A 56,929-nucleotide genomic window follows, 5' to 3' on the forward strand; every position below is an offset into this window, starting at 1 on the left:
GGCGCTTCACTTCCGAAAAGGGGAAGTCGACGACCTTGGGCTCATAGCTCTTGTAGCCGACGATCTCGGCCTTGGCTGCCGTGCCGCCGCAGAATTCGAGCACCAGTTCGGTGGTGCGCTCGAGACCGGGGACCATATATTCGGGATCGACGCCGCGCTCGAAGCGGTAGCGGGCATCGGTGATGATGCCGAGGCCACGGCCTGATTTGGCGATGTTCATCGGGTCCCAGAGCGCCGATTCGATCAGCACGTCGGTGGTGTTTTCATCGCAGCCGGAATGCTCGCCGCCCATGATGCCGCCGATCGACTCGATGCCATCCTCGTCGGCGATGACGACGTTGTTCGGGCCGAGCTTGTATTCGCGCTGGTCGAGCGCCAGCACCGTCTCGCCGTCCTTGGCGCGGCGAACGGTGAGGTTGCCCTTCACCTTGGCGGCGTCGAAGACGTGCATCGGGCGACCCTGGTCGAAGGTCATGTAGTTGGTGATGTCGACGAGCGCGTTGATCGGACGCAGACCGATCGCCGTCAGGCGCTGCTGCACCCACTTGGGGCTCGGGCCGTTCTTGACGCCGCGCACCAGACGCAGGCCGAAGCCGGGGCAGAGCCTGTCGTCATCGAGATCGAGCGTCAGCTTCACCGGCGTGTCGCCTTCGACGGCAAACGACGGCGCGGCGCGCGTCTTCAGCTTACCGAGGCCGGAAGCGGCCAGATCGCGGGCGATGCCGTAAATCGAGGTGCAATCCGGACGGTTCGGCGTCAGGTTGATCTCGATCATGGGGTCGTCGAGATGGGCGTAGGCGGCAAACGAGGTTCCAACAGGCGCATCCTCGGGCAGGTCGATGATGCCGTCGTGGCTGTCGGACATGTTGAGCTCCTTTTCGGAGCACATCATGCCGTGGCTTTCGACGCCGCGGATCTTGCCGACGCCGAGCGTGACATCGATGCCCGGCACATAATCGCCCGGCCGCGCCAGCGCGCCGACCAGGCCGGCACGCGCGTTCGGCGCACCGCAGACGATCTGCAGCGGCTTGCCGCCGTTGATATCGGGACCGGCATCGACCGACAGCACCTTCAGGCGATCGGCTTCCGGATGCTTTTCGGCCGACAACACGCGGGCGATGACGAAGGGCTTGTAGGTCGCCTTGTCGTCGACATCCTCGACCTCGAGGCCGATCTCGGTCAGGCGCTTGCAGATTTCATCCAGTGTGGCGTCGGTCTCAAGATGATCCTTGAGCCAGGAAAGCGTGAATTTCATTGTGTTGTTCTCGTCTCAAAAATCATCAATCGTTCGGTTACGCAGCCTTCTCCGGAGCCTTGGCGCCGGGGGCCTTTATGCCCAGAAACATGCTTTTCACCGAAATACCCTCGTCGATGGCGGTCCACCAGATACCCTCGTACATCAATTCGATGTCGTTCAATGCCTTGTCATCAAGTTCGGACAGGAACGGGTACCACCAGATAGGCGTGGCGATGGCGCGACCATCCGCGAGCGCGACGTGAACCTCGCCATCGAGGCACCAAGCGCGAACGGGTCGCATATCGTCGGTCTCAAAGGCCAAAGAATTCATTCCACGCGCCTATCCATTCGTCCCGGTGCTCGGAGGCTACCTTGAGCAGCCTTGCGATCTCCTGATCACTATACCCTTTGTTCTTCTCGACTTCCAAACTCTTCAACCACACCTTCAGGGACTTGCCATCCTTGACGATATGGACATGCGGTGGTTCGCCGACATCCAAGGCGTAGAACCTGAACCTGTATCCATGCCAGATGAGCAAGGTCGGCATCGTCCGGTCTACGCCGCCTTTTCCGGAGCCCTAGCCTCGGGATACTTCCACCCCGCCAGCATGCCCCGGATCGACAAATCCTCGTCGACGTCAGGCCAGTGAACGCCCGCAAGCGTGAGCTCGACATTGTTGCGCTCGGCCGGCGACGCCGTCAGAAGGCGGGGATACCACCAGAGCGGGGTTTTCACCGCTCGTCCGTCGGCAAGCCGGACGTGAAGATCGTGCGGGTCGCACCAGGCCTCCACAGGCCGCTCGTTATCAGGATACAGACTTGGAGAATTCATTCCATGCCTCCACAAACTGGTCCTTGTGATCTTCGACGACCTCCATGATACGCTTGAGGTCACCCGCGTTAAACCCCTTCGCCTCGACTGGTCGAAGCGAAGGACGGTTGGCATTGGCTTACGCGCTCAACCCGCCGAACAGCGTCGGCATGTCGAGTGGGCGGAAGCCGTAGTGGGTCATCCAGCGGACGTCGGCGTTGAAGAAGTCGCGCAGGTCAGGCATGCCGTATTTCAGCATGGCGATGCGGTCGAGGCCCATGCCCCAGGCAAAGCCCTGGTACTCGTCGGGATCAAGACCACCCGCGCGCAGCACGTTCGGGTGCACCATGCCGCAGCCCAGAATCTCCATCCAGTCGGTGCCTTCGCCGAACTTGACGATCGGGCCGGAGCGGTCGCACTGGATGTCGACCTCGAAGGACGGCTCCGTGAACGGGAAGAAGGACGGGCGGAAGCGCATGGTGACGCTGTCGACCTCGAAGAAGGTCTTGCAGAACTCTTCCAGCACCCAGCGGATGTTGGCGACATTGGCCTTCTTGTCGACGACGAGGCCCTCGACCTGATGGAACATCGGCGAGTGCGTCGCGTCACTGTCCTGGCGGTAGGTCTTGCCGGGGATGATGATGCGGATCGGCGGCTTTTGCGCTTCCATGGTGCGCACCTGCACCGGCGAGGTGTGCGTGCGCAGCACCTTGCGCTCGCCGTTCTCATCCGGGTTGAAGAAGAAGGTGTCGTGCATCTCGCGGGCCGGATGGCCCTCGGGGAAGTTCAGCGCCGTGAAATTGTAATAATCGGTCTCGACGTCAGGACCTTCGGCGATCGAGAAGCCCATGTCGGCGAAGATCGCGGTGATCTCGTCGACGATCTGGCTGATCGGATGGATGCGGCCGCGCTCGGCGGGCGAGGAGCGGACGGGCAGCGAGACGTCGACCGTCTCGGCCTTCAGCCGCGCGTCGATCGCCGCCTTCTTGAGATCGGCCTTGCGGGCGTTGATCGCCTCGGTCACCACCGTCTTCAGCGCGTTGATCTGGGCGCCGCGCGTCTGGCGCTCTTCAGGGGTCATCGAGCCCAGCGTCTTCAGGAGTTCGGAGACCGACCCCTTCTTGCCGAGGGCCGCGACGCGCACGGCTTCGATCGCCGGTTCATCGGCGGCGGCCGCGACATCGGACAGGAGTTGCTTTTCCAGGGTTGCGAGTTCGGTCATCTTTTCCTGCCTTCAGGGCGTCCGGTCTTTGAGGGACACTTCACGAAACATGCTTCAGATAGCTGGTCGCCACGATGAAACGTCGCAGATCACTACCCATGTGGACGCGGCCAATCAACCGGGCAGCCGACAAAAAGCCGCCGAGAAAGCCGGTAAGCTTGCGCAGTTCGGCAACGGCCGCCGGTGGCGCCACCTCGGCCCAGGCCCTGTAGGCCCGGTCGTGGGTTTCGCCGCCGAGCTTGGCGCGGGTCGCGACCTGCAAAAAGAGCAGCCAGATATCGCGCGCCTGGGCGACCTCCAGCGGCATCACCCGGTCCGGCTCCTCCTCGAAATCCATGAAGCCGATGCGGCCGTCCTTCAGGAACATGTCGCGCGGATAGGGCCTGCCGTGGCACAGCCCCTTCGCATGCAGCCGGCCGAGCTCGGCGGCGCAATGGACAAGCATGTCGTCGTGGGCCACCGGGTCGTTGTTCAGCACATGATGGAGCTGGCGATCGACCGTATCGCCGGCATCGCTAAAGACGACGGCGGCGCCCGAGGAATAGATCACGCGCGCGGTCGGCACGTCATGAGAAGAAAACTGGGCGAGGCGACGGATCTCGCGCCCGGCCATGCCCTCGTCGGCCAGAATCGGCGACGGGCGCAGAAACGGCGCGCTGATGAGATTGGCGAGCATGCGCTGCAGCACCATCCAGCGCGAGGCGCGCTCGGTGCCATAGCGCTTGATCCAGACGGCGCCGCCCGACAGAGCGACACGCTCGACGCGCTTGGAACCGCGCAGCAGGGCCGCGATGAGAACGGGCACGTCCTCCTCGCTCAGCCCGCTCCTGGCAAGCAGGTCGCGATCCATCGTCGGATGTCTCACATCGTTCGCCACGTCTTGATCGTTCGCCCCTATAGGCGCTCCCATCCCGGTAAAACGAAGAAACCCGCGCAAGCCTTGCCAGCGCGGGTTTCAAATCATCGAAGCGAAGGTTCGAATAGCGCCGGCTTAGTTGACGGCTGCTTCAAACTCGTTCTTCGTGCCAGCGTCCTTCAGGTACTCGAGCGCCTTCTTGGAGGCAGCAACGAGCGCACCGAATGCTTCCGGCTCATGGATCGCCATGTCGGAGAGAACCTTACGGTCGACTTCGATGCCAGCCTTGTTCAGGCCGTCGATGAAGCGGCCGTAGGTCAGGCCGAATTCGCGGACGGCAGCGTTGATGCGCTGGATCCAGAGGGCGCGGAAGTTACGCTTGTTGACCTTGCGGTCGCGGTAAGCGTACTGCTTCGAACGATCGACAGCAGCCTTGGCGGCGCGGATGGTGTTCTTGCGGCGGCCGTAGAAGCCCTTGGCCTGCTTCAGAACCTTCTTGTGCTTGGCGTGGGCGGTAACGCCTCTCTTTACACGTGCCATATCATGATCTCCTTAATCTATACGTTCGCGGAATAGTCTTAGAGACCGTTCGGCAGGTAATTCTTCACGACCTTGCGGCCATCCGGTTCTGCCAGAACCATGGTGCCACGTGCATCGCGAATGAACTTGTTGGAACGCTTGATCATGCCATGGCGCTTGCCAGCGGCTGCAGCCTTGACCTTGCCGGTCGCGGTGATCTTGAACCGCTTCTTGGCGGAGGACTTCGTCTTCATCTTGGGCATTTTGCTACTCCGTTTCTGATCCCCCCCACCTGGCCTGCAAGAGGCGCGCTTCAAAAGAAGCCTTCTCGCGATCCCGGTTTCCCGGGTGTCGCAACAAGTGCGGGAGCGTTTGTTGTTGATCTGCGGTCACGGTGACGAACCGTGCCGCAAGCATTCGAAACTGCCACGGCATGCCCTGCCGGTCAGTTCGGACGCGCGCTTATAACCGCAGTGTCATGAAAGTGCAACGGGGCACGGGCCGGAATCTTTTCAGCAGCGCATCGCCCCGCCCCTTGGGCGTCGATTGCCCGCCATACCAGGGCGAAAATACAAAAGCCGCCCTCGCGGACGGCTTTGATACGAACGGTGGCGACGCGCCTTATTTCGGCGCGAGCACCATCATCATCTGGCGTCCCTCGAGCTTGGGCTCGGCTTCGACCTTGGCGAGCTCCAGCGTATCGGCCTTGACCTGCTGCAGGAGCTTCATGCCGAGTTCCTGGTGGGCCATTTCGCGGCCGCGGAACTTCAGGGTCACCTTGACCTTGTCGCCTTCCTCGAAGAAGCGGCCCATCGCCTTCATCTTCACGTCATAGTCATGCGTGTCGATGTTCGGACGCATCTTGATTTCTTTGACTTCGACGATTTTCTGCTTCTTGCGCGCCTCGGCCGCCTTCTTCTGGTTGGCGTATTTCAGCTTGCCCAGATCGAGGATCTTGCACACAGGCGGTTCGGCATTGGGGGAAATCTCAACGAGGTCGAGTCCGGCTTCTTCAGCCATTCTCAGGGCCTGGTCGGTCGCCACGACGCCCAAATTCTGTCCTTCAGCATCGATCAGCTGAACCTTGGGAATGCGAATTTCCCTGTTCGAGCGCGGCCCATCCTTCACGGGCGCGTCGGCTTTAAACGGTCTGCGAATGGTCGTATTCTCCTCGCGTTGTTTCGGATTGCTGCAGCGGATCGCCTCTATATAAGGAGGACGACCGTGTTTCGCCATCGCTGCAACGAAGTCATTAGCACGCTTTAGCGGAAAAATCACCTGCTGTCAGCCTGTCAAGAATCTGTTTTATAGGCTGAAACAAAGGAGTTCCGCCATGTCCGACGCCAATATCGCCCCGCAGCACCAATTTCTGACCGTCGGCGAGGGATCGGCGGCGCGGGAGATCGCCTATATCGCCCGCCCTGCTGCCGGCGACAAAGCGGGCCCGACGCTGGTCTGGTTATCCGGATATCGATCCGACATGAGCGGCAGCAAGGCCGTCGAGCTCGACCGGATGGCCGCCGAGAACGGGCTTGCCTGCATCCGCCTCGATTATTCCGGCCACGGCCTGTCCGGCGGCGAATTCCGCGACGGCACGATCTCGCGCTGGCTCGAGGAGGCGATGGCCGTCGTTTCCCATCTCGAGCCGGAACGCATCATCCTCGTCGGCTCCTCGATGGGCGGCTGGATCGCGCTCAGGCTGGCGCAGGAATTGGCGGCGAGAACCGGCGCGCCAAAACTCGACGGGATGGTGCTGATCGCGCCGGCGCCCGATTTCACGCAGGTATTGATCGAGCCGAACCTCACCGAGAAGGAGAAGACCTCGCTTGCCGAGCGCGGCTTCTTCGAGGAGCCTTCGGAATACAGCCCGGAACCCAACATCTATACCCGCGCGCTGATCGAGGACGGTCGAAACAACCGGGTTTTGAGTGGGATGATCGAGACCGGATGCCCGGTTCACATCCTGCAGGGGATGAAGGACCCCGACGTGCCCTTCAGTCACGCAATGACGCTGATCGAGCATCTTCCAGCCGACGACGTGGTGCTGACATTTATTCGTGATGGCGACCACCGCCTGTCGCGCCCACAGGACATCGAGCGCATGCTTTCGGCGGTGAAATCGCTCGTCCGCTGAGGCCCGAACCGGAAACCGCATCGACTGACCTGAGAATATCGATTTGTTTCAACAATTTGTCGAAAACACGCCACGCCGGGCGAGCGCGCCCGGCGCGCGGCACTGTGCCAAATCCTAACGCATTTTAACCATGTTCACCGCTTCCCGCCCCCTCGCCAGAAGTAGTGATTGACTCCGAGCGGCCGCCTCCATTAACTTTTTGTTAATAAATATGGGGCGATGCAAGGGACAGCGGGCGTGCGTATCAAGGGTTTGCTCTTGGCCATGATGGCCTTGTTTGCGATGTCGAGCGCGGCGATGCCGGCAGCGACCAACACACTCTGGATGGAGACCGGCCAGGCGACATCGCAGCCGATCGGCCATTACGAATTCTGCCAGTCGCATGGCAACGAGTGCGGGCCGAACCGCAATGTCGGCCCGATGGAGATGACCGACGCCAAGTGGGCGCTGGTGCGCGCCATCAATACCAGCGTCAACACCACGATCGCTCCGATGACCGACAAGGACATCTACGGCAAGGAAGAAGTCTGGGCGTATCCGACGACCGCCGGCGATTGCGAGGACTATGCGCTGCTGAAGCGCCGCATCCTGATCCAGCGCGGCTTTTCTCCCTCAAATCTGCTGATGACCGTGCTTCGCAAGCCCGATGGCGAAGGCCATGCGGTGCTGACGCTGCGCACGACGAAGGGCGACTTCGTGCTCGACAATCTCGCCGCGACGGTGAAGCCTTGGTACGACGCCCCCTACTCCTTCATCAAGCGCCAGTCGAGCGCCAATGCCGGCCGTTGGGTCACCATCGAGAACGGCCGCGACGTGCTGGTCGGCGCGCTGCGCTAGACCAGGATTTTCGGAGACCGAAATGTTCGATGGCCGGCGCGATGCCGGCCATTTTCGTTTCCGCGTCAGCCGCTGCCGATCAAGATGCCCGCGCCCAGCACCAGTCCGCCGCCGACGACGACCTGGAGGGCGGCGCGCAGGAACGGGGTTTCCATGAAGCGGTTTTGGATGAAGGCGATTGCCCAGAGCTCGAAAATGGCGATGATGACCGCCAGCGTGGTCGCCGTCCAGAAATCGGCGATGAGATAGGGCAGCGTGTGGCCGAGGCCGCCGAGCGCCGTCATGACGCCGCAGGACAGGCCGCGCTTCACAGGCGAGCCGCGCCCGGAAATCTTGCCGTCGTCATGCGCCGCCTCGGTGAAGCCCATCGAGATGCCGGCGCCGACGGAGGCCGAGAGGCCGACGAGGAAGGTCTGCCAGGTATCCTGCGTGGCGAAGGCGGCGGCGAAGATCGGCGCGAGCGTCGAGACCGAGCCATCCATCAGGCCGGCGAGGCCCGGCTGCACATAGGTGAGCACGAACTGCCGGCGGCTCTTCAGATCCTCTTCCTTGCGGACGTCTTCCGGCGTGTGCCTGTCGCCGAGCATGCGGGTGATGTCCTCATGCCCCTGCTCGGCAAGGGCGAGGTCGCCGAGCAGTTGCCGCGTGGAGGCATCACCGACGCGGCCGGCCGCCTCGATGTAGAAGCGGTAGGCCTGGTTTTCCATGGCCTCGGCCTCCTGGCGGATCTTCTCCAGCGAAAGGTTGGCGCGCAGCCAGTCCGGCTTGCGCTCGTAGAAGCCTTCGACATGCTCGCGGCGGATCAGCGTGATGCGCTCGCCGAAGCGCTGGCGGTAGAGCGTGATCAGCGAGTTGCGGTGGGTGTTTTCGACGTCCGCCATGTCCTCGAAGACCTTGGCCGACGCGGGATAATCGGCGCGCAGCCTGTCGGCATAGGCGAGATAGATGCGGGCGTCGTCCTCCTCGGAGCCGATGGCGAGCGCCAGGATCTCCTGCTCGGACAGACTGTCGAAGGAACGTTTGGGTGATCTGAAAATTCGTTTCAGCATGATGGCCTCTTTTAGAATAATTCTAAAATAGGCTTCACGGACGTGGTGGTCAAGTCCAAGCTGCCGTCCCGGACGGACGGAATGCCTCATCCATGGCGAGAGAATTTTCAGCGAGAGAGAAAAGCAGCGCCCACTAGTAACCGCGCCACATCCGTAAACTAGCTTTATGTATTTTATGCACGCTCAGGTATATTTCATCTTCTTTAACTAAGAAAACAGCCTAAAAATCAGCCGAAAAGCTGGTTGAAATTTGCAAATCTTGGGTTGAGATATTTAAAAACCTCTGCATAGTGCTCAGACAAAATTAATGAAATGAACGGGAACACTCAAAGTGCCAGATCCGGTGGATATTATTGTCGGCCAGAACGTCCGGACGCTGCGCGCCAAGCGACGCATCTCCCAGCTGGAACTCGGAGAGGCGCTCGGGCTGACGTTTCAGCAGATCCAGAAATATGAAAAGGGCACCAACCGCGTCTCGGCGAGCAAGCTGCATCAGATCGCGGTTTTCCTCGGCGTCGATATTTCGGCGCTGTTCGAGGGTGCCGACACGACGGCGCGGCCGGGCCTCAGCGCCGAGGCCTACGAGCTTGCGGTGACCTACGACAAGCTGCGCTCGCCGGAAGGCCGGGAAGCCGTCAAGACCATCGTGACGCTGATGTCGGGTGACGACGTCTACGCCTGAGATTTTCGGGGCGACGCGACGAGCGACCGCGTAGGGCGGTTATCTAGTGAATATCGCAGTCGTGCAGAGCGACCAGCAGCTGATCCTGCGTCTGATGACCGGCATGATAGAGATCGATCGCGATGCTGGCGATCGACAGACCCTGCTGGCTCAAGAGCTTGATATTGCGCTCGGCGCACCAGGTGTACAGCGCGCCCGCGAGTACATCGACGTCATCAGACTGAAAAGACAAAGCGGCTACCGTCATGGAAGTTGCTCTCGGTGTAATGTGGTGTATTCCCCTTCGAGCATATTGAATATATTCGCGACCGCTGCAAAGCGACTTCGATTGCTTGCGTTAACGCCAATGTTGCGACGGCGCACCCCTGTCTCGAAATGAAGCGCCCGGGCGAACGCACTCTACCTTAGCGTTACTCCGATGCGACGCGGAACCCGTCCTGATGGAAGGTGCAGGCCGCGATGGCGTCGAGCATCGCCTGGAAACGCGGATGCCCGCGCACCGCGTCGAGGTCAGGATCGTGGCTGAACCAGAGGATCTGGTAGCAGGACGACTGCGGCAGCAGTGCTTCGAGGATATCGAGCGCCTGGTCGCATTCGTTGAGCAGGGCGTGGACGCAGGCGACGTTGTACTGCGCGACGATATCGTCGGGGTCGATCAATTGCGCCCGCTTGACCCATTCGCGCGCCTCGTCGAAGCGGCCCATATGGGCGAGCGCCAGCGCGCCGCGATGCGCCGGGCCGGCGTTTTCGGGATGCAGCTCGAGCGCCCGCTCGGCGCGCTCCAGCCCGACCCTGGCCCAGTGCTCATGCTCGCGCGAGAGCCCCAGAGAGCGGCAGGCGCTCGTCAGATGGATCGGCGACAGATAGTCGTCCGGCCGTATCTCGCAGGCGCGGGTGAAGAAGGTGACGGCGCCCTCGAACTTGCCCTGCATGAACAGGAAGCGGGCGTAGTGGAAATTCGCCTCGTAGAGATCGGGCTCCAGCGCCAGCGCCTTTTCGAACTCCACCAGCGCCTCGCCGTCGCGGCCGTCCTGATGCAGCGCCAGGCCGCGCGAGGCATGGGCCTCGGCGAGGTTGGGGTCGAGCGCCAGCGCCTTGGCGGTCAATTCCAGAATGCCCTTCAGCGTGTATTCGCCGGCATGCCAGTCGCGCAGCGTCGATTCGCAATCGGCGATGCCGGCATAGGCCTCGGCGTAATCGGGGTCGAGCGCGACCGCGGTGGCGAACATGCGGCGCGCCATCAGCAGGTAATGCCGGGTCCAGGAGTGCGAGAACTGCCGGCCGCGCAGATAATAGGTGTAGGCCTCGACGTTGGTGGTCGGCTCGGCGGCGATCGCTTCCTGTTCTTCCGGCAAAAGCTTGATCTTCAACTGGTCGACGATCGCGTGGGTGATCTCGTCCTGCACGGCGAAGATATCGGTCAGATCGCGGTCGAAGCGGTCGGCCCAGAGATGGGCGCCGTTGCGCGCGTCGATCAGCTGGCCGGTGATGCGCACCCGCTGGCCGGCCTTGCGCACGCTGCCCTGCAGCACGAAGTGAACGCCGAGCTCGGATGCCGCCTGCTTCACCTGCACGGACTTGCCCTTGTAGGTGAAGGCGGTGTTGCGGGCGACGACGTAGAGATTGGAGATCTTCGACAGATCGGTGATGATGTCCTCGGTGATGCCGTCGGAAAAGTATTCCTGCTCGGGATCGCCGCTCATGTTGGAGAAGGGCAGCACCGCGACCAGCGGCTTCTGCTTCTCCTTGGCCGCGGCGAGTGCCGCCGCGTTGACCCTGAGCGGCAGAGCGCGCTTCGGCGAGATGGCATAGACCTGCACCGGCTGCTCGATGTTCTTCAGCGTGAAGAGGCCGAGATCCTGGAACGACAGATCGAGCCGGCTGCCGACATGATCGCGGGCGGACGCCGAGATCGCCACGCCGCCGGGCGAGCAGATCGCCTCCAGCCTGGCCGCGACGTTGACGCCATCACCGAAGATGTCGTTGTCCTCGACGATGACGTCGCCGAGATGGATGCCCATGCGGAACTCGATGCGGCGCTCTTCCGGCAGCGCCGTGTTGCGGGCCGCCATCGCCTGCTGCACGTCGTTGGCGCAGGACACCGCGTTGACGATGCTGGAGAACTCCACCAGCATGCCGTCGCCGGTGTGCTTGACCACGCGGCCACGCGCATGCGCGATCCTTTGATCGATGACCTCGCCACGGCAGAGCTTGACCGCATCCAAGGTCCCCTGCTCATCGGCACCCATCATTCGGCTGTAGCCGACGATATCCATTGCAAGAATAGCTGCGAGACGGCGTTCCAAATCAACCTCGGCACAGGCTACCAAAGGGAATGCAAGTCTAGAACCTTTTCGAGGCTCAATACAGAAACAATGCTACATATCTAATAAAGGGACTGGCAATAGAATTGTCGAGTCTCTTCGGTAGCAAAAAATATGCTTATCCCTATGCAAAACAGAAAAGCCCGGCTGCGAACAACCGGGCTCTCGAATTTTTACTAGAATATTCAATCAACCCTCGAAGAATTCCTTCATGCGGGCGAAGAAGCCCGTGGATTCGGGATTATTCTCCTTCGACGAGAGCTCCTCGAATTCCTGCAACAGCTCGCGCTGGCGCTTGGAGAGCTTCTGCGGCGTCTCGATCTGGATCTGGATGTAGAGATCGCCGGTCTGGCTGGAGCGCAGCACCGGCATGCCCTTGCCCTTCAGGCGGAACTGCTTGCCGGCCTGGGTGCCCTCGGGAACCGTGACGCGCGACTTGGTGCCGTCGAGCGTCGCCACGTCGAAGGTGCCGCCAAGCGCCGCCGTCGTCATCGAGATCGGGATGGCGCAATAGAGATCGGCGCCATCGCGCTGATAGAATTCGTGCGGCCTGACCGACAGGAAGATATAGAGATCGCCCGCCGGGCCGCCGCGCATGCCGGCCTCGCCCTCGCCCTGCAGGCGGATGCGGGTGCCGTCCTCGATGCCGGCGGGAATGTTGACCGAGAGCGAGCGCTCCTCGGTGACGCGGCCCTGGCCGTGGCACTTGCCGCAGGGATCGGGAATGATCTGGCCGCGACCATGGCAGGTCGGGCAGGTGCGCTCGACGGAGAAGAAGCCCTGCGCGGCGCGCACGCGGCCGGAGCCCTGGCAGGTGCCGCAGGTCTTGGGCTGGGTGCCGGGCTTGGCGCCCGAGCCGGAACAGACGTCGCAGGTGATCGAGGTCGGAACCCTGATCTGCGCCGTCTTGCCGGCGAAGGATTCCTCCAGCGAAATTTCCATGTTGTAGCGAAGATCGGCGCCGCGTTCGCGACCGCCCGACGAGCGCTGCCTTGCGCGGCCGCCGCCCATCATCTCGCCGAAGATGTCCTCGAAGATATCGGAGAAGCCGCCGCCGGCGAAACCGCCGCCACCGCCGCCCATGCCACCATGCTCGAAGGCCGCGTGACCGTAGCGGTCATAGGCCGCGCGCTTCTGCGGGTCCTTCAGCGTCTCGTAGGCTTCGTTGATTTCCTTGAACTTGTGCTCGGCGGTATGATCACCGGGATTCTTGTCCGGATGGTATTTCATCGCCAGTTTGCGGAAAGCGCTTTTCAGCTCTTTTTCGTCAACCGTCTTGGCGACACCCAGCGTTTCGTAAAAATCGGCTTTTGCCATTAAGGATCAGACCCCGGAAATGGATTTCCGGCTGCCATGGTGAGCAGCCGGAATGTCAGTTTCAAACGTGACCGCCGCGAGCCGCTTACGCGGACTTCTTGCGGTCGTCGTCCTTGACTTCTTCGTAGTCGGCATCGACGACATTGTCGTCGCCGGCTTCGGCCGAAGCGTCGCCCGCACCGGCTTCCGCCTGCTGGGCTTCGTAGATCGCCTGACCGAGCTTCATGGAGACTTCCATGAGGGTCTGGGTCTTCGCCTTGATGTCTTCCGCGTCCGGCTCGGTTGCCTCGACGGAGGTCTTCAGGGCGGCGATCGCGTCGGAGATCGCGGTGCGATCGGCTTCGGTGACCTTATCGCCGTAATCCTTCAGCGACTTCTCGCTGGAATGGATCAGGCTTTCAGCCTGGTTCTTGGCTTCCACGCCTTCGCGACGCTTCTTGTCGGCTTCGGCATTGGCTTCGGCGTCCTTGACCATCTTCTCGATGTCGGCGTCGGAGAGACCACCGGAGGCCTGGATGCGGATCTGCTGTTCCTTGCCGGTGCCCTTGTCCTTGGCCGAAACCTGCACGATGCCGTTGGCGTCGATATCGAAGGTGACTTCGATCTGCGGAACGCCACGCGGTGCCGGAGGCAGGCCAACGAGGTCGAACTGGCCGAGCAGCTTGTTGTCCTGGGCCATTTCGCGCTCGCCCTGCGACACGCGGATGGTGACGGCCTGCTGGTTGTCGTCTGCGGTCGAGAAGGTCTGGCTCTTCTTCGTCGGGATCGTGGTGTTACGCTCGATCAGACGGGTGAAGACGCCACCCAGCGTTTCGATGCCGAGGGACAGCGGCGTTACGTCGAGAAGCAGGACGTCCTTGACGTCGCCCTGGAGAACGCCGGCCTGGATGGCGGCGCCGAGGGCCACGACTTCATCCGGGTTGACGCCCTTGTGCGGCTCCTTGCCGAACAGCTGCTTGACGACTTCCTGCACCTTCGGCATGCGGCTCATGCCGCCGACCAGAACGACTTCGTCGATCTCGGCGGGGGTGACACCGGCATCCTTGAGGGCTGCCTTACACGGCGCGATGGTGCGCTGGACGAGATCGTCGACCAGGCTTTCGAGCTTGGCGCGGGTCAGCTTCAGTGTCAGGTGCTTCGGACCGGTCGCATCGGCCGTGATGAACGGCAGGTTGATTTCGGTCTGCTGCGAAGAGGAGAGTTCGATCTTGGCTTTTTCGGCAGCTTCCTTGAGGCGCTGCAGAGCAAGCTTGTCGCCCTTCAGATCGATGCCGTTGTCCTTCTTGAACTCGGCAACGAGGTATTCGACGAGACGCATGTCGAAGTCTTCACCGCCGAGGAAGGTATCGCCGTTGGTGGACTTCACTTCGAAGACGCCGTCGCCGATCTCGAGGATCGAGATATCGAAGGTACCGCCACCCAAGTCGTAAACGGCGATGGTCTTGCCGTCCTTCTTGTCGAGACCGTAAGCCAGCGCTGCCGCCGTCGGCTCGTTGATGATGCGCAGAACTTCGAGGCCAGCGATACGGCCGGCATCCTTGGTTGCCTGGCGCTGTGCGTCGTTGAAGTATGCGGGAACGGTGATGACGGCCTTTTCGACCTTTTCACCGAGATAGGATTCAGCGGTTTCCTTCATCTTCTGAAGGATCATCGCGGAGATCTGGGCAGGCGAATAGCCGGTGCCGCGGGCCTTGACCCATGCGTCGCCATTGTCGCCCTTGGTGATCTCGAAGGGAACGAGAGCCTTGTCCTTTTCAACCGTCGGATCGTCGTAGCGGCGGCCGATGAGGCGCTTCACTGCGAACAGCGTGTCCGTGGGGTTGGTGACTGCCTGGCGCTTGGCCGGCTGACCGACGAGGCGCTCGCCATCTTCGGAAAATGCAACGATCGAAGGCGTGGTGCGCGCACCTTCGGCGTTCTCGATGACCTTTGCGTCCTTGCCGTCCATGACAGCGACGCAGGAATTTGTCGTTCCGAGGTCGATACCAATTACTTTTGCCATGTCATTTACTCCTTGAAGCAAGCTGTCTGAACCCCGGGAAGGCATTTCGATGACAGCCCCTTACGGGATGGGTCTCTACGTTTGACGCAATCGTGATTGCGGTGATGCGGCGTATATAAGGACGGGTTTTCGCGACTGCAAGGCGGGAAATGTCCTGAAAACCAGCAAAAGAAGCCAACGGCAATTAATTTTCACCGTCCGCCTCGGGGCACGTTTTTTGTTGCGCGGCGAAGCGTTTATTGCCCCATGATCAGGTCGAGAAGCGTGGTGCGGCGCGGCTGGTATTCCTGGCGCGGCGGGCCACCGCCGACGTCGCCCGGCGGCAGCGCGTTGCCATAGCCGTAACGGCCGTCCTCGGCGACATCGGCGGGCGGTACGGGACCATCATAAACGGGTGCCTGCTCTTGGCCGCCACGGCGCACCGGCGCCTGCGGATACTCTTCCTGCCTGTAGCGCGGCCGCCCCTCTTCGGAGCCGCCGAACACGCCCGAAATGATGCTGCCGATGGTGCTCCGTTCCTCGACCGGCGGCTGCATGCCACCCGTCGCGCCGGTCATGTCGCCGCCCTGCATGCCACCCTGCATACCGTCAGCCTGCATGTTTCCGGGCATGTTTCCTTGCATGTTTCCGGGCATATTCGGATCGGCGGAGGCCATCGGCTGGCCGTTGTCCATCTGAGGCGCCGGATTGATGAACTGGCCGTTGCCGAAGAGCGGTGCCGGCGACAGGCCCTTGTGGGCTGCGACCATGAATTCCTGCCACGCCTTGGCGGGAAGGCCGCCGCCGGTGACCTTCTTCATCGGCTTGCCGTCGTCGTTGCCGAACCAGACGCCCGTCGTCAGGTTGCTGGTGAAGCCGACGAAGACCGCGTCGCGGGAGTTCTGCGTCGTGCCGGTCTTGCCGGCCGCCTGCCAGCCGGGAAGCCTGGCGCTGCGGCCGGTGCCCTGGTCGATGACGCCCATCATCATGGCGTTCATGTTGGCGGCAATGGTTTCGGAGAGCACGCGCGGCGGGTTGTCGTACGTGTTTTCGTAGAGCACCTTGCTGCCATCGGCGGTGGTGACGCGGCGGATGACGTGCGGCGTCGCCTTGTAGCCGCCATTCATGAAGGCGGCGTAGGCGCCGGTGATCTCGGTGAGCGAGACTTCCGACGTGCCAAGCGCGATCGAGGCGTTGGGCTGCATGTCGGACTGGATGCCGAGGCGGCGGGCGAGCTTGATAACCTCATCGGGGCCGTCATACATGACGAGCTGGGCGGCCACCGTGTTCAGCGATTTCGCAAGTGCCGTGGCCAGCGTTACCTCGCCATTGTACTTCTTCTCGTAGTTTTCCGGCGTCCAGTCGCCGATGCGAACAGGCGCGTCGTTGACGATGGAAAACGGCGTCAGCCCCTTTTCGAGCGCGGTGGCATAGACGAAGGGCTTGAACGAGGAGCCCGGCTGGCGCTTGGCCTTGACGGCGCGGTTGAACTGGCTTTCGGCATAGTCGCGGCCGCCGACCAGCGCGCGGATCGCGCCGGTGCCGTCGATCGAGACGAGCGCCGCCTGCGAGGCGTCGAGCTTGGCGCCTTCCTTGCCGAGCACATCGGCGATCGACTGTTCGGCGCGTTTTTCCAGCGTCTTGTCGATGGTGGTGTCGACGATGATGTCTTCCTTGACGTCGCCGATCAGCGCCGGCAGCTCGTCCATGACCATGTCGGCCACATACTGGCCGGCACCGTCCCAGTAGCGCTTGGCCTTGGCCGGGGTCTGCGACATCGCGGTCTTGACCTCGTCCTCCGAGATCATGCCCTGATCACGCATGGCCTGCAGCACCACCTGGGCGCGGTCGTTGGCGGCCTGCGGATCGCGCGCCGGCGACAGACGCGACGGCGCCTTGACGAGACCGGCAAGCAGGGCCGCCTCCCCGAGGTTCAGGTCGCGCGCCGACTTGTTGAAATAGCGCCGCGAGGCGGCCTCGACACCATAGGCGTTCGAGCCGAAGAAGACGCGGTTGAGATACATCGCAAGGATCTGCTCCTTGGTGTATTTCTGCTCCAGCCAGAAGGCGAGCAGCACTTCCTGGACCTTGCGCTCCAGCGTGCGGTCGGGCGAGAGAAACAGGTTCTTGGCGAGCTGCTGCGTCAGCGTCGAGCCGCCCTGCACCATCTGGCGGGAGGTCAGATTGGTGACGACCGCGCGGGCAAGGCCGAGCGGATCAACGCCGAAATGCGAATAGAAGCGCCGGTCCTCGATGGCGACGATCGCCTTCGGGAGATAGGGCGACATGTCTTCCAGCGCCAGCGCCTCGCCACCCGTCGTGCCGCGATTGGCGATGACGCTGCCATCGACCGCGGTGATCTTGACGTTGGGCGGACGGGCGGGAATTTCCCAGCTGCTGGCGCTCGGCATGCGCGAGCCATAGTAAACGACCAGCCCGGTCACGCCGATGCCGGCCCAGATGCCGAGCACGATGCACCAGTAGAGCATGCGACGGACGAGACCGAAGACGCCGAGGCCCTCGCGCTCCGGCCGCCGACGCTTGCCACCATTGCCACCACCACCGCCCGAGCGGCGGCGCGGCGGCTCGCGGTAGCGCGGCTCGTCGTCGTAATCGTCGTCATAGCGGGCGGAATCGGGTTCGCGCCGCGAGGGCGGATCGCGGCGCTCGGATCTCGAGGCGCTGGACTTGGGCGCGGCGCGCTTGGCGGGGCGTCCGCCGCCGGCGACGCGGTCATCGGCGCCGAGCGAAAAATCGTCGCCATCGTCGCGGCGCTCGCGGCCGCTGAAGGATGGTTCGATTCTATCGCCTGATCTGCCCCTGCCCGCCATTTACGCCCGCTGAACCTCGCTTCAATCGCAAACCGAGGTTTGCCCCAAACAGACGGCCATGGCCCAAGCCGGATGACCGTGGCGACCGCATCACGCTGGTCGCATCCTTACCCGGTTGAACTTTAAATGCGGCGATTTAAGGGGGAGTTAAGGCCTCGTTAGCCAAAGGCAAAAGCTTTTGCGGGCAGCGTTTTCCCGGCTTGAGGCCGGGCCTTTCCGTCCGCCGCAATAATGCCTTGGTTGGTTCAGCTTCCATTCACCCGAACGGCCCTCTAATCCACATGCAAGGGACTTGCATAAGGAATGAGGTGCAGAGATGCGCAAGACAATTATCGCGATCGCGGTCGCCCTGGTCGGACTTGGTACCACGGTTGCCGAAGCCATGCCCACGGGCGCCGTGCCAAGCGGCGCGACCAACAATGTCGTCAAGGTCGATTACGCCTGCGGCCGTGGCTTTCACGTCACCCCGTGGGGTGAGTGCCGGCCGAACTGGCGCCGCCCGCCGCCACCCCGCTACGAACGCCGCTACCAGCGTGACTACGGCTGGGGCCACCGCCCGCAGCAGCGTTACGGCTGGCGCGACGATCGCGGCTACCGCCCGCCCCCGCCCTGGGCCCGCGACGGCTATCGCTACCGCTACTGACCGGCGGCACGACATATCTCCGAAGGCCCGCACGTCGCGGGCCTTTTTCGTATGGACGAGCCGATGGCACCCGGAGAAAAGACAACTTCCGGATTGCAGCGCGGAACCATTTGCGCTTTCGCCCATTTCCTACCAAGCGAGGCAACACGCCTCGCGGCAGATCGGCCGTCTCCCCTCAACACGAGCCGATCGAATTCAGGCCCGGCGTCTCTCAGGAGCGTCGGGCTTTTCCATGCCTCAAGATGCGTGAAAGCAGAAAGGGCGACCTTTCGATCGCCCTTGCCATCATCGCTGACGGCTCATTGCCGCCGGTTCACTATTGGGGATTCTGACCGCAGTTCGGATCACCCGGCTGGCACACCGGCGGGCGGCGATCCTGGTCGCGGCGACGGTCGGGACCGCGATCGAAGCCCGGCTGTCCGGGCTGACCGGGCTGACCGGCCTGGCCGCCCTGTCCTCCCTGGCCCCCGTGACCGCCCTCGCCACGCCGGCCGGGCTGGCCTGGTTGGCCCGGCTGTCCGGGCATGCCGGCGCGGCCGTCGAACCGCGGCGGACGACCGTCATTGTCCTGACGAGGATCTTGGCGGGGATCGGGGCCGCGACCGAAGTCCGGTCCGCGACCGGGACCACGGTCGAAATCGGGCTGGCGACCCGGACCGGCATCGAAGCCAGGGCGCGGGCGGTTGTTGTCGAAGCCGGGACGCGGACGGTCATTGTCGAAGCCCGGGCGTGGCCGATCATTGTCGTAGCCGGGGCGCGGGCGGCCGTTGTTGTAACCGGGATTGCCGAATTCCGGGCCGGGCGGCGGGCGCACGGCGGCCGGGCGGTCATAGACCGGATTGCGGCGCCAGCGTTCGCGCTGACCGTAGAAGGATCGATCGCGGTAGTAGCGATCCCAGTAATTGCCGACGCTGAAGACCACCGTCGGGATACCGAGCGGACGATAATATTGCGGATCGACATAGACGCGGCGCTGCTGATAGAGCGCCTGCACGTAGCGGCCGGCGACCCAGCCGCGACCGTTGTAGAACTCGACATCGCACCAGGGCACATCGGCAAGGCAGCCATAAATCTGCACGGATTCGCCGGCGGGAATGACGGTCACGGCGGGATATTGCGTGCTCGGGCCGGCGCGCATGTTGACGTTGGCGGTCGCGAAGCCTTCGGCGGCCTGAGCGGCGACCGGGGCCAGCAGCAAGGCCGCGACGGCGGTTATCTTCATCAGTGTGGTCTTCACGCTTGCACTCCCTAGATAGAGCGGCCGAAACGCCGTTCCTCGAAAACTTCCGGGCTCATCACCTTCTCAGGACAACAGTGAACAGCTTCCCGGCCAAAGTTTGGCGAGAGTGATTCAACTTTTGTTTCAATGACTTATAGCAGGCACGGATGAACGCAGCTTGAACGGCTCGAGAGGCGAGGCCTTGAAATGCGGCGGCGGGATCACGATATCCCGGTCATCGGATGCAGTCGTCGATCACCAAGCCGCACCATGGAGCGCATGGAGAACCGACCTGCCTATCGCGAGATTATCGTTAACGCTCCGTTAACCTTTCGCGGGCAGTCTGGCTGCAATATTCGCTTTCACCTTGACCACGGATGTACTGGCACTGATGCGAAGCGAATGACGAAAGGCCGGTTTCAACCCGGCCTTTTTGTTCCTCTGGCGCCCCGATCCTAAGAAAATCGGTGCGCCTTTTTCATTTCATCGACGCAGATTACGCCGCCAGCGCTTCCATGATGCGGATCCAGGAGCGGATGCCCTTGTGATAGGACGTCAGCTCGTACTTTTCGTTGGGCGAATGGATGCGGTCGTCGCTGAGGCCGAAGCCGACGAGCAGCGATTCCATGCCGAGCATGTTCTGGAAGTCGCCGACGATCGGGATCGAGCCGCCCATGCCGATGACGACGGCGGGCTTCGGCCATTCGTCTGAAAGCGCCGTCTTCGCCTTGGTGAGCACAGGCAGATCGTAGGACAGGTGGATGGCCGGCGAACCGCCATGCGGGTGGAACTCGACCGAGCAATCGGCGGGCAGCCTGGAGCGCACATAGGCGCGGAAGCTGTCGCGGATGGCGTCCGGGTCCTGCGTGCCGACGAGGCGGAAGGAAATCTTGGCCGACGCCTTGGCGGCGATCACGGTCTTGAAGCCCTCGCCGGTATAGCCGCCCCAGATGCCGTTGACCTCGGCCGTCGGGCGGGCCCAGGTGAGCTCCAGCACCGAGCGACCCTTCTCACCCGAGGGAACCGACAGGCCGACTTCGCCGAGAAAGCCCTCGGTGGTGAGGCCGAGCGTTTCCCAGGACGCCTTGATGTTCGCGGGGGTCTCCTCGACGCCGTTGTAGAACCCATCCAGCGTGATGCGGCCGGTGTCGTCGTGCAGGCCGGCGAGGATCCTGGTCAGGATATGGATCGGGTTGGCGGCCGCACCGCCGAAGAGGCCCGAATGCAGATCGCGGTCGGCGGCGGTGACGACCACCTCTTCGCCGACGAGGCCGCGGAGCGCAGCGGCGATCGCCGGCGTGTCGCGGTCCCACATGCTGGTATCGCAGACCAGCGCGTAATCGGCCTTCAGCTCGGCGGCATTGGCCTCGAGGAAGGGTTTCAGCGATGGTGAGCCGGATTCCTCCTCGCCCTCGAACAGGATCGTCACGCGCACGGGAAGCGCGCCGTTGATGTCCTTGTAGGCGCGGCAGGCTTCGACGAAGGTCATCAGCTGGCCCTTGTCGTCGGCGGTGCCGCGACCGGTCAGGATCTTGCGGCCGCCGGCTGCTTCCTGCACGGAGGGCTCGAAGGGATCGTTGTCCCAGAGCTCGATCGGATCGACCGGCTGCACGTCGTAGTGGCCGTAGAAGAGCACATGTGGGGCCGACGGCGCGGCGCCGTCGTGATGGGCGACGACCATGGGGTGACCGGGGGTTGTGCGCACCGAGGCGTCGAAACCGATGTCGCGGAGATAATCCACCAGCCACTCGGCCGCCTTGCGGCAATCATCCTTGTAGGCGGGATCGGTCGAGATCGACTTGATCCGCAACAGCTCGAACAGCTTGTCGAGGCTCGAGGGCAAATTCTGGTCCGCGCGCGCGAGAACCGGCATCAGGTCAGGCATTTCCGACTCCTTCTTCAAATTTTTGCCGGACGATAGACCAAAGCCGGTCCGCTTTCGAGTTGAAAAAGCGAGGCCGGGGCATGTGCGCGACTGTGCGAAAACGCACGCTGAACGCGGGGAGAATCCTCAATTTGCAATTTACGGTTATTTAAGAAGACGCTTGATAACCTTCGGCAATTGGTGCCTGGAGGTGGCTGATGTTTACCGTGATCGCCTGTATTCGCGACAATCATGACTGGCGGCTGATCATCGCCGCCGTCGTTATCTGCCTCATCGGCAACCTCACCGGCATGCTGCTTCTCTTTCGGGCCCAGCAATGCGACCGCGCCCAGCAGCGCAACTGGATCATGGCCTCGGCATTCGCCATCGGCGTCGGCATATGGGCGACGCATTTCATCGCCATGCTGGCCTATGACAGCGGCTATGCGATCGCCTACGGGCTGGGGCTGACCACGCTCTCGGTCGTGATCGCCATCGGCGTGTCCTATCTGGCACTGCTCGTCGCCACCGAAGGCGCCAGCCGTTTCGCCGTCGCGCTCGGCGGCGTGCTCATGGCGCTCGGGATCACCGCCATGCATATCACCGGCATGCAGGCGGTCGAGGGCCAGGTCGACATTCGCTTCAACGCCATGGCGACGCTGTCGGCGCTTGCGATCGGCGCGGCGCTCGCCGGCGTGGCCTTCCTGATCTTCCGCTCGCTCTCCGGCGCCAAGCGCGTGCTGTTGTCGGCGGCGTCGATGGTGCTGGCGATCGCCATCATTCACTTCGTGTCGATGAGCTACATCACCCTGATCCCTGAGCCTGGACGGCAGGTGACGGCGGCGATCGTCGAGCCGAGGACGCTGGCGGCCATCGTCATGGCGGTCTCGACGGCGCTCATCCTGGCTTCGCTCGGCACGGTTTTCCTGGCGAGCCACCTGACCGACCTGAAGGGCCTGGCGAACGCCACGATGGAGGGGCTGCTGGTGATCTACGAGGGAACGATCCTCGACGCCAACGAGCGCTTTCTGGAGATGTCCGGCTGGCAGCTCGGCGAATTGCGCGGCCGCAAACCGGACTTCCTGCTGCTGCCTGCGGGCGGACTGGCATCCGGCACGCATCACGAAACGCTGCTGACCACCCATGGCGAGACCGAACTGCCGGTCGAACTGATGGCGCGGCGGATGATCTATCGCGGCCGCAGCTGCGATATCCTGGCGGTGCGCGACCTGACGGAGCGCAAGCGCGCCGAGCAGATGATCGAGCATCTGGCCCAGCATGACGTGCTGACCGGCCTTCCGAACCGCTCTCTCTTCGACACGCGTCTCAGACAGGCGATCCAGGTGGCGCAGCGCAAGCACGCGCAGGCGGCCGTCTTCTATCTCGACCTCGATCGCTTCAAGGCCGTCAACGACCTGTTCGGCCATGCCGAGGGCGACCGTCTTCTGTGCAAGGTCTCCTCGATCCTGCAGCGCGTGGCCGACGACAGCGCCACCATCGCGCGGCTTGGCGGCGACGAGTTCGCGATCATCCAGAGCGGCAAGCCGCAGCCGGATGGCGCGCGCGACCTCGCCGACGCGATCCTTGCAGGCATCGCCGCCGAAATGGACGTCGCCCGCGATCCGACCGCCGTCGGCGTCAGCATCGGCATCGCGGTCTACCCCGCCGATGGCGATACCGGCGAGCTTCTGTGCATCAATGCCGATACCGCGCTCTACCGCGCCAAGCACGCCGGCCGCGGCAAGGCCTGCTTCTTCGACGCGGAGATGGACGCCGCCGTCAAGGCGCGGCGCGAGATCGAAAACGAGCTGCGCCACGCGATCACCCGCAACCAGCTGTTCGTGAACTACCAGCCGATCCTCGACAGCCGCAGCGGCAGCATCAGCGGCTACGAGGCACTGATGCGCTGGAACCGGCCGGGACATGGAAGCTCCGAGCCCGACGTCTTCATCAGAATAGCCGAGGAGAGCGGCATCATCGTGCAGCTCGGCGAATGGGTGCTGCGCCAGGCCTGCACCGAGGCGGCGCGCTGGCCGCAGCCGCTGACGATCGCCGTCAACGTCTCGCCGGTGCAATTCATGCTGCCCAACCTCTACGACCGGGTGGCCGCCATTCTCGAAGAGACCGGGCTCCTGCCGCAACGGCTCGAGCTGGAGATCACCGAGGCCGCCTTCATCCGCGACCGCAAGGCGACGATCTCGACGCTGATGCGACTGCACCGTCTCGGCGTGCGCATCGTCATGGACGATTTCGGCACCGGCTTTTCCTCGCTCTCCAACCTCAGGGCGCTGCCCTTCGACAAGATCAAGGTCGATCGCAGCTTTACCGGCATCCTCGAACATGACGCGGCCGCCCGCTCGATCGTGCGCGCCATCATTGGGCTGGGCCACAGCCTCGGGATACAGGTGGTGACCGAGGGCGTGGAAACCGAACTGCAACGCCAGATCGTCACCAACGAGGGCTGCGAGCAGATGCAGGGGCTGCTGCTCGGCAAGCCGGACATCGAGCCGAGCGTGAAGATGGCGGCGCGCGAGAGCTATCTGTCTGCACATGAGAAGGCGCAAAAGACGGTGCTGCTTTATCCGCAGGCGATCTCGACGGCGAAATAGTCCGGTCTGTCGCGGGCGGAGACAGGGCCGGAAGACAGACCCGGGCGTTTCGGATAGGCTGTGCCTTCCCGCCGATCTCTCAGACGTTTCGCCGCCGACATGACCGATAATCCCGACGCCCTGCGCAGCATTGATGTTCACGAAAAGCTTGAGATCTTCACGGATGGCTGCTGCGAGCCCGGCTCGCGTGATGGCGGCTGGGGCTTCGCCGTCTATCGCGACGGCGTCGAGATCGCATCCGCTTGCGGCGGCGCAGCCGGCACCGCCAACAATGCGATGGAGGCGACCGCCGTTCTGAAGGCAGCGCAATGGGCCAACATCCATGCAGCGGAGGCGAAGGTGACGATCTGGTCGGATTCGATCCACGTCGTGAAGGGCTGCAACGACTGGCGGCCGATCTGGCGCAACAACGGCTTCAGGAAGATCACCGCCAATAGCCGGCTCAGAAGCCGTGGCATCGCCGATGCCGATGTGTGGAGGGCGATCGACGCGGCGCTGTCGCGATCAACGATGATCACGGTTTCATGGTGCAAGGGCCATGCCGGCACCGAGGGGAACGAACGGGCCGACAGGCTGGCGGACAGCGGGCGGCTGTCGATCGCGTTGAAAGCCCCGCTCACGCGATCGCGATGATCTCCAGCTCCTGACCGCCGGCATCGACCACGTCGCCGACGGCCTTGCCGATCAGCACACGCGCCACCGGCGAGACGTAGGAGATCGATCCGGCCTTCGGATCGGCCTCGTCCTCGCCGACGATGCGATAGATCTGCACGCGCCCGTCCTCGCGCTCGAAGGTGACGAGGCTGCCGAAGGCGACGGTGTCGCTGGACGTAGGCGCGGGCATGAGCTGGGCGGTGCCGAGGCGGGCCGCGAAGTAGCGGGCATCGCGTAACGGCGCGGCACCCTGGCGGCGGCGCTCGTTGATGTCGTCGATCCCCAACGTCGCCTCATAGGCCTCGCGCGCTTGGCTGAGATTGAGCTCCAGCGCCTTCAACCCGGCCTCGGTGACGAGGTTCGGATGCGGCGAGATCGGCCGATCGGGGATCAGCGTTTCCGATGCCGTTTCGAAGCTTTCTTCCTTGGTGAAGGCGACCGCCAATCTCTACTCCATATCGATACCGGGACGTCTTCGTCCCTTGCTTGATCGCAACAGCATATACCGGCGCGGCGGCGAGCGCCAACGCCGGTCGAAATGCGTCGTGTAGTCCCGCTTAGTTCGTCGTGCCGAAGACGACCTCTTCCAGCCATGGATTGGAGAACTTGTGTTCCGGGTCCATGCGTTCGCGCAGGCGGGCGAAGTCGGGGAGCTTCGCGTAGTTCCTGCCGACATGTTGGCGGGTGAAGACCTTGCCCCAGTGCGGCAAGGGCGAGAACGGCGCCAGCGCCTGCTCGATCTCGGCGGCGGCGGCATCGACGGCCGCCTGGTCGCGAACCCAGGTGAAGTGGATCGACAGCGTATCGCGATTAAACTGCGGGCTGAGCCACAGGCTGTCGGCGGCGACGGTGCGGAGTTCGCCCGATTGGACGAGATGCGCGAATTTGGAGCGGATCGACAAGAGCGCCTCGACGGCGGCGGCGCCATGCTTGCGGGGCACGTGGTATTCGGATTGGATCTCGGCGCCGCTGCTCGGCGTGAAACCCATCTTGAAATGCGGCAGCCGGTCCGACCAGCGACCGAAGGCGCCGAGCTGTTCGGTGGCGTTTTCGGCGTCTAGGCCGATGATCGGATGGCGCTTGATGTCGGCATTGACCGCGCCGTGCAGGGCATCGGGATGATTGCCGCTCTTTTCCGTTTCCTTCAGCCAGACGGCACCGGCCTTCTCGCCCCATTGCGTGAAGACGCTGACGCTATAGGCCGCCGCCATGATGGCATCGAGATTGGACAAGAGCGCATCCCAGCTCAGCCCCTCGTAGACGTGCTGCGCGACCTGGAACTCCGGCTGGACATCCAGCGTCACGCGGGTGACGACGCCGAGCGCGCCCAGATGCACGACCATGCCCTCGAAATTCGCGTCGCCGCGCTTCACCTTCACCAAGCTGCCATCGCCGGCGACGAATTCGAGGCCGGAGACCGCCGTCGCCAAGTTGCCGTTGCCGTCGCCCGAGCCATGCGTCGCGGTGGCTATCGCGCCGGCGATCGAAATGTGCGGGAGGGATGCGAGATTGTGGATGGCGAGCTGGTGGCGCTGCAGGAAGAGCGCGAGCTCGCCATAGGTGCAGTGGCCGGCGACCGAGACCTGGCGGCCGTTGCTCTCGACGACGGGATCGATCGGCAGGCGCTCGAGCGACATGGCGGAGCTGCCATCGACGATGGCGTTGAACGAGTGGCGCGAGCCGAGCGTCTTTACCGCCGCCGACCGCGCGACGATCGCGCTGATTTCCTCGCGCGAGGACGGGTAATGGCAGTCCTTGAAACCATAGTGAAAGCTTTCCGCCCAATTGGCGGCAGGCACCTGCGTCATGAAAAAACCTCCTCATTTCACCCTCGGATCCCGGGGGATTGGTAGCATGACGATGGAGGCGGAGACAGAGGAAACCCTCTTCCCCTGCGCTACGAATCTCCTAGATTGCCGAGTATTCGCATGTGCTTATCATCGGGGAGGATGGAATGGCGGAGAAGACGAAGGGTGCGGCAGGCGAGGAAGCCGATGCATCGCGGCTGATCGACCGGCGGATCGCGGAGCTGACCGACTGGCGCGGCGCGATGCTGGCCGATGCGCGGCGCATCATCCGGGACGCCGATCCAGAGGTGATCGAGACGTGGAAGTGGCGCGGCGTACCGGTGTGGGAGCGTTCCGGCATCATCTGCACCGGCGAGACCTACAAGACCGCGGTGAAACTGACTTTCGCCAAGGGCGCATCGCTCGACGATCCCTCCGGCCTCTTCAACGCCAGCCTCGAGGGCAATGCCCGGCGCGCCATCGACTTCCACGAAGGAGACACGATCGACGCGCCGGCCCTTACGGCACTCGTGCGAGCGGCGATCGCGCTCAACATGACGAAGGCCACGAGGAAACCGAAGGGCGGTTGAGCGGGCGGTCCGCCTAGCCACCAATGCGGAGGATAGCCCCATGCCGAAGATCGACATCGCCACCGTAGCCCGCGTCAAGGGCTCGCCTTACCCCGAGCCACATGCGGCGGCCTGCGCCGAGCGGATCCGCCAGCGGCTGGGTGATGCTGGCGGGCTTTCCGATTTCGGCATCAACCTGATGCACCTGCCGCCGGGAAACTGGTCGAGCCAGCGGCACTGGCACTCGCATGAGGACGAGTTCGTCTATGTGCTCTCGGGCGAGGTGGTGCTGGTCGAGGATGAAGGGGAGACCCCGCTTCGCGCCGGCGATTGCGCCGCCTTTCCGAAGAATACCGGCAACGGCCATCACCTGATCAACCGGTCCGATGCGATGGCGATCTATCTGGAAATCGGCTCGCGTGACATGGCCGATCTCACCACCTGTTCCGACATCGATATGATGAGCGCGAATGCCGATGGCCGGTTCGTTCACAAGGATGGGAGGCCCTATGCGCGGCCTTGACACCCCTGCCCCTCCCTTCACCGATGAGAAACGGGGACGCGTACTATTCATTTGTTCATGATTATATGCGAGGCATCTCCTACACGGACTTAGGTGGGGAGCACGTTTGCAATGGTTGTTGCGCGCGCATTCGGTACGTCTTCCGCGGACGTGAAGCAGCGGGAACTCGAGCGCCTGGCGGCGCTGGAGCAGCTCGACCTGCTCGATTCACCGCGCGATGAAGGCTTCGAGCGGATCGTTCGGCTGATCAGGGAAGTGTTCACCGTCGACGTCGGCCTGGTGTCGCTGATCGACGCGCACCGCCAGTGGTACAAGGCCTGCTCCGGATTTTCGAACAGCGAAGTACCACGCGAGGATTCCTTCTGCCGCTTCGTGGTGGACCTCGACACGGCCGTGATCGTGCCCGACGCCACGCGCGATCCGCGTTTTGCCGCGCACCCCGCCGTAACAGGCGAAAATCACGTTCGCTTCTATGCCGGCGTTCCGCTGCGCACCAAAAGTGGCCATACCGTCGGGACCGTCTGCGCCATCGACCGCACGGCGCGCTCCTTCGGACGCAAGGACCTCACCATTCTTGAGGAGATTGCTGGCGTCGCCATGGACCGCATCGAGCTGATGCAATCGGCGGCGACCGACAGCCTGACCGAGGGACTGACGCGACGCGCCTTCAAGGAAGAGACGGACCAGCTGATCGGCCTTGCGCTGCGCAACCAGAAAAGCCTTGCCTGCATCGTGCTCGACATCGACCACTTCAAGACCGTCAACGACACGCATGGCCACGCGGCCGGCGACGAGGTGCTGAAGGCGGTGTCCTCGATCTGCCGCTCGGTGCTTCGAAGCGGCGACCTGTTCGGCCGGCTGGGCGGCGAGGAATTCGCGATCATCCTGCCCAATGTCGACCGCGAGGGCGCTCTCGTCATTGCCGAGAGACTGCGGCTGGCGATTTCGGCCGAGCCGATCGTCGGCGAATTCGGCGCGCTCGCGGTGACGGCGAGCTTCGGGATTTCGGCGCTGTCGATCGTCTGCAAGGAGATCGACACGCTTCTGGCGCAGGCGGACGCCGCCATGTACGAGGCCAAGCGCGGCGGCCGCAATCGCTGCGTCAACTTTCAATCGATGAGCGCCGATCAGCCAAGCGGCGCGCGCCGGCGGGTGCTGAAGGCCGGCTCGATCCTGTTCAACGACCGCCGCTCGACGATCGACTGCACGATCCGCTCGCTCGGCGCCGACAGTGCTGCTCTCTCGGTCTCCAGCTCGACGGGAATCCCGGCCGAGTTCGTGCTCATGATCAAGGGCGAAGGCTTCGAAACGCATTGCCGCGTGGTCGCGCAGGACAGGCAGAACCTGGAAGTTGCGTTCCGGGGCTGAGCCGGATGGCGCCGAAACGGCGAAAAAGTGGCGAAATTCGTAAGAATTCGAAACAACTTGTGACTAAGTGGCTCCAAAAGCTGACCTTTTCGTCTTGAAGCTGAAACATAGATAGCGGATATTACGTGCACGTTAAGGAAGACGTCATGATCCGTATGATTGAAGATCCCGCCGAACTGGCCGGCGAAGACATCACCGGCAAGTACATCTTGCGGAAATTGAACTACCATTGGTTCGCCTACGGCAAGGCGGGCATCGTGACCGCGTGCAAGGGCACGATCCTGCAGATCGACCGCGAAGAGACCGTCTATTCGGAGCGCTGGGGTCGCCGCGCCTATACGGGCAACGGCAAGCGTTATCCTGGTGGTATCTGCCCGATATCGGCCATCGCCTGCGTCTGCGATACGCCGGATGAGGTGAACGCCGTCATTCAGCTCGATGTCGAGGCACAGGACGAATTCTATCAGCTGATCGCCAAGACCGAAGCGCGCGTGCAGGCTCTGGCCGCCGCCTCGCGCAACCAGATCTATCTCGCCGCCGCCGAATAAGGCGCCGGCCCCTCTCCCGGGCGCGGTTCGCGCCGGGATTACATCTCAAACCTCATAGCTTCTTGGCGTTTTCGAGCAGGCGACGGATATATTCCAGCGTCAGCTCGCGCTCGAATGTCTTGAAGCCATCGAACAGAGCAAGATCGGCCTCACGGGCGGCCACGACAGCGTCATTTTCCATCGTCCTTGCCCTGTCTGTCAGGAAGACCAGCTGGGCGCGCTTGTCGGAGGGATGCGGCCTTCGCTCGATCAGGCCATCGCGCTCCATGCGCGAGAGCGTGTTGGCCATGGTCGCCTGCTCGATATCGACGCGGGTCAGCAGCTGCTTCTGCGTCAGCCCGTCCTCGGCCCAGAGCTCCAGCAAAATCGGAAACTGACCCGGCGAAAAACCCAACCTTGCCGCGCGCTGCTGCAGCGAGCGGGCAAAGCCCTTGGCCAGCTGGCTGGCGAGATAGGCTCCCGAGTCCATTCGTTCCGTTCCCATTTTTTCAGTTAGGCGCAAAACCCAGCCACGAGCAATGCAACAAATCGTATGCGATGCTTTGAAAGACAGACATTCATATTCATACAGCTGGAGATAGTGCAGAAAAACAAAGCCGCCATAGCCCGGAGGTAAGGCTATGGCGGCTTCAAATAGGGGACAAAGGCCCGGAGAGGGGATGAGGCCTTTGTCCAAGTCCAATGCGGCGGGGGACGAGCCGGCAATCAGACCCTCGACGTGATCAATGTCGCGTCGGTGATATTTATTTGTAGTTCCGAATGTGGCTTTTCAAGGGAAAGAAAAGAATTGACTATTACATTTTGGTAACAGTCCGGTGAGCGGCTTATGCGAGACTCACGCTGCGGGCGGCGGGCGCAGCCCGACGATGCGCTCCAATTCGGAGACGCGCGCGTCGAGGTCCTTCAGGGACATGCGGTTCTGATAGCTGTCCTGCAGCGCGTTTATGACTTCGTTGTACTGGCGAACTCCATCTAAGCGCAGTTCCTGGACATGATCGGCGATATCATGGGTCCGACCTTCCAGGTCGTCTATGCGCTTCAGGATCGCGTCGAGCCGAGCTTCCATCTCCGAGCGAAACTGACCCACCTCCGAGCGAAATTGCCCCATCTCGGTTCTCAGTTGACCGACGTCGGTTCGTGCCTCGCCGATCTCAATTCTCAGCTGGCCAACTTCCAGCTTCACCTTTCCCATGTCAGCCCTGAGTTCGATCAACTCGCCCTCGAACTTGTTCATGAAGCGCCCTAGCTTGATGAACTCGACATCGTACCGACCAATTGCGTCGACCTGGCGAGCGATCTTGGTATTCAACCCCTTCACGCCATCAAGCAGCATGGAGATCTGGTTGAGAATATACCTCTGCGATTCGGGTTCTCCAGACATTGCGGACTCCCTTTGGCCTCCGCCTAATGTACGGGCGAAAAACGCCTGGAACAAGCCGCAGCTATTGAGGGGTTATGGCCGTTTCCACCCGTTTTCCGGCACTTCCCAAGCATGTGCGCAACGCGCCAGCACCCTAACTTTATATGGACCTCGCAGGGCGGTCGCGCTATCCATGCTGCCATGAAAAAAGGCGATCATCTCTTTCTTGTCGACGGCTCCGGATTCATCTTTCGAGCCTTCCATGCCCTGCCGCCGCTGACGCGCAAATCCGACGGGCTGCCTGTCGGCGCCGTCTCGGGTTTCTGCAACATGCTGTGGAAGCTCCTGACGGAGGCGCGCGACACGTCGGTGGGCGTGACGCCGACGCATCTGGCCGTCATCTTCGACTATTCGTCGAAGACCTTCCGCAAGGATCTCTATGACGCCTACAAGGCCAACCGCTCGGCGCCGCCGGAAGAGCTGATCCCGCAGTTCGGGCTGATCCGCCAGGCGACGCGCGCCTTCAACCTGCCCTGCATCGAGACCGAGGGCTTCGAGGCCGACGACATCATCGCCACCTATGCGCGGCAGGCCGAAGCGCTTGGCGCCGACGTGACGATCGTCTCCTCCGACAAGGACCTGATGCAGCTCGTCACCGATAACGTCCACATGTACGACAGCATGAAGGACAAGCAGATCGGCATTCCCGACGTGATCGAGAAATGGGGCGTGCCGCCGGAAAAGATGATCGACCTGCAGGCGATGACCGGCGATTCCGTCGACAACGTGCCCGGCATTCCCGGCATCGGCCCGAAGACGGCGGCGACGCTGCTTGCCGAATATGGCGACCTCGACACGCTGCTTGCGCGCGCCACCGAGATCAAGCAGGAGAAGCGCCGGCAGACGATCATCGAGAATGCCGACAAGGCGTGGCTGTCGCGTGAACTCGTCAAGCTCAGGACCGACGTGCCGCTGGAGCTTGCCGTCAACGACCTCATTCTCGAGGCGCAGGACGGGCCGAAGCTGATCGGCTTCCTGAAGGCCATGCAGTTCACCAGCCTGACGCGGCGCGTGGCCGAGGCCTGCGAGTGCGATGCAAGCGCCATCGATGCCGTCGACGTGCCGGTCGAGTGGGGCGCCAATGCGCATGGTCCTGATCTCGACGTGGCCGAACCGGCGCCTGTTGCCGGCGGGACGCCTGAGGTTGTCGGCGATGCCGTCGCTGTTCCGACTAAGGTCAATGGCTCCGCCGCGCCCGAGGGCAGCTTCACGCCGTCCGATTTCGCCAAGTCGCGGGCGGACGCCTTCGCCAACCTGCCCTTCGACCACTCGCGCTATGTGACGATCCGTGATGTCGCGACGCTCGACAGGTGGATCGCCGATGCGCGCGAGACCGGCGTGATCGGCTTCGACACCGAGACGACCTCGCTCGACGCGATGCAGGCCGAGCTCGTCGGCTTCTCGATGGCGATTGCCGATAACGCGAAGAGCCCAACGGGCGTCAACATCCGCGCAGCTTATGTGCCGCTCGGCCACAAGACCGGCGTCGGCGATCTCTTGGGCGGCGGCATGGCCGAGAACCAGATCGCGATGCGCGACGCGTTGCCGAGGCTGAAGGCGCTGCTCGAGGACCAGTCGGTGCTCAAGGTGGCGCAGAACCTGAAATACGACTACCTGCTGATGAAGCGCTACGGCGTCGAAACGAAGAACTTCGACGACACGATGCTGATCTCCTACGTGCTCGACGCCGGCACCGGCGCGCATGGCATGGATCCGCTGTCGGAGAAGTTTCTCAACCACAAGCCGATCGCCTACAAGGACGTGGCCGGCAGCGGCAAGTCGAACATTTCCTTCGATCTCGTCGATATCGACCGGGCCACGCATTACGCGGCGGAGGATGCCGATGTAACGCTCAGGCTCTGGATGGTGCTGAAGCCGCGGCTGGCGGCCGAGAAGCTCACCACCGTCTATGAGCGGCTGGAGCGGCCGCTGCTGCCTGTTCTCGCGCATATGGAAGAGCGGGGGATTACCGTCGACCGGCAGATTCTGTCGCGGCTCTCGGGCGAGTTGGCGCAGGGCGCGGCGCGGCTTGAGGACGAGATCTACCAGCTGGCCGGCGAGCGTTTCAACATCGGCTCGCCGAAGCAGCTGGGCGACATCCTGTTCGGCAAGATGGGTCTTGCCGGCGGCTCGAAGACAAAGACCGGCCAGTGGTCGACCTCGGCCAGCGTGCTGGAGGACCTGGCGGCGGCGGGGCTGGAACTGCCGCGCAAGATCGTCGACTGGCGGCAGCTGACCAAGCTCAAATCCACCTATACCGACGCGCTGCCGGGCTATGTGCACCCGCAGACGAAGCGGGTGCATACCTCCTACTCGCTGGCATCGACGACGACGGGGCGACTTTCCTCGTCGGAACCCAACCTGCAGAACATTCCGGTTCGTACCGCCGAAGGCCGCAAGATCCGCACCGCCTTCATCTCGACGCCGGGCCACAAGCTGATCTCGGCCGACTACAGCCAGATCGAGCTGCGCGTGCTCGCCCATGTCGCCGAAATCCCGCAGTTGACGCAGGCCTTCGCCGACGGGATCGATATTCACGCGATGACGGCGTCCGAAATGTTCGGCGTTCCGGTCGAAGGGATGCCGTCGGAGGTGCGCCGCCGCGCCAAGGCGATCAACTTCGGCATCATCTACGGCATCTCGGCCTTCGGCCTTGCCAACCAGCTCTCGATCGAACGCTCGGAAGCCGGCGACTACATCAAGCGCTATTTCGAGCGCTTCCCCGGCATTCGCGACTACATGGACAGCACCAAGCAGCAGGCGCGCGACAAGGGCTATGTCGAGACGATCTTCGGGCGGCGAATCAACTATCCGGAGATTCGCTCCTCCAACCCCTCGGTGCGCGCCTTCAACGAGCGCGCGGCGATCAACGCCCCGATCCAGGGCTCGGCCGCCGACGTGATCCGAAGGGCGATGATCAAGATGGAGCCGGCGCTTGCAGAAGCCGGGCTTTCCGAGCGGGTGCGCATGCTGTTGCAGGTGCACGACGAACTGATCTTCGAGGTCGAGGACGAGGATGTCGACAAGGCCATGCCGATCATTGTTTCGGTGATGGAAAACGCCACCATGCCGGCGCTCGAAATGCGTGTGCCGCTGAAGGTGGATGCGCGCGCGGCGACCAACTGGGACGAGGCGCATTAGGGCGCCTCGTCGAAAATTCGCTAAAATTTTCTTTATCACCTAAGCGTCTGAAAAGGCTTGCATTCCCTATGATTGCCCATGTCCCGCGAGGGCGCGGAGAAGGAACTTATTAACCTTCATTTCCTAAGCCGGAAGAGGATAATAGTTGCTAATCATGAGTGAGTAGCGGTCGTATGCGCTTTCCTAGAACCAATCTGACGGATGCCGGTGAAATTTCCGCCGACATCCCGGCCGAACAGCTGCAGGAACAGGCCGGCGAGAAGCCGGTGCCGCCGATCTGGCAGAACAACTTTTCGCTGGCGCCGAATGTCCGCTTTACCCGCACGCCGGAAAGCCAGATCAACCCCCGCAAGCAGCCGGCCGAACCGGTGCAGCAGCGGGTGATGGAGCCCGCGCAGGTGGCAACACCCGCCCCGCAGCCCGCCCAAGTGGGGGCACCGGCGGCCGTGAAGGTGATGGCGCCGGTGGCCCAGCCGATCGTCGTGACGCCGCAGCCCGCCGCACAGCCGCGCCAGGGCTATGTTGCCCGCCAGGCCACCATGCAGCCTGCCGTCACCCAGCCGCAGCCGCACGTTCAGCAGCAGGCGCTGCGCAATGCCTATGCGCCGCAGCCGGCCGGCCCGCGCGCGCCCTTGGTCACGCCCGGCGCGCCCGTGTTCACGCCCAGCGCGTCCGTGGTCACGCCGCGCGCGCCCTTGGTCAACGTGCCCTTCGATGTCTACCAGCCGGCAGCCAATGTCGCTGCCGTCGAAGAAAACGCGATCGTCGTTTCCGATACCGCCGACGAAGCGCAGTTCCATGCCTCTTCCAACCTCGCCCCGATCTCCGACTTCGCCTTCTGGGAAGTGATGTCCTTCGAGGATGGCGAGGCGCCCGTCGAGCCGGTGGAAGCGGTACCGCAGGTGCAGATCGTCGCGCCGCAGACCGTCTCCGAGCCGCATTCGATCATCAGCCAGTTCCGCATCATGGAATGGCGCCCGGGCAAGCAGCCCGTGGTCGCCGCTCCCTATGCCGCGCCGCTGCCGGTTGCCGTTGCCCCTGCTCCCGTCGCGGCCCCGATCGTCGCGCCCGTCGTAACGGCTACGCCTGCCGCTTCCGTTGCAGCGCCTGTTGTCGTGGCGCCGGCCCCGACCACCGGTCGCGCACCGATCCGCCAGCCGCTTGCGGTCAGACTGAAGCAGCAGGCCGCCGCCGCCGATGCACTGGCCCCCGCCCCTGCCCCGCAGGTCTTGCAGCCGATCGCCATCGAGCCGCAGCCATCAGTAGCGCAGCCGATCGCGCCGATGCCGGTTCGTTCGCAGCCGGCGATCGCGCCGCTGGCACCTGCTGCCCGCATGGTGGCGCACAAGTTCGTTCCCTCCAAGGTCGATGCCTCGGGCTATGAATTTCCCTCCAATTCGCTGCTGCAGGAGCCGCCGGAACGCATCGGCGAAATCATGTCGCAGGAAGCGCTGGAGCAGAATGCCGGGCTTCTGGAAAGCGTTCTGGAAGATTTCGGCATCAAGGGCGAGATCATCCATGTGCGCCCCGGCCCTGTCGTGACGCTTTATGAATTCGAGCCGGCGCCGGGCGTGAAATCCTCGCGCGTCATTGGTCTTGCCGACGATATCGCCCGCTCGATGTCGGCCCTTTCGGCGCGCGTCGCCGTGGTTCCCGGCCGCAATGTCATCGGCATCGAACTGCCGAACGCGCTGCGCGAAACCGTCTATTTCCGCGAGATGATCGAGAGCGCCGATTTCGAGAAGAGCAGCTACAAGCTGGCGCTCGGGCTCGGCAAGACGATCGGCGGCGAGCCCGTGATCGCCGAGCTGGCGAAGATGCCGCATCTGCTCGTGGCCGGCACCACCGGTTCGGGTAAATCGGTCGCCGTCAACACCATGATTCTCTCGCTGCTCTACCGGATGACGCCGGAACAGTGCCGCCTGATCATGATCGATCCGAAAATGCTGGAACTGTCGATCTATGACGGCATTCCGCATCTGCTGACGCCCGTGGTGACCGACCCGAAGAAGGCCGTGATGGCGCTGAAGTGGGCGGTGCGCGAGATGGAAGAGCGCTACCGCAAGATGTCGCGCCTCGGCGTGCGCAATATCGACGGCTATAACGGCCGCGTGGCGCAGGCCAAGGAAAAGGGCGAGACGATCCACATCATGGTGCAGACCGGCTTCGACCGCAGCACCGGTGCGCCCATCGAGGAACAGCAGGAACTCGACCTGACGCCGATGCCTTACATCGTCGTCATCGTCGACGAGATGGCCGACCTGATGATGGTGGCCGGCAAGGAAATCGAAGGCGCGATCCAGCGACTGGCGCAGATGGCGCGTGCCGCCGGCATCCACCTGATCATGGCGACGCAGCGTCCTTCGGTCGACGTCATCACCGGCACGATCAAGGCCAACTTCCCGACCCGCATCTCCTTCCAGGTGACCTCTAAGATCGACAGCCGCACGATCCTTGGCGAACAGGGCGCCGAACAGCTGCTCGGCCAGGGCGACATGCTGCACATGCAGGGCGGCGGGCGCATCTCGCGCGTCCACGGCCCGTTCGTCTCCGACGCCGAGGTCGAGAAGGTCGTGGCCCATCTGAAGACGCAGGGACGGCCGGAATATCTCGACACGGTGACCGCCGACGAAGAGGAAGACGGCGAGGAAGAAGACAGCGCCGTGTTCGACAAGGGCGACATGGCCGCCGAGGACGGCAACGACCTCTACGACAAGGCCGTGAAAGTCGTTCTGCGCGACAAGAAGTGCTCGACCTCCTACATCCAGCGCCGCCTCGGCATCGGCTACAACCGCGCCGCTTCGCTCGTCGAGCGGATGGAGAAGGAAGGCCTCGTCGGGCCGGCCAACCATGTGGGCAAGCGCGAGATCGTCAATGGGCGTGGCGAAGGGGATTGAGGTTTCGCGCTACGGGGTGCAGCACAGAATGACTGGCTCAGAACCCGGAGCCCCCTCATCGCCTCGCTACGCTCCGGCACTTCTCCCCGTTGGGGAGAAGAGACTCGTGGCTGCGCTTTGACATATATTGTCACTCATTAGCCGGCTGGACATCAACGTCCAAGGTGGAGCAGGGCGTCACCCCCTGCCTCTTCTCCCCAACGGGGAGAAGTGCCGGAGCGACAGCGAGGCGATGAGGGGGTGGAGTGGAAGCGACGCCCTGAGCGACAAGCGAAGGGCACCCAGCCCTCAACTTTCTTCTTCCAAAACCCCATTCACCGCCACCCGATAAGCCGATGGCGACCTGCCGTTCACGCGCTTGAAGGCGTTGCTGAAGGCGCTTTCGGAGGTATAGCCGAGCGAGCGGGCGATGGAGGCGATGGGGGTGCGGGTTTCGCGCAGTGTCCGTTCGGCAAGGCGCATGCGCCATTCGGTGAGATAGGCGAGCGGGGCGACGCCGGAGACCGACTTGAAATGGACGGCGAACGAGGTGCGCGACATGGCGCAGGCGCCGGCGAGCTCCTCCAGGTGCCAGGCGCGCGAGGGTTCGCCGTGCATCAGGCGCAGCGCGGGCGCGATCCTGGGTTCCGCCAGCGCCTTCAGCCAGCCGGCGGGCATACGGTCGGCGGCGCTCAAGTGCGAGCGCAGGATCTCGATAAAGAGCAGTTGGGTCAGCTGCGCGGAGGCAAGCGCCGCCCCCGGCTGGCCGATGTCGCGCTCCTCGATCAGCCGATCGAGCAGCCAGCGGAAGATGACTGCCTGCGGCGAGGCGGCGCGGGTGTGGATCCAGGTGGGCAGGATATCCGACAGCAGGCCGCCCCTCAGCGGATCGAGCGCGACGTGGCCGCCGATATGGGCGAAATCATTGCCGTCGCCGAGCGTCACCAGCCGCCGTCCCGTGCCCGTGAATATGCTCATGGCGTCGATGGGCTGAAGCGCGGGATCGCTTGACAGCACGAAGCTGCGCTTCCTGGCGAGCAGGCCGACATCGCCCTCCTCGAAGCGGATCGGCTCGGCCTCTCCCTCCAGCGTCACCCAGCAGCCGCCCTTGACCACCGCGAAGAACTTGATCTTGTCGCGCCCCGGAAAGGCGATCGACCAGGGGCCGCCGGCTGTGAAGCCGCCGGTGACGATCGCCTCGGCTTTCGTCAGGCTCAGGATATCGGAGAAGGGATCAGCCAGCATTATCGAACTATCGCGCAAGTCATGCGGATTTTCAAGCATTCACAGTACGGGCCGGGCTGCCTACCTTCCCGTTATCGAGTTCGCCGCGATCCGATGCGGCGGCATGAAGCATGAGGCAAACCATGAAGACTGACAATAAAGACACGCTCGTTCTCGTCACCGGCGGCACCGGGTTCATCGCGCAATATTGCATGCTGGCGCTGTTGAAGGAGGGTTATCGCGTGCGCACAACCATCCGTTCGCCCGGGCGGGAGGACGAGGTGCGGGCGCATCTGAAGGTCGGCGGCATCGATGCCGGCGACCGGCTGTCCTTCGCGATCGCCGATCTCGACCATGACACAGGTTGGGCGGAGGCCGCCGCCGGCTGCGCTTACGTGATGCACGGCGCCTCGCCGACGCCATCCGGCGACCAGACGCGCGAGGAGGACTGGATCGAGCCCGCCGTCAAAGGCAATCTCAGGGTACTCAGGGCGGCGCGCGATGCCGGCGTCAGGCGGGTGGTGCTGACATCGGCCTTCGGCGCGATCGGCGTCGGCCATGGGCCGGACCATCGGCGGCCGTTCGACGAGACCGACTGGAGCAACCTTGAAGGCAATGTCGCGCCCTACCAGAAATCGAAGACGCTGTCGGAGCGCGCCGCCTGGGAATTCATCGCCCGCGAGGGCGGTGGCATGGAGCTTTCGGCGGTCAATCCGGTCGCTGTCTACGGCCCGGTTCTCGGCGCCGACTACTCGCACTCGATCCGGCTGATCGCCAACATGATGAAGGGGCAGCCGGGCTGCGTTAACGTCAACTCCTGCTGCGTCGACGTGCGCGATGTGGCCGACCTGCACCTGCGCTGCATGACCGACCCCGCCGCCAGCGGCGAACGCTTCCTCGCCACCGTCGGCGACAGCCTATGGATGGTCGAGATCGCGGAACTGCTGCGGCAAAGGCTGGGAGACGCGGCGGCCAAGGTCTCGACCGATGTCTGGCCCGACGAGCAGGTGCGGATCGCCGGCGAGACGAACGCGCAGCTGAAGGCCGTGGTGCCGCTCCTCAACTACGACATGAACGCGACGGGCAAGAAGGCCGAGCGCCTGCTCGGCTGGGCACCGCGCTCACGGGAGGAGGCGATCGTTGCCTGCGCCGAGAGTTTGGTTCGGCTTGGGTTGGTGTAGGGGACGATCGGGCATTGCCGCTCTCGTAGAGACACGGTCTACGTCGTGGGCGATATCAGCCTGACACCAGGGAAATAAGTTCTATACCGGCCAATGTCGCGCGTCAGTATCGACAGGTTCTGAACGGCCGCCTGCGCGCCGATCATGAAATCCGGAAGGACGCCGGTACGCGAGCCGCCAGCGCGACGATAATCGGTGAAGGCCTTGCCGGCCAGGAAAAGCGCGGCGCGCGGCATCGGCGCCCAAACAAGTTCCGCTGAATCTATGAACGCATCGAGCTCCTCGATGCGTTCATAGCGGACCGCGAGTTCGGCGTAGATGACGTCGTTGATCAGCAAGGGGCCTTCCAGGCTTGCCGCCTCGAGCTGGCCTATCGACCAGCTCGCCCATACCGGGTCGTTGGTTACCAGATCAAGCAGGACGTTGGTATCGACAAGTGTCATTCCTCGCCATGGGCCTCACCACGGGTGAGCGCCATGATCGCATCGGTATCAAGGCCGGCGCCGGCGTGTCCCCGAAGCTTCTCGAAACGGCTGACGGGCTTCTCGCTGTCCGCCCGTGTCAGCACAATGCTGCCGTCCTTGGCTCGGTGAAAATCGACCTGGCTTCCCGCCGTGATGCCAAGCAGATCGCGCACCGCCTTCGGGATCGTTACCTGCCCTTTCGATGTCACTGTGGTCGACATGCCGGGTCCTCGTAATACCTGTCTCTCTTAATGTAATACGCCCGCCGCTTCAGATCAACTCGCCCGTCGTTCACTCGAACGGCTCGAACCACAACACTCCAGCGACCTCGGACGTGCCGCCGGCATCGCTCGGATGGGCGATGCCGTTCATGACCTTTACTTCGGCGAAATCGAAGGGGCTGACGCCTTCGATGACGGCGACGTTGATGCCGAACTGGCTGGTGTTGGAGCGGCGCTGGTGATGGGTGTAGATGCCGCAGGTCTTGCAGAAGTAGTGCTTCGCCGTGCCGGTGTGGAACTGGTAGAGCGTCAGATTGTCCTCGCCCTCGACGAACTCGATGTCATCGAGACTGGCAGAGGCGGCGATGGCGCCGCGCATGCGGCAATAGGAGCAGGTGCAGCGACGAATGGTGTTGAACTCGTCCGTCAGCCGCACCTTGAATTTGACGGTGCCGCAGTGGCAGGCGGCGTTATGCTGGGGTGTTGCGTCGGTCATATCGTGCCCTTGGGTTTGTGCGAGAGACGGTAGAGAAGGGGTGTGTCGACTGCAAGACGGGATGGGATTTTGTGGGTGAGGTTGGTGGGTGAGGCCCCCTCATCCGCCTGCCGGCACCTTCTCCCCGCAGGGGAGAAGAGACAAGTGGCGGCCGCTCGCCCAGACCTTTCTCGTTTGCGAAAGGGACGCCACGATTGGGCACAGCGAGTGCGCCCAGCCCCTTCTCCCCAACGGGGAGAAGTGCCGGAGCGACAGCGAGGCGATGAGGGGGCCACGGGCTCAAATGTTGCGGCTCCAGCAACATGAACACCACAAAACCCCGCGCCGGAAACCTCTCCGCGACGGCATGAAAAGCTGGGAATGGGCAGGCGATGGTCGGTATAGGATAGGAGTGTCAGGCAATATCGCCTGCCCGATCGCATCGAGGCTTCCGGATATCCAGGCCGACAGGAGCGTCTCTCGGCCTTTCGCCTCCGGATGGATGGGAGATCCTGACGACCTCAACATCCACCTTTCAACAACCATCACAGGACGCCGGGCTTGCGCCCTGATGTGTCAGATCCGGTTCGCGACCCGGCTCCCTGTCCAATGACGCCATCAGTATCGGCTGGATGGTTTCAGCGGGGATGGATGGGGACGACGAAATCTGCAAGCGATTGATATCGCTGCGACATTTCTTGCCACAAACGATTATTATCCCCGCGACGTGGGCCTATCGGCCGCATCGTTTCAGCCGATTTCCCGCAGGAAGCCCTCAAGGACCTCGACCATGCGGCGTTCGCCCTGTTCCAAGGAGCCGCTATTGTCGAGATCGACGACGTCGTAATCGCCGCGCACGGTGAGCGGGCCGCGGGCCAGGCGGGCCATGATGTCCTCGTGGGTCTCGCGGCCGCGGGCCTCCAGACGGCTCGCCAGCACGTCGGCGCGGGCGGTGACGTTGATCACCTTCAGGCGCGGGAAGACGGCGTGGAAATGGTGCAGGGCCGAGCGCGAGCCGTTGGCGATGACGAGGCTTCCGGCTGACAGCGACACCGAGACTTCCGAGGGGATGCCGTATTTCAGGCCGTGGGCTTCCCACCATACGGAGAAGCTGCCGGCCTGCTCCATCGAGGCGAAGCCCTGGGGCGAGACGGCGAGATGATCCTCGCCGCCGGCATCGTGATCGCGGGTGATGACGCGGCGGACGAAATGGACGTCCTGCCGGCCCCGGAAATGCCGGGCGGCTGCCGCCATCAGCGTGTCCTTGCCGGCGCCGGAGGGGCCGACCACGACCACCATGATGCCGTGCTCGGTGCCGGGAACGACGTGGGGCTCGTGCGAGGGATGCGTTTCGTGCGCGGTCATGCGACCCGGCGCCCTTCGCGCCAGACGGAGCGACTGACCGGAACGCCCTCGTCGCGGAAGACGCGGACGAGATCGGCGCGCAGGCCGGTTGCGATGCGGCCGCGATCGTTCAAGCTTACGGTGCGGGCCGGGGTCGACGTGACCATGGCGATCGCCTTCGGCAGCGAGATGCTCTCGACTTCGTCGGCGATCAGGAAGGGTGCGTAGAGCAGGCTGAGCGGCACGTAATCGGAAGAGAGCACGTCGAGCACGCCGCGCTCGGCGAGATCGCGGGCGGCGATGTTGCCGGAGTGCGACTTGCCGCGCACGATATTGGGCGCGCCCATCAGGACGCTCATGCCGTTTTCATGCGAAGCCTTGGCGGCGTCGAAGCTGGTCGGGAATTCGGCGAGACGGACGCCGTTTTCGATCGCCTCGTCGACATGGGCGAGCGTGGCGTCGTCATGGCTGGCGACCGTGATGCCGCGCTCGGCGCAGACCTTCGAAATCGCCACGCGGTGCGGCGTCGAGTTGCGCTCGGATTCGGACACGCGGCGATCGACGAACCTGGCGAACTCGGCATCGGTGAGGCCGCGCTTCTTCTGGTAGTAGAAGATGTACTGGTCCATGGTCTGGAACTGGCGCTGGCCGGGCGCATGGTCCATCAGCGAGACGAGGCGGACATAGGGGTCGTTTTCGAAATCGGCGAAGTGCTGCAGCACGTTGTCGGCGGAGACTTCGCAGCGCAGGTGGATGAGGTGCTCGGCGCGCAGGCGGCCCTCTTTCTCGGCCTTCTGGATGGCATCGGCCATGTCGCGCATCTCGCCATGCTCGAAGCCGCCGTCTTCATCGGCGCCCATGCGCAGGCAATCGAAGACGGTGGTGATGCCTGACGTGACGATCTGGGCGTCGTGCGCCTGGATCGCCGCCGTCTTGTTCCAGCGCAGGCCGGGGCGCGGCGAATAGTGGCCCTCGAGATGGTCGGTGTGCAGCTCGACCAGGCCGGGGATCAGGTAATCGCCTTCGAAATCCTCGCCGAGGCGGGAGCTGCCGCTTGCGATATCCTCGATCTTTCCGTCGCGAACGAGGACCGATCCTTCGACGATTTCATCCTCGAGGACGATGCGGGCGTTGGAGAAGACGGTTTCTTTGGTCATTGTGTCGGACTTTCAACGGTCTGCGGCGGCAAGCGGCCACCAGGAATGGGCGGTGAACGGCGCGCCGCGCGTCTCTTCGACGAAAACGGCAAGGCCGGAGATCAAAAGCGGCCGGCCGGTGAACGCGGCGAAACGCTCGGCGAGAATGGTCTTCATCACCTCGGCACGCTCTTCCGGCACCTGGCCAGAGAGCGTCATGTGGAACCCGAAGTCATCCATCACGTAAGGGTAGCCCCAGCGCAACAGATTGGCCCTCTGGCTTTCGCCGAGCTTTTCCGGATTGCGCCGGGCGATATCGGCTTCCGACAGCGCCGCGCGGAAAGGCTCGAAGGACTTTACCACGGAGGCCGCGAATTGCTGAAGCGGCGGATGCAGGGAGCCCGGGACGAGGGCGAAGAACCGACCGAGCTGGCCGAGCACGAGCTCGGGTATCTCGAAGGCCGGCGTACGGTCCGCGAAATCCTCGACGGCCTGCAACAGGTCCTTTTCGGTGACCGAGGAGGCGAGCTCAAACGGCGCCTTGATGGTGGCGTGGAAGGCATAGCGGCGCGGGTCGGCGGTGAGCTCGAACTGCTCGGCGGCCGGCAGACCAGGATAATCGGGAGCCGGGTAAGTTTCGCCGGTGAAGGCATCGCGACCGAGCCAATGGGCTGCCGCCACGTTCAAGGGATCACCCTTCGGCGGCGTGAAATAGAGTGCGTATCGCAAGGCGCGTATCCCGGAAATGAATGTGAGTGCGGGAGGCAGTGTGCCGTGATTTGATCGCCCACCGCAAGCTTGCTTCCGGCTAAAAGATTTCCGTGACAGAATGATGATGATTGCGACCCGTCAATGGGTCTTTTTGCCCATCACCCGCGAGCGCACCGCATTCGAGATGTTGTCGAAGACGAAGACGACGATGAGGATGAGGAGCACCATGTAGGCCACCTTGTCCCAATCGGAATTGGTCTTCATCGATTCCAAGAGTTTCAGGCCGATGCCGCCGGCGCCGACGGCGCCGATGACGGTGGCCGAGCGGGTGTTGGATTCCCAGAAATACAGCGACTGCGAGATGAAGATCGGCAGCACCTGCGGCACTACGCCGAAGCGCTGGACGACCGCAGGGGAAGCGCCGACCGATTTCACGCCCTCGCGCTGCTTGTCGTCGACGTTTTCCAGCGCCTCGGCATAGACCTTGCCCAGCGCGCCGGTGTCGGTGAAGAAGATGGCGGCGATGCCGGGGATCGGCCCGGGACCGAAGGCGCGGGTGAAGAACAGCGCCCAGATCAGCATGTCGATAGAGCGCAGGAAATCGAAGAGGCGCTTGGTCACCCAGTTCGCCGAGCGATTGAGCGTGATGTTGCGCGCGGCGATGAAGGCCAGCGGAAAGGCGAAGAGCGTGCCGAGCAGCGTGCCGACGAAGGCCATGACCAGCGTCTGCATCAGCTTCGACAGGATATCGCCGTGCTGCCAGCTGGCATTGTTCAGGAAATTGTCGAGCGCAAGCGAGGCATTGGACATGTTGGGATCGATGCGATCACCCGACAGCATGAGGCCGGCGACCTCGACGAAGCTCCTGCCCCAGAAGGGCGATTGCGTGTCGAAGAAGAAATTGGCCCAGCCGAGGAAGCGGCGCTGCACATAGACCTGCGTCGTGCGGATTTCCGCCTGGCCCTCGAAGCCGAAGGAGACGGTGACCTTGCTGTCGTCCTGCTTCATGGCTGCCGGCGCGCCCGGCGGCAGGGTGGCGCGATCCTTCGATATCTCGACCGGATAAAGCTTGCCACCGAGATAGACGTCGACGCGCGTGGGCGTCACCTCCAGGCGGTCGGCATCGCTGCCGTAGGTGACGATATAGCCGCCTGCGGCTGTCGGCAGCATCCAGTCGATGACCGCATCCTTCGGATACTGGCCGCGGCTGTTCCATTGCGGCGTGACCTTGCCATCGACGAAGCGCAGGCGCGGCTGGGCGCGCCAGGAATACCAATCCTGGATGTAGATCGAGGCGCGGTCCCAGTTGCCATTGACGAAGGTCGGGATGACCTTGAAGAAATTGAACGAGAGCGCGAGGTAGACGATGACGAGGCCGGCGACGAGGGCGAGGCCCCAGCGCTGCATGAAGCTGCGATGGAAGACTTCGGGATAGGTCTCCAGCAGGCGCTGGCGATCGGCGGCATTGACTGTGAGCGACGACATCAGGCTGCTCCCCGGCCGAATTCGAAGGACTGCTTGCCGATCATGCGGCGGCGGAGCCAGGCGGAGAACTGGTCGACGCAGACGACGGTGACGAGAAGCATGATGATGATTGCATAGGTCTTGGCGGCGTGATCGCGGCCGATCGACAGGCTGAAGACCTCGCCGATGCCGCCGCCGCCGACGGCGCCGATGATGGTGGAGGCGCGGACGTTGATCTCGAGACGCAACAGCGCGTAGGAGACGAAATTCGGCATGACCTGCGGCAGGATGGCGAAGCGGACGCGCTCGAGCCAGCTGGCGCCGGATGCGCGCAGGCCCTCGTCCGGCTTCATGTCGGCATTCTCGACCACTTCGAAAAACAGCTTTCCAAGCGCGCCGGTGGTGTGGATCGAGACCGCGATGATAGCCGAGATCGGGCCGATCGACAGGATGGCGGCGAGCAGGCCGGCGATGACGATCTCGGGAAAGGCGCGCAGGATTTCCATGATGCGGCGCACGACCCAGCGGGTCAAACCGGCGCCGACGAGATTGGTCGAGGCGAAGAAGCAGAGCAGGAAGGCGGCGGATGCGCCGATGATGGTCGAGACGATGGCGACGTTGATGGTGATCGCCAGCTGGTAGAAGAAATTCGGGATGTAGAAGCTGTCGGTTATGTAGATGCGGTCGCTGACGTAATCGTACTTGATCGAGCCATCGGCATAGGGCGACGGCAGGTCGAACATCGCGCGGAAGATTTCCAGCGGGCTGTCCGGCACGAACTGCTTCATGAAGTCGAGGAGATAGGGAAGGCGCTCGAAGAACTTGCCGGAATTGGCGCTGTTGGCGAAATCGAGCGAGGCGCCGAGGACGATCAGGAGCACGACGATCGAGATCACGGTGTAGATACGCCGTGTCCGGACCTGTTGCTGGTAATGATCGAGAATTGTGCGGGAGCCTTGCTGCAGTCCGCCCAGGTGGTCGGGTTCGGCCACGTGCGCCATTATGAGCATCCTTGTTGAGCGAACGGCGGCACCATCATGATGCCGCCGCGACTTTATTCAGTGGTTCGGATCAACCGCCGATAACCGACTTACGAGCGTCGATGATCGTCTGGTAGAAGGACTGGTCGACCGGCGACCAATCGACATAACCGCCGCCGGTGAAGCTGTCGAAGCAGCCCTTGTCGGTCTTCGGCAGGTCGGCGAAGTAGGCGGTGACCTTCTTCTGGATGTCGGCCGGCAGCTTGTTGGACACCATCAGCGGGCCGTTCGGGATCAGCGGCGACTTCCAGACCTCGACGATATCGTCCATGTCGAGCAGGCCCTTGCTGACCATGATGCGCAGGTTGCCGGAGGTGTAGCCCTGGGCCCAGTCGCCGGTGGCGGAGCCGAAGGTGGTGCCGACGTCGAACTTCTTGTCGAGGACGCCGAGAACGAGGTTCTCATGGCCGCCGCCGAAGCCGGTTTCGGAGAAATACTGCTTGACCGGCATGCCGATGTCCTTCGGCAGCGAGACGTTCGGGACGAGGTAGCCCGAGGTCAGAATCCGGATCGGCGAAGCCGAGCTTCTTGCCCTTGGCGTCGGCGAGCGTCTTGATGCCGGAATCCTTGCGGGCGACCATGATCGAGTAGTAGCCGGTCGAGCCGTCTTCCTGCTTGGTGGTCAGAACCGGCGTAACGGCGTTCGGATCCTTGAGGTAGATCGAGGCGTAGGAGGAAGCGCCCATGACCGCGAGGTCGATGGTGCCGCCGAGCAGGCCCTGGATGACGCCGTTGTAGTTCGGCGACGGGAAGATCTGGACTTCCGAGACGCCGGTGGCGGCGACGAGGCCCGGACGTACGCACTCGGTGCGGCGAACCTGATCGGCTTCGTTTTCACCGCCGTCGAGGCCGATACGCAGGACCTTGACGTCCTGGGCGTAGGCCTGGCCTGCAACAGTGGCGATGGCGATCGTGGCCATCAGGATCTTGCGGAACGCAGACATGGTAGTCTCCTTTGGTGACATTTTTCAGTGACGCTGAGATAAGTGACTGCTGAGATGGTGGGGATCGTCGCTTTCCGGCTTTTCCCCCGGCCGGAAACTTGTCAGCGCATGACGGCGGAGGCGGCCATCACGCGCGATACGGCGTCCTGCTTGCCCTTGATGTTATCGAGGCTGGTGGACGTCATGGTTTCGTCGATGCCGGCGCCGTTCTTGTCGGTGCCGTAGATCTCGTTGACGGCATCGGCCGTCAGTTCGGACGGCTTGCCGTCGAAGACGACGCGGCCGCCGGCCATGCCGACGATGCGCTCGCAATAGCTGCGCGCGGTGTCGAGCGTGTGCAGGTTGGTGATGACGGTGATGCCCTCGCGCTCGTTGATATCGCGCAGCGCGTCCATGACGATCTTGGCGTTCAGCGGGTCGAGCGAGGCGATCGGCTCGTCGGCAAGCAGCATCTTCGGCGCCTGCATGAGAGCGCGGGCGATCGCCACGCGCTGCTGCTGGCCGCCCGACAGCGTGCCGGCCATCTGCAGCGCCGTCTGCTCGATGCCAAGGCGCTCGAGAGCGGCGATCGCCTGCACGCGTTCCTCGCGGGTGAAGATGCCGAGCAGGCTCAGCGCCGTGGAGCGGTGGTTGAGACGGCCGAGGATGACGTTGGTCATCACATCGAGACGCGGCACGAGATTGAACTGCTGGAAGATCATGGCGCAATCGCGCTGCCAGTTGCGCAGCCCCTGGCCGCGCAGGCCCGACACCTCGGTGCCGTTGAAATGGATCGAGCCCGACGTCGGCTCCTGCAGGCGGTTGATCATGCGCAGAAGCGTGGACTTGCCGGCGCCGGAACGGCCGATGATGCCGACCATCTGGCCCTGAGGGATGTCAAGCGTCACGGAATCGACGGCGATCTTCTTGCCGAATTGACGGGTGACATTCTTCAGCTCGAACATCATGCTCTTCCTCATAGTCCAGACGCGATATGAGGGAGTGCATTAGGCTTGATGGATGAACGGTGAATGTCAGTTTTATGTAACTGCTGTCACAATTGGGGCTGCTGTGGATTCATTTGTGACAGCGCCGTTCACCTTGTTGTGACAGACGTCCGCGGCAAAAAGGCCGGGTGAACGGAAGGAAATCGCCTGGATTGGCAACAGCCCTATTGAGCTGGCCAAGCTACTCGACGTTCGATATCAGCGTGACACAGCATTTCGTTGGATGCGGCCCGGTTGGGAAACCCAACCAGGACAATCTGCAAGCCTGCGATACGCGCGTATTTCATTGCTGGTATGCAATCGGTGTCGCCGGTCAGCAGTACCAGCCTATCGACAGCCTTCGATGCGCAGAAAGTAGCGATATCCAGGCCGATGCGCATATCGACGCCTTTCTGTTCGAAATCCGCCTTGAAGTCGTTATCCGTCACCGCCTGTCCGGCCGGCAAGATCTTTTTCGGTTTAAAGCCGCGAAACTTCAGTACGCCCAGCCTGACAGCAAAGAGATCTTTCGCAGCAAGCTCTCGCAGCCAGGCATCCGAGCCTGCGAAGGTCTTAGGTTCCGCTGACACCGGCAGTTTGACCGTTCCGCTGTACGGCGCACAATCGTAATAGAAAAACCGGAAAGCGTCTTCATCCGGCTCGACGCAAGCCTTGGCTATCTTCTCAATGTAATCGGGATTGTAGTTCATTCCGGCGTTTCGCGCCAAAACGCGAACATGGCCGCCATCGATCAACACCGCAACGTTCTTCAAATAAAAGACCCCCTCGGCTCGTCGCCTTGGGGGTCTCAAGATACGTGCCCGCCTACGGGCGTACGGATATAAAGCGATAATGCTACAGCGACGCCATTAGTCAATTGAAATCGTCCGTAACAACGCCTCCCGCCCCTCACCGCCGTTTCTGCAGCACCTTGTTGCCCTTCGGCCCGGTCATCTTCGGGGTGTTCTTGTCGTTCTCGTCGCGCAGCACCCGCCAGCGGGCGAGGCGCTCGGGCGCCAGCGTGCCTGACTTGACGGCGGCCTGGACGGCGCAGCCGGGTTCGTGGTCGTGGGTGCAGTCGCGGAAGCGGCAGTGTTCGGCAAGCTCGGTGATCTCGGAGAAGACCTGCTCGATCCCTTCCTGCACATCGCTGACGTGGAGCGTGCGCATGCCCGGCGTGTCGATGACCCAGCCGCCGCCTTCCATGGCGTGCAGCGAGCGGGCGGTCGTGGTGTGGCGGCCCTTGGCGTCGCGTTCGCGAATGCCGCCGGTGGCCTGCGAGCCCTCGCCGCTCAGCCCCGCCAGCGCATTGACCAGCGTCGACTTGCCGACGCCGGACGAGCCGATCAGCGCCAGCGTCTGGCCGAAGCCGCTCCATTGGCCGAGAGCCGCAGCGGCATCCTCGCTCTTGGCGTTGAGGACCACCACCGCGAGATCGCGCTGCAGGGCTTTCGCCTGCGCTTCGTATTCCGCGACGTCGGGGGCGAGGTCGGCCTTGGTCAAGACGATGACGGGCGTCGTCTCCGCCTGATTGGCGAGCGCCATGTAGCGCTCGAGGCGGGCGACGTTGAAATCGGCGTTGCAGGAAGTGACGATCAGAAGCGTATCGACATTGGCGGCGCCGAGCTGCTGGCCCTGTCGCCCTTCGACCCGGCGCTGCAAAAGCGTGCGGCGCTCCAGCCGGCGCACCAGCCTGTCGTCGTCGGGATCGACCAGGACCCAGTCGCCGACGGCGAATTCGGAGGTGTTGAGCTGATGCGAGATCGTGAGCCGGATCAGGCCATCCAGCGAGGTGACGCTCAGGCGGCTGCGATGCACTTCGGCGATGCGGCGGGGGATGAGGCCATGATCGTCATCCGTCAACTGATCGGAAAAGAACTCGGACCAGCCGAGCGAGGCGAGGAATGTCGCTTCGTGATCAATCGTCAAAGGCTCACCGGGGACTGCGGATTATGGGTCAAGGTCGGCTCCGTGCGGGACGTCTGGTGCGGCGGACATTAACGGAAGCTTCGCCGGGAAGATACGGGGTTTGCGCATACGATACCTCGAAGCGGCTTGCGACGGGCACGCGCGGATGATCCCGGCACGGAAGGCCCCCGACGAAGATCGGTGCATCTCTCGCAATTCCCATCTGACGACCTTGATTTCCGCCGAGACTTTCCCGAAAGCTGCGAAAGCCCCCAAGGAAAATTTCATGTTCGTCTCGGAAGCCTTCGCCATCGGTTCGGCCACCTGCATCGCGCTCAGCTCGATGTTCATCAACGAGCTCAACGGCCGCGTGCCGCTGATGCAGCTGGCGCGCTGGCAGCTGACCGCGGCCTTCGTGATGACGGCGCTGGCGGCGACCGTCGTCGGCGGCTGGGCGACGCTTGGGGCGTGGCAGCTCGGGTCGCTCCTCGCCTCCAGCGTGTTCGGGATCGTGATTGCCAGCACCACCTATTTCGCGGCGATCTATACGGCCGGGCCGCGCGTGACGGCGCTTCTGTTTTCGCTGGCTTCGCCATTCGCGCTGGTGCTCGGATATGTCGCGCTGGGCGAGACGATCGATCTCCGCCAGGGGTTCGGGGTCGTGCTCATTCTCTGCGGCATCGTCATCGCCATCGGCTTTCGCCGCCGTCGCCCGGCGCCGATGATCCCGCTTGCCGATGGCGAGCCGATTGCGGAGCCGGCGCCGTCCACGCCGCCCGTCTCTATGCTCGGCATAACGCTCGGGGTCGTCACCGCGCTCGGGCAGGCGCTGGGGAGCCTGACGGCGCGGCCGGCCATGGCTGGTGGTGTCGAGCCGTTCACGGCGATGGCGGTGCGCTCGGGGCTGGCGGTTCTCTGCTTCTGGGCGCTTCTGGCGCTGCCCCGGGTGCGGGCGCAGGCGAACAGCTTTCGGATGCGGGATTTCCGCCTGGCGGCCACCGCCGCCTTCTTTGGCACGGCGCTCGGAATGTCGCTTCTGATGGCGGCCCTGAAGACCGGCAATGTCGGGATCGTTTCGACGCTGTCTTCGATGACGCCTGTCGTCATCCTGCCGATGGTGTGGCTGCGCAGCGGGCAGATGCCGCGCGCGCATGCCTGGGGTGGCGCGGCACTTGCCATCGCCGGCACGGCGCTGATGAGCCTCAGCTAAGCCTCCGGCGCGAGTGGTGATCCATTCGCGTCGGAGAGGTCTGATGCGGACGGATAGGCGGCTCAGGCCTCGTATCGCGCCAGGAAATCCTCGGCGTTCAGCGCGCGGAAATCGGCGAGCGCCACGCGCAGCCGATCGTGCTCCCAATCCCACCATGCAAGCCTGTCCATGCGCTCGCCGATCTCTTTCGGAAAGCGCTCGCGGATCAGCTTGGCGGGGACGCCGCCGACGATGGTGTAGGGTGCGACATCCTTGGAGACGACCGCGCCGGCGCCGATGACGGCGCCATTGCCGACGCTGACGCCGGGCAGGAGCGTGGCGCCGTGGCCGATCCAGACATCATGGCCGATCGTGACGCGGTTTGAGCGGCGCCATTCGAAGAATTCGGTCTCCATATCCGCATCCGGCCAGTAATCGGCAGCGCGGTAGGTGAAGTGGTGCAGCGTGGCGCGCCAGGTCGGGTGGTTGGTGGCGTTGATGCGCACGGAGGCGGCGATGTTGACGAACTTGCCGATCGTGGCGCACCAGATGGCGCCATCCTGCATGACGTAGGAGTAATCGCCGAGTTCGACCTCGTCGATGCGGCAGCGCTCCGACAGCTCGGTATAGCGGCCGAGCGTCGAATTGTTCACCGAGGCGGTCTCGTGGATATAGGGCTCGAGGCCAATCTTGCGGCTCATGCTGCGATCGGCCTCCGTGGCGAGAATTTCTGCACGTCGAGAATGCGGTCGGCGACGGCCTCGCGCACTTCCTCGTCGTGAAAGATGCCGAGCAGGCCGACGCCCTTCTGTTTCTTCTCGGCGATCATCTCGACGACGACGGCGCGGTTCTTGGCATCGAGCGAGGCGGTCGGCTCGTCGAGCAGCAGGATTGTATGATCGGTGATGAAGCCGCGGGCGATGTTGACGCGCTGCTGCTCGCCGCCGGAGAAGGTGGCGGGGGGAGCTGCCAGAGCGCTTCCGGCAGGTTGAGCTTGGCCAGCAGTTCGGCGGCCTTTTGCCGGGCGACATCCGCCTTCGTGCCACGGGCGACCAGCGGCTCGGCGACGACATCGATGGCAGCGACGCGCGGCACGGTGCGCAGGAACTGGCTGACGTAACCGAGTGTGTGGCGGCGCACCTCGATGATGGTGCGCGGATCGGTGGTGGCGAGATCGACGAGGCGATCCTGGTGCTTGACCAGGATCTGGCCGCTATCGACCGCGTAGTTGCCGTAGATCATCTTCAACAGCGAGCTCTTGCCGATGCCCGAGGGGCCGCCGAGCACGACGCATTCGCCCGAGGCGACGGAGAAGGAGACATCCGAGACGACAGGCAGCTTGATGCCGTCGCGCAGATGCATGGTGAAGCTCTTGGAGACTTCCGAAACAACGAGTGGCGTTGCCATGATTGACTTTCCCTGGTTTCGCTGGTGGCGATCCGCAATCCTTAGCCGGCTTACGGATCGCGCTTTCGATTAGACCTGCAGGATCGAGGAGACGAGGAGCTGGGTGTAGGGCTCACGGGGATCGTCGAGCACCCGGTCGGTCAGGCCGTGCTCGATGACGTGGCCGTCCTTCATCACCATCATCCGGTGCGACAGCAGGCGGGCGACGGCGAGATCGTGGGTGACGATGATGGCGGCGAGGCCGAGATCGTTGACGAGGCCGCGAACAAGATCGAGCAGGCGCGCCTGGACGGAGACGTCGAGACCGCCGGTCGGCTCGTCCATGAAGACGAGGCGCGGGCCGGTGACGAGGTTGCGGGCGATCTGCAGGCGCTGGCGCATGCCGCCGGAAAAGGCGCGCGGCTGGTCGTCGATGCGGCTCTCGTCGATCTCGACACGGCTCAGCCAATCGACCGCGGTCGCGCGGATATTGCCGTAGTGCCGATCGCCGATCGCCATCAAGCGCTCGCCGACATTGGCGCCGGCCGACACCGTCATGCGCAGGCCGTCAGCCGGATTCTGATGCACGAAGCCCCAGTCGGTGCGCATCAGGAAACGGCGCTCGGCCTCGCTCATGTGGTAGAGGTCTCGGTACTGGCCGTCGCGCATGTGATACTCGACGCTTCCCGTGGTCGGCATCAGGCGGGTGGAGATGCAGTTCAAGAGCGTCGTCTTGCCGGAGCCGGATTCACCGACGATCGCCAGTACCTCGCCGGGCCAGAGCTCGAAGGACACGTTCTTGCAGCCGATGCGGTTGCCGTAGAACTTCGAGACGTCGTTGACTTTGAGAAGGGGGGTGTCGGTCATGGCTATGCCTCCGCGGATGTGTGTGTGAGGGCATGGAGCGTGGCGGGTGGGTTACCCCCCTCTGTCCTGCCGGACATCTCCCCCACAAGGGGGGAGATCGACTCGTTGCGATGTTTACGCCAGCCAATGCATGTGGAACGAGCGGTTGCGCCCAGCCAATCTCCCCCCTTGTGGGGGAGATGCCCGGCAGGGCAGAGAGGGGTATCCCCGGCAGAACGCCGAACTTGAAGCGCCCTCATTCCGCAGCCTCCCGACCCTGCGCCAACATCTCGCCGGCATGGCCATGCTCCCGCCGGTCCTCGCAATGATCCGTATCCGAGCAGACGAACATGCGGCCGCCCTTGTCGTCGAGGATCACCTCATCGAGATAGACGTCCTCGGCGCCGCAGAGCGCGCAGGGCTTGCCGAAGCGCTGGATCTCGAAGGGGTGGTCCTCGAAATCGAGGCTGACGACTTCGGTGTAGGGCGGGACGGCGTAGATGCGTTTTTCGCGGCCGGCGCCGAAGAGCTGCAGGGCGTCCGACATGTGCATTTTCGGATTGTCGAACTTCGGCGTCGGCGACGGGTCCATGACGTAGCGGCCGGCGACCTTGACCGGGTAGGCGTAGGTCTTGGAGATGCGGCCGTTATGGGCGATGTCCTCGTAGAGCTTGACGTGCATGAGGCCGTATTCCTCGAGCGCGTGCATCTTGCGGGTCTCGGTCTCGCGCGGCTCGAGGAAGCGCAGCGGCTCGGGGATCGGCACCTGGTAGACCAGCACCTGCCCCGCCCCGAGCTTTTCTTCCGGGATGCGGTGGCGGGTCTGGATGATGGTGGCATCCTTCGTGTGCGTGGTGACCGCGACATTGGCGACCTTCTGGAAGAAGGCGCGGATGGAGACGGCGTTGGTGGTGTCGTCGGCACCCTGGTCGATGACCTTGAGCACGTCATCGGGGCCGATGATCGAGGCCGTGACCTGCACGCCGCCGGTGCCCCAGCCATAAGGCATCGGCATTTCGCGCGAGGCGAAGGGAACCTGATAGCCGGGAATGGCGATCGCCTTCAGGATGGCGCGGCGGATCATCCGCTTGGTCTGTTCGTCGAGATAGGCGAAGTTGTATGTGGCGAGATCGCTCATTCGGCTGCCTCCTTGAGATCGTCATCGCCGCCGTTGCGGGCGGCGTCGAAGTCGTTGCGCATGCGGCGGACGAGATCGAGCTCGGCCTGGAAATCGACATAGTGCGGCAGCTTCAGATGCTCGACGAAGCCGGTCGACTGGACGTTATCGGCATGCGAGATGACGAATTCCTCGTCCTGCGCGGGCGCTGTGACATCCTCGCCGAGCTCGCCTGCCCGAAGCGCACGATCCACCAGCGACATGGACATGGCCTTGCGCTCGCTCTGGCCGAAGACCAGGCCGTAACCACGGGTGAACTGCGGCGGCGCCTTGGAGGAGCCCTTGAACTGGTTGACCATCTGGCATTCGGTGACCTGGATGGAACCGAGCGAGACGGCGAAGCCAAGCTCGGGCACATCAAACTCCACCTCAACCTCGCCGATGCGGATTTCGCCGGTGAAGGGGTGGTTGCGGCCATAGCCGCGCTGGGTGGAATAGCCGAGCGCCAGAAGGAAGCCCTCGTCGCCACGGGCGAGCGCCTGCAGGCGCAGATCCCGGCTCATCGGGAATTCCATCGGCTCGCGGGTGAGATCGCCGATCTCGTGATCCTCCGGCATTTCGCCATCGCCCTCGATCAGGCCTTCATGGGCAAGGATTTCCGAGACGCGCATGACGCGGCCGGTTTCGGCTTCGCGCAGCACCGGCTCCTCGACCGCGCCATCCTCGAGCAGCGAGGGGTCGAGCAGGCGGTGGGTATAATCGAAGGTCGGGCCGAGCAGCTGGCCGCCGGGCAGGTCCTTGTAGGTGGCGGAGACGCGGCGCTCGATCTTCATTTGAGCCGTATCGATCGGCTGCGAATAGCCGAAGCGCGGCAATGTCGTGCGGTAGGCGCGCAGCAGGAAGATCGCCTCGATCATATCACCGCGCGACTGGCGCACGGCGAGTGCCGCCAGCGTGCGGTCGTAAAGCGAGGCTTCGGCCATGACGCGGTCGACGGCAAGCGTCAGCTGGGCGACGATCTGCTCGATGCCGATGGCGGGGAGCGCGCGATCACCACGGCGGCGATCGGCGAGCAGGCGGTGGGCATTCGAAATGGCGGCCTCGCCACCTTTGACGGCAACATACATGGGTCACATCTCCGTTGCGGTGATCTTGGTGGTGCGCGGCAGGCAGAGGAAACGGCTGCCCGAGGTGAGCACGATGTCGACGCCGCGCGGGAAGAGCGCGCGATTTTCCGTCCACAGATGCAGGAAGCGTTCCGGCAGACCAAGCGGCGCGACGTCGGTGACGGTCTTGATGCCGGGGCCCATCAGCGCGAGACGGCGACCGCCTTCGAGATCGGGCAGCTCGATGACGAGCGTCGTCGAACGATCGGGATATTCCTGGGTGCCGGAGGCAAACAAGCCGAAGGAGGAGAGCGTGGCGCCTTCATCGACAAAGGCGAAGCGGGCTTCGGCCTTTTCCGGCGTCACCGGCGCGCCGGTGTGGAAGCCGAGCCATTGCGGCGTGGCGGACTTGGCCAAAGCAGGCGAGAGCCAGACGGGAGTGTCGTGATCGCACAGCGTCAGCGCGATGGCACCGGCTGCAATGCCGAGCGGCGCCGGCGGCTCGGCATCGGGCGACACGGTCTGGATGGTGCCGGGGCGAGCCATGGCATCCATCATCAGCTTGAAGACGCTTTGGGCGTGGAACACCGGCTCGGCGAAGCCGCCCGACAGGGCATCTGCGTTATGCGTTTCAGTCTTGAGGGGCATCAGTCGTCTCCGCGAACCATGGTGAAGAAATCGACGCGGGTGGCCGCGGTCTCGTCGGCCTTCCTGTTATCGGCATCGGCGACGCGGGCCGCGATCGGCGCAAGCAGGGTGTTTTCGATAGCGTCGCGAGTGGCCGGCTCCTGCCAGAGCGCATCGAAGATCGCCGAGAGGCGGGCCTTTTCGCGATCGGTACCGAGCGCCTGGGCATGGCCGATGGTGCCGGAAGCGAGGCGGATGGTGGCGCGGGTGACGGTGACCTCGCCGAGATTGAAGGCGGCTCCGCCGCCGCCCATGCGGCCGCGCACCATGACGAGGCCGGTTTCGGGGCCGCGCACGGCTTGCGCCACCGGCTTTTCCGCCAATGCCTGCCAGGCCGCTTCCAGCTCCTGCCGCTCGGCGCGGGCGAGCAGATCGACGGTGCGCTTGCGCGCCCGGTCACCCTCACCCAGCTCGGTCTTGCCTACCTTCTTTTCCGCTAAGGTCATCGCCACATCCTTTAAATGTCTATTGATATAGACAACCATACAAGCTATACCTAG

Annotated in this window: 53 protein-coding genes and 2 pseudogenes (1 of these 55 only partly in view); 14 read left to right on the plus strand and 41 right to left on the minus strand. The window is 63.4% G+C overall.

The annotated features are described in order from the left end of the window. From pheT to infC, 9 genes are all read right to left on the minus strand, one after another. On the minus strand, window positions 1-1,255 hold the 5' portion of the coding sequence (gene pheT / locus P3R82_RS24550) for a phenylalanine--tRNA ligase subunit beta (protein WP_283195678.1). The gene continues 1,181 nt to the left of window position 1, outside the view; the window shows 1,255 of its 2,436 coding nt (coding positions 1-1,255); it begins with the start codon at window positions 1,253-1,255; the stop codon falls past the left edge of the window. Window positions 1,256-1,292: 37 nt separating this feature from the next. After that, a complete protein-coding gene (locus P3R82_RS24555) occupies window positions 1,293-1,568 on the minus strand; it encodes a DUF2442 domain-containing protein (protein WP_246400259.1) in 276 nt (91 codons plus the stop codon). Continuing rightward, window positions 1,549-1,785: a DUF4160 domain-containing protein gene (locus tag P3R82_RS24560; RefSeq protein WP_283195679.1), complete on the minus strand. Its 237-nt coding sequence runs from the start codon at window positions 1,783-1,785 to the stop codon at window positions 1,549-1,551. The genes P3R82_RS24555 and P3R82_RS24560 overlap by 20 nt, the downstream gene beginning before the upstream one ends. Before the next feature lie 8 nt (window positions 1,786-1,793). After that, complete coding sequence (locus tag P3R82_RS24565; protein ID WP_283195680.1) at window positions 1,794-2,069, minus strand: DUF2442 domain-containing protein; 276 nt, start codon at window positions 2,067-2,069, stop codon at window positions 1,794-1,796. 118 nt (window positions 2,070-2,187) lie between these two features. Continuing rightward, entirely contained in the window at window positions 2,188-3,270 is a 1,083-nt protein-coding gene (gene pheS / locus P3R82_RS24570) for a phenylalanine--tRNA ligase subunit alpha (RefSeq protein ID WP_112534973.1), read from the minus strand. 40 nt (window positions 3,271-3,310) lie between these two features. After that, window positions 3,311-4,135 carry a serine/threonine protein phosphatase gene (locus P3R82_RS24575; protein ID WP_283195681.1) on the minus strand — a complete coding sequence of 275 codons (825 nt, stop codon included), beginning with the start codon at window positions 4,133-4,135 and terminating at the stop codon, window positions 3,311-3,313. 126 nt (window positions 4,136-4,261) lie between these two features. Then, window positions 4,262-4,666, minus strand: coding sequence for a 50S ribosomal protein L20 (gene rplT, locus P3R82_RS24580; RefSeq protein ID WP_183902195.1), 405 nt, complete (start codon window positions 4,664-4,666; stop codon window positions 4,262-4,264). Between the two features lie 38 nt (window positions 4,667-4,704). Next, window positions 4,705-4,908 (minus strand): 50S ribosomal protein L35, encoded by a 204-nt coding sequence (rpmI, locus tag P3R82_RS24585; protein ID WP_007813308.1) that lies wholly within the window; start codon window positions 4,906-4,908, stop codon window positions 4,705-4,707. A gap of 358 nt (window positions 4,909-5,266) precedes the next feature. Continuing rightward, window positions 5,267-5,803, minus strand: a complete 537-nt coding sequence (gene infC, locus P3R82_RS24590) for a translation initiation factor IF-3 (protein ID WP_183902223.1) — start codon at window positions 5,801-5,803, stop codon at window positions 5,267-5,269. A 175-nt stretch (window positions 5,804-5,978) separates the two neighbouring features. On the opposite strand from infC, the gene P3R82_RS24595 reads away from it, so the two are divergent. Together P3R82_RS24595 and P3R82_RS24600 are read left to right on the plus strand one after the other, a co-directional pair. Beyond that, window positions 5,979-6,779: an alpha/beta hydrolase gene (locus tag P3R82_RS24595; RefSeq protein ID WP_283195682.1), complete on the plus strand. Its 801-nt coding sequence runs from the start codon at window positions 5,979-5,981 to the stop codon at window positions 6,777-6,779. Between the two features lie 237 nt (window positions 6,780-7,016). Beyond that, window positions 7,017-7,616: a transglutaminase-like cysteine peptidase gene (locus P3R82_RS24600; RefSeq protein WP_283195683.1), complete on the plus strand. Its 600-nt coding sequence runs from the start codon at window positions 7,017-7,019 to the stop codon at window positions 7,614-7,616. Between the two features lie 65 nt (window positions 7,617-7,681). Here the strand turns inward: P3R82_RS24600 and mbfA are convergent, their stop codons facing one another. Further along, window positions 7,682-8,665, minus strand: coding sequence for an iron exporter MbfA (gene mbfA / locus P3R82_RS24605; RefSeq protein ID WP_283195684.1), 984 nt, complete (start codon window positions 8,663-8,665; stop codon window positions 7,682-7,684). A gap of 331 nt (window positions 8,666-8,996) precedes the next feature. Here mbfA and P3R82_RS24610 point away from each other — a divergent pair, with 331 nt between their 5' ends. Then, the gene (locus tag P3R82_RS24610) at window positions 8,997-9,347 is read left to right on the plus strand and encodes a helix-turn-helix transcriptional regulator (protein WP_183902199.1); all 351 of its coding nucleotides are present in this window, start codon (window positions 8,997-8,999) and stop codon (window positions 9,345-9,347) included. A gap of 43 nt (window positions 9,348-9,390) precedes the next feature. Here P3R82_RS24610 and P3R82_RS24615 read toward each other — a convergent pair whose 3' ends face one another. The 5 genes from P3R82_RS24615 to P3R82_RS24635 form a co-directional block, all read right to left on the minus strand. Continuing rightward, window positions 9,391-9,594, minus strand: coding sequence for a hypothetical protein (locus P3R82_RS24615; RefSeq protein WP_283195685.1), 204 nt, complete (start codon window positions 9,592-9,594; stop codon window positions 9,391-9,393). A gap of 163 nt (window positions 9,595-9,757) precedes the next feature. Further along, the gene (locus tag P3R82_RS24620) at window positions 9,758-11,623 is read right to left on the minus strand and encodes a tetratricopeptide repeat protein (RefSeq protein ID WP_283196419.1); all 1,866 of its coding nucleotides are present in this window, start codon (window positions 11,621-11,623) and stop codon (window positions 9,758-9,760) included. 237 nt (window positions 11,624-11,860) lie between these two features. Continuing rightward, the gene (gene dnaJ / locus P3R82_RS24625; RefSeq protein WP_283195686.1) at window positions 11,861-12,988 is read right to left on the minus strand and encodes a molecular chaperone DnaJ; all 1,128 of its coding nucleotides are present in this window, start codon (window positions 12,986-12,988) and stop codon (window positions 11,861-11,863) included. Between the two features lie 85 nt (window positions 12,989-13,073). After that, entirely contained in the window at window positions 13,074-14,990 is a 1,917-nt protein-coding gene (gene dnaK / locus P3R82_RS24630; RefSeq protein ID WP_183902203.1) for a molecular chaperone DnaK, read from the minus strand. A 236-nt stretch (window positions 14,991-15,226) separates the two neighbouring features. Next, window positions 15,227-17,800 carry a transglycosylase domain-containing protein gene (locus P3R82_RS24635; protein ID WP_283195687.1) on the minus strand — a complete coding sequence of 858 codons (2,574 nt, stop codon included), beginning with the start codon at window positions 17,798-17,800 and terminating at the stop codon, window positions 15,227-15,229. A 316-nt stretch (window positions 17,801-18,116) separates the two neighbouring features. Between P3R82_RS24635 and P3R82_RS24640 the strand changes: the two genes are divergently transcribed. Continuing rightward, on the plus strand, window positions 18,117-18,443 hold the full coding sequence (locus P3R82_RS24640; RefSeq protein WP_283195688.1) for a hypothetical protein: 327 nt from the start codon (window positions 18,117-18,119) through the stop codon (window positions 18,441-18,443). 316 nt (window positions 18,444-18,759) lie between these two features. Here the strand turns inward: P3R82_RS24640 and P3R82_RS24645 are convergent, their stop codons facing one another. Beyond that, a complete protein-coding gene (locus P3R82_RS24645; RefSeq protein ID WP_283195689.1) occupies window positions 18,760-19,680 on the minus strand; it encodes an SH3 domain-containing protein in 921 nt (306 codons plus the stop codon). 478 nt (window positions 19,681-20,158) lie between these two features. Next, entirely contained in the window at window positions 20,159-21,547 is a 1,389-nt protein-coding gene (locus tag P3R82_RS24650) for a dipeptidase (protein WP_283195690.1), read from the minus strand. A gap of 197 nt (window positions 21,548-21,744) precedes the next feature. Here P3R82_RS24650 and P3R82_RS24655 point away from each other — a divergent pair, with 197 nt between their 5' ends. Then, entirely contained in the window at window positions 21,745-24,135 is a 2,391-nt protein-coding gene (locus tag P3R82_RS24655) for an EAL domain-containing protein (protein ID WP_283195691.1), read from the plus strand. Between the two features lie 99 nt (window positions 24,136-24,234). After that, the gene (locus P3R82_RS24660) at window positions 24,235-24,768 is read left to right on the plus strand and encodes a ribonuclease H (protein ID WP_283195692.1); all 534 of its coding nucleotides are present in this window, start codon (window positions 24,235-24,237) and stop codon (window positions 24,766-24,768) included. Here P3R82_RS24660 and greA read toward each other — a convergent pair. Continuing rightward, window positions 24,752-25,234 (minus strand): transcription elongation factor GreA, encoded by a 483-nt coding sequence (greA, locus tag P3R82_RS24665; protein ID WP_283195693.1) that lies wholly within the window; start codon window positions 25,232-25,234, stop codon window positions 24,752-24,754. The genes P3R82_RS24660 and greA overlap by 17 nt on opposite strands. Window positions 25,235-25,346: 112 nt before the next feature. Further along, window positions 25,347-26,597, minus strand: a complete 1,251-nt coding sequence (locus tag P3R82_RS24670) for a D-arabinono-1,4-lactone oxidase (protein ID WP_283195694.1) — start codon at window positions 26,595-26,597, stop codon at window positions 25,347-25,349. Window positions 26,598-26,743: 146 nt separating this feature from the next. Between P3R82_RS24670 and P3R82_RS24675 the strand changes: the two genes are divergently transcribed. The 4 genes from P3R82_RS24675 to P3R82_RS24690 all read left to right on the plus strand — a co-directional run bounded on the left by P3R82_RS24675 (window position 26,744) and on the right by P3R82_RS24690 (window position 29,584). Next, a complete protein-coding gene (locus P3R82_RS24675; RefSeq protein ID WP_283195695.1) occupies window positions 26,744-27,166 on the plus strand; it encodes a DUF1801 domain-containing protein in 423 nt (140 codons plus the stop codon). Window positions 27,167-27,206: 40 nt separating this feature from the next. After that, window positions 27,207-27,668 carry a cupin domain-containing protein gene (locus P3R82_RS24680; protein WP_283195696.1) on the plus strand — a complete coding sequence of 154 codons (462 nt, stop codon included), beginning with the start codon at window positions 27,207-27,209 and terminating at the stop codon, window positions 27,666-27,668. Window positions 27,669-27,779: 111 nt separating this feature from the next. Next, the gene (locus P3R82_RS24685) at window positions 27,780-29,036 is read left to right on the plus strand and encodes a sensor domain-containing diguanylate cyclase (protein WP_283195697.1); all 1,257 of its coding nucleotides are present in this window, start codon (window positions 27,780-27,782) and stop codon (window positions 29,034-29,036) included. A 146-nt stretch (window positions 29,037-29,182) separates the two neighbouring features. Next, window positions 29,183-29,584, plus strand: a complete 402-nt coding sequence (locus P3R82_RS24690) for a hypothetical protein (protein WP_283195698.1) — start codon at window positions 29,183-29,185, stop codon at window positions 29,582-29,584. A gap of 52 nt (window positions 29,585-29,636) precedes the next feature. Here the strand turns inward: P3R82_RS24690 and P3R82_RS24695 are convergent, their stop codons facing one another. After that, window positions 29,637-30,053 carry a MarR family transcriptional regulator gene (locus P3R82_RS24695; protein ID WP_183902216.1) on the minus strand — a complete coding sequence of 139 codons (417 nt, stop codon included), beginning with the start codon at window positions 30,051-30,053 and terminating at the stop codon, window positions 29,637-29,639. A 366-nt stretch (window positions 30,054-30,419) separates the two neighbouring features. Then, complete coding sequence (locus P3R82_RS24700) at window positions 30,420-30,917, minus strand: hypothetical protein (RefSeq protein WP_283195699.1); 498 nt, start codon at window positions 30,915-30,917, stop codon at window positions 30,420-30,422. A gap of 228 nt (window positions 30,918-31,145) precedes the next feature. Here P3R82_RS24700 and polA point away from each other — a divergent pair, with 228 nt between their 5' ends. Both polA and P3R82_RS24710 read left to right on the plus strand, forming a co-directional pair. Beyond that, the gene (polA, locus tag P3R82_RS24705; RefSeq protein WP_283195700.1) at window positions 31,146-34,145 is read left to right on the plus strand and encodes a DNA polymerase I; all 3,000 of its coding nucleotides are present in this window, start codon (window positions 31,146-31,148) and stop codon (window positions 34,143-34,145) included. 455 nt (window positions 34,146-34,600) lie between these two features. Then, the gene (locus P3R82_RS24710) at window positions 34,601-37,042 is read left to right on the plus strand and encodes a DNA translocase FtsK (RefSeq protein ID WP_349294082.1); all 2,442 of its coding nucleotides are present in this window, start codon (window positions 34,601-34,603) and stop codon (window positions 37,040-37,042) included. 288 nt (window positions 37,043-37,330) lie between these two features. Here P3R82_RS24710 and P3R82_RS24715 read toward each other — a convergent pair whose 3' ends face one another. Beyond that, entirely contained in the window at window positions 37,331-38,266 is a 936-nt protein-coding gene (locus P3R82_RS24715) for an AraC family transcriptional regulator (RefSeq protein ID WP_283195702.1), read from the minus strand. 122 nt (window positions 38,267-38,388) lie between these two features. On the opposite strand from P3R82_RS24715, the gene P3R82_RS24720 reads away from it, so the two are divergent. Further along, window positions 38,389-39,426 (plus strand): aldehyde reductase, encoded by a 1,038-nt coding sequence (locus P3R82_RS24720; RefSeq protein WP_283195703.1) that lies wholly within the window; start codon window positions 38,389-38,391, stop codon window positions 39,424-39,426. Between the two features lie 38 nt (window positions 39,427-39,464). Here P3R82_RS24720 and P3R82_RS24725 read toward each other — a convergent pair whose 3' ends face one another. The 12 genes and pseudogenes from P3R82_RS24725 to rsgA form a co-directional block, all read right to left on the minus strand. Continuing rightward, complete coding sequence (locus tag P3R82_RS24725) at window positions 39,465-39,869, minus strand: type II toxin-antitoxin system VapC family toxin (RefSeq protein WP_283195704.1); 405 nt, start codon at window positions 39,867-39,869, stop codon at window positions 39,465-39,467. Beyond that, window positions 39,866-40,111: an AbrB/MazE/SpoVT family DNA-binding domain-containing protein gene (locus tag P3R82_RS24730; RefSeq protein WP_283195705.1), complete on the minus strand. Its 246-nt coding sequence runs from the start codon at window positions 40,109-40,111 to the stop codon at window positions 39,866-39,868. The genes P3R82_RS24725 and P3R82_RS24730 overlap by 4 nt, the downstream gene beginning before the upstream one ends. 70 nt (window positions 40,112-40,181) lie before the next feature. Next, entirely contained in the window at window positions 40,182-40,607 is a 426-nt protein-coding gene (locus P3R82_RS24735; protein ID WP_283195706.1) for a GFA family protein, read from the minus strand. 729 nt (window positions 40,608-41,336) lie between these two features. Further along, window positions 41,337-41,951 (minus strand): phosphonate metabolism protein/1,5-bisphosphokinase (PRPP-forming) PhnN, encoded by a 615-nt coding sequence (gene phnN / locus P3R82_RS24740; protein ID WP_283195707.1) that lies wholly within the window; start codon window positions 41,949-41,951, stop codon window positions 41,337-41,339. Then, a complete protein-coding gene (locus P3R82_RS24745; RefSeq protein ID WP_283195708.1) occupies window positions 41,948-43,087 on the minus strand; it encodes an alpha-D-ribose 1-methylphosphonate 5-triphosphate diphosphatase in 1,140 nt (379 codons plus the stop codon). The genes phnN and P3R82_RS24745 overlap by 4 nt, the downstream gene beginning before the upstream one ends. 12 nt (window positions 43,088-43,099) lie before the next feature. Next, window positions 43,100-43,795 (minus strand): DUF1045 domain-containing protein, encoded by a 696-nt coding sequence (locus tag P3R82_RS24750; protein WP_283195709.1) that lies wholly within the window; start codon window positions 43,793-43,795, stop codon window positions 43,100-43,102. Between the two features lie 120 nt (window positions 43,796-43,915). Next, window positions 43,916-45,262: a phosphonate ABC transporter, permease protein PhnE gene (phnE, locus tag P3R82_RS24755; protein ID WP_283195710.1), complete on the minus strand. Its 1,347-nt coding sequence runs from the start codon at window positions 45,260-45,262 to the stop codon at window positions 43,916-43,918. Then, the gene (phnE, locus tag P3R82_RS24760; protein ID WP_283195711.1) at window positions 45,262-46,242 is read right to left on the minus strand and encodes a phosphonate ABC transporter, permease protein PhnE; all 981 of its coding nucleotides are present in this window, start codon (window positions 46,240-46,242) and stop codon (window positions 45,262-45,264) included. Before phnE (P3R82_RS24760) ends, phnE (P3R82_RS24755) begins: the two co-directional genes overlap by 1 nt. Before the next feature lie 70 nt (window positions 46,243-46,312). After that, window positions 46,313-47,225, minus strand: a pseudogene (gene phnD / locus P3R82_RS24765) (phosphonate ABC transporter substrate-binding protein). Between the two features lie 101 nt (window positions 47,226-47,326). After that, window positions 47,327-48,169, minus strand: a complete 843-nt coding sequence (gene phnC / locus P3R82_RS24770; protein ID WP_283195712.1) for a phosphonate ABC transporter ATP-binding protein — start codon at window positions 48,167-48,169, stop codon at window positions 47,327-47,329. A gap of 206 nt (window positions 48,170-48,375) precedes the next feature. Continuing rightward, window positions 48,376-48,963: an NYN domain-containing protein gene (locus tag P3R82_RS24775; protein WP_283195713.1), complete on the minus strand. Its 588-nt coding sequence runs from the start codon at window positions 48,961-48,963 to the stop codon at window positions 48,376-48,378. A gap of 136 nt (window positions 48,964-49,099) precedes the next feature. Next, on the minus strand, window positions 49,100-50,119 hold the full coding sequence (gene rsgA, locus P3R82_RS24780; protein ID WP_283195714.1) for a ribosome small subunit-dependent GTPase A: 1,020 nt from the start codon (window positions 50,117-50,119) through the stop codon (window positions 49,100-49,102). A 265-nt stretch (window positions 50,120-50,384) separates the two neighbouring features. On the opposite strand from rsgA, the gene P3R82_RS24785 reads away from it, so the two are divergent. Next, on the plus strand, window positions 50,385-51,308 hold the full coding sequence (locus tag P3R82_RS24785; protein ID WP_183900685.1) for a DMT family transporter: 924 nt from the start codon (window positions 50,385-50,387) through the stop codon (window positions 51,306-51,308). A 62-nt stretch (window positions 51,309-51,370) separates the two neighbouring features. On the opposite strand, the gene P3R82_RS24790 is transcribed toward P3R82_RS24785, so the two are convergent. From P3R82_RS24790 to phnG, 7 genes and pseudogenes are all read right to left on the minus strand, one after another. Next, a complete protein-coding gene (locus P3R82_RS24790; RefSeq protein WP_112981687.1) occupies window positions 51,371-51,988 on the minus strand; it encodes a DapH/DapD/GlmU-related protein in 618 nt (205 codons plus the stop codon). Next, window positions 51,985-52,694: pseudogene (gene phnL / locus P3R82_RS24795) on the minus strand (phosphonate C-P lyase system protein PhnL). Before phnL ends, P3R82_RS24790 begins: the two are co-directional and overlap by 4 nt. 69 nt (window positions 52,695-52,763) lie before the next feature. Next, window positions 52,764-53,540 (minus strand): phosphonate C-P lyase system protein PhnK, encoded by a 777-nt coding sequence (gene phnK, locus P3R82_RS24800; RefSeq protein ID WP_018899232.1) that lies wholly within the window; start codon window positions 53,538-53,540, stop codon window positions 52,764-52,766. A gap of 235 nt (window positions 53,541-53,775) precedes the next feature. Continuing rightward, complete coding sequence (locus P3R82_RS24805; RefSeq protein WP_183900688.1) at window positions 53,776-54,657, minus strand: alpha-D-ribose 1-methylphosphonate 5-phosphate C-P-lyase PhnJ; 882 nt, start codon at window positions 54,655-54,657, stop codon at window positions 53,776-53,778. Beyond that, window positions 54,654-55,763, minus strand: coding sequence for a carbon-phosphorus lyase complex subunit PhnI (locus P3R82_RS24810; protein WP_047506739.1), 1,110 nt, complete (start codon window positions 55,761-55,763; stop codon window positions 54,654-54,656). Before P3R82_RS24810 ends, P3R82_RS24805 begins: the two co-directional genes overlap by 4 nt. A gap of 3 nt (window positions 55,764-55,766) precedes the next feature. Continuing rightward, window positions 55,767-56,390 (minus strand): phosphonate C-P lyase system protein PhnH, encoded by a 624-nt coding sequence (gene phnH / locus P3R82_RS24815; RefSeq protein ID WP_018899229.1) that lies wholly within the window; start codon window positions 56,388-56,390, stop codon window positions 55,767-55,769. After that, entirely contained in the window at window positions 56,390-56,875 is a 486-nt protein-coding gene (gene phnG / locus P3R82_RS24820; RefSeq protein WP_283195715.1) for a phosphonate C-P lyase system protein PhnG, read from the minus strand. Before phnG ends, phnH begins: the two co-directional genes overlap by 1 nt. Window positions 56,876-56,929 lie beyond the last annotated feature (54 nt).

The organism is Rhizobium sp. AN80A, from assembly GCF_030053015.1.
Taxonomy (GTDB): domain Bacteria; phylum Pseudomonadota; class Alphaproteobacteria; order Rhizobiales; family Rhizobiaceae; genus Rhizobium; species Rhizobium metallidurans.

Bases quoted from the DNA above. Each gene is read 5' to 3' on its own strand.
- P3R82_RS24700 (WP_283195699.1), bottom strand. From the start codon at position 30,917: ATGCTGCTTGATGGCGTGAAGGGGTTGAATACCAAGATCGCTCGCCAG.
- phnN (WP_283195707.1), bottom strand. From the start codon at position 41,951: ATGACCGCGCACGAAACGCATCCCTCGCACGAGCCCCACGTCGTTCCC.
- P3R82_RS24595 (WP_283195682.1), top strand. From the start codon at position 5,979: ATGTCCGACGCCAATATCGCCCCGCAGCACCAATTTCTGACCGTCGGC.
- P3R82_RS24565 (WP_283195680.1), bottom strand. From the start codon at position 2,069: ATGAATTCTCCAAGTCTGTATCCTGATAACGAGCGGCCTGTGGAGGCC.
- P3R82_RS24725 (WP_283195704.1), bottom strand. From the start codon at position 39,869: ATGACACTTGTCGATACCAACGTCCTGCTTGATCTGGTAACCAACGAC.
- P3R82_RS24670 (WP_283195694.1), bottom strand. From the start codon at position 26,597: ATGACGCAGGTGCCTGCCGCCAATTGGGCGGAAAGCTTTCACTATGGT.
- P3R82_RS24660 (WP_283195692.1), top strand. From the start codon at position 24,235: ATGACCGATAATCCCGACGCCCTGCGCAGCATTGATGTTCACGAAAAG.
- P3R82_RS24640 (WP_283195688.1), top strand. From the start codon at position 18,117: ATGCGCAAGACAATTATCGCGATCGCGGTCGCCCTGGTCGGACTTGGT.
- P3R82_RS24635 (WP_283195687.1), bottom strand. From the start codon at position 17,800: ATGGCGGGCAGGGGCAGATCAGGCGATAGAATCGAACCATCCTTCAGC.
- phnC (WP_283195712.1), bottom strand. From the start codon at position 48,169: ATGTTCGAGCTGAAGAATGTCACCCGTCAATTCGGCAAGAAGATCGCC.
- P3R82_RS24690 (WP_283195698.1), top strand. From the start codon at position 29,183: ATGATCCGTATGATTGAAGATCCCGCCGAACTGGCCGGCGAAGACATC.
- P3R82_RS24655 (WP_283195691.1), top strand. From the start codon at position 21,745: ATGTTTACCGTGATCGCCTGTATTCGCGACAATCATGACTGGCGGCTG.
- mbfA (WP_283195684.1), bottom strand. From the start codon at position 8,665: ATGCTGAAACGAATTTTCAGATCACCCAAACGTTCCTTCGACAGTCTG.
- P3R82_RS24720 (WP_283195703.1), top strand. From the start codon at position 38,389: ATGAAGACTGACAATAAAGACACGCTCGTTCTCGTCACCGGCGGCACC.
- rplT (WP_183902195.1), bottom strand. From the start codon at position 4,666: ATGGCACGTGTAAAGAGAGGCGTTACCGCCCACGCCAAGCACAAGAAG.
- phnK (WP_018899232.1), bottom strand. From the start codon at position 53,540: ATGACCGACACCCCCCTTCTCAAAGTCAACGACGTCTCGAAGTTCTAC.
- P3R82_RS24620 (WP_283196419.1), bottom strand. From the start codon at position 11,623: ATGGATATCGTCGGCTACAGCCGAATGATGGGTGCCGATGAGCAGGGG.
- pheS (WP_112534973.1), bottom strand. From the start codon at position 3,270: ATGACCGAACTCGCAACCCTGGAAAAGCAACTCCTGTCCGATGTCGCG.
- P3R82_RS24555 (WP_246400259.1), bottom strand. From the start codon at position 1,568: ATGAATTCTTTGGCCTTTGAGACCGACGATATGCGACCCGTTCGCGCT.
- polA (WP_283195700.1), top strand. From the start codon at position 31,146: ATGAAAAAAGGCGATCATCTCTTTCTTGTCGACGGCTCCGGATTCATC.
- P3R82_RS24805 (WP_183900688.1), bottom strand. From the start codon at position 54,657: ATGAGCGATCTCGCCACATACAACTTCGCCTATCTCGACGAACAGACC.
- P3R82_RS24560 (WP_283195679.1), bottom strand. From the start codon at position 1,785: ATGCCGACCTTGCTCATCTGGCATGGATACAGGTTCAGGTTCTACGCC.
- P3R82_RS24715 (WP_283195702.1), bottom strand. From the start codon at position 38,266: ATGCTGGCTGATCCCTTCTCCGATATCCTGAGCCTGACGAAAGCCGAG.
- phnH (WP_018899229.1), bottom strand. From the start codon at position 56,390: ATGCCCCTCAAGACTGAAACGCATAACGCAGATGCCCTGTCGGGCGGC.
- P3R82_RS24675 (WP_283195695.1), top strand. From the start codon at position 26,744: ATGGCGGAGAAGACGAAGGGTGCGGCAGGCGAGGAAGCCGATGCATCG.
- P3R82_RS24790 (WP_112981687.1), bottom strand. From the start codon at position 51,988: ATGAGCCGCAAGATTGGCCTCGAGCCCTATATCCACGAGACCGCCTCG.
- P3R82_RS24810 (WP_047506739.1), bottom strand. From the start codon at position 55,763: ATGTATGTTGCCGTCAAAGGTGGCGAGGCCGCCATTTCGAATGCCCAC.
- P3R82_RS24735 (WP_283195706.1), bottom strand. From the start codon at position 40,607: ATGACCGACGCAACACCCCAGCATAACGCCGCCTGCCACTGCGGCACC.
- dnaJ (WP_283195686.1), bottom strand. From the start codon at position 12,988: ATGGCAAAAGCCGATTTTTACGAAACGCTGGGTGTCGCCAAGACGGTT.
- rpmI (WP_007813308.1), bottom strand. From the start codon at position 4,908: ATGCCCAAGATGAAGACGAAGTCCTCCGCCAAGAAGCGGTTCAAGATC.
- phnE (WP_283195710.1), bottom strand. From the start codon at position 45,262: ATGTCGTCGCTCACAGTCAATGCCGCCGATCGCCAGCGCCTGCTGGAG.
- dnaK (WP_183902203.1), bottom strand. From the start codon at position 14,990: ATGGCAAAAGTAATTGGTATCGACCTCGGAACGACAAATTCCTGCGTC.
- P3R82_RS24710 (WP_349294082.1), top strand. From the start codon at position 34,601: ATGGCGCCGGTGGCCCAGCCGATCGTCGTGACGCCGCAGCCCGCCGCA.
- P3R82_RS24785 (WP_183900685.1), top strand. From the start codon at position 50,385: ATGTTCGTCTCGGAAGCCTTCGCCATCGGTTCGGCCACCTGCATCGCG.
- phnE (WP_283195711.1), bottom strand. From the start codon at position 46,242: ATGGCGCACGTGGCCGAACCCGACCACCTGGGCGGACTGCAGCAAGGC.
- phnG (WP_283195715.1), bottom strand. From the start codon at position 56,875: ATGACCTTAGCGGAAAAGAAGGTAGGCAAGACCGAGCTGGGTGAGGGT.
- P3R82_RS24685 (WP_283195697.1), top strand. From the start codon at position 27,780: ATGGTTGTTGCGCGCGCATTCGGTACGTCTTCCGCGGACGTGAAGCAG.
- P3R82_RS24695 (WP_183902216.1), bottom strand. From the start codon at position 30,053: ATGGACTCGGGAGCCTATCTCGCCAGCCAGCTGGCCAAGGGCTTTGCC.
- P3R82_RS24615 (WP_283195685.1), bottom strand. From the start codon at position 9,594: ATGACGGTAGCCGCTTTGTCTTTTCAGTCTGATGACGTCGATGTACTC.
- P3R82_RS24730 (WP_283195705.1), bottom strand. From the start codon at position 40,111: ATGTCGACCACAGTGACATCGAAAGGGCAGGTAACGATCCCGAAGGCG.
- P3R82_RS24650 (WP_283195690.1), bottom strand. From the start codon at position 21,547: ATGCCTGACCTGATGCCGGTTCTCGCGCGCGCGGACCAGAATTTGCCC.
- P3R82_RS24745 (WP_283195708.1), bottom strand. From the start codon at position 43,087: ATGACCAAAGAAACCGTCTTCTCCAACGCCCGCATCGTCCTCGAGGAT.
- P3R82_RS24680 (WP_283195696.1), top strand. From the start codon at position 27,207: ATGCCGAAGATCGACATCGCCACCGTAGCCCGCGTCAAGGGCTCGCCT.